Origin of the sequence: Janthinobacterium sp. 75 (assembly GCF_004365495.1) — a bacterium.
In the GTDB taxonomy this organism is placed as follows: domain Bacteria; phylum Pseudomonadota; class Gammaproteobacteria; order Burkholderiales; family Burkholderiaceae_D; genus Janthinobacterium.
The window spans coordinates 3,935,925-3,991,569 of record NZ_SORD01000001.1 but is presented as its reverse complement, the minus strand read 5'-3'; the positions used below and the strand labels follow the sequence as shown (position 1 = coordinate 3,991,569).

The following is a 55,645-nucleotide window of genomic DNA, read 5'->3' as shown; positions in this document are numbered from 1 at the left end:
TCCAGCTGATGCTTGCCCTTGGCGATGTCCAGCCGCGCCTCCCGCTCCGCCATGGTGGACAGGATAGGGTGGCTCGCCGTGTGCGCGCCCAGGCCCATGCCGGCCCCGTGCAACTGGCGCAGCTGCGCCGTGCTCAGCATGGCGGGCGGTCCGGGCGTGGCGCCCGCCTGGTGGCGGATGTGCATGGCCAGCTGCTGGCGTTGGGCGAATGGCAGGTACTTGAGCTGCCCGAGCAAGGTGGCGATGGCCGCTTGCCGCTGCGCCAGGCTGGCGACGGACAGGCAGTCCAGACCGAGGCCTCGCAAATCGAGCACGGGACCGGGCGCATGGCGCACGGCATCGATCACCGTGTCGTTCCACATCTGTCCGCCGTCCAGGTAGCCCGTGGCGATAAAAAACGTGGCGTGCAAGCCATGGCGCTGCAGCAGCGGCAGGGCGACTTGCGCATTGTCCGCGTAGCCGTCGTCAAAGGTAATACAGGCGGCGCGCGGCGCCAGGTTGCCATCCTGCAGCCGCTGCACGGCCACGGCCAGGGGCAGCGGCGCATAAAAGCGTTTCAACAGACGCAGCTGGCGCTCGAACAAGCGCGCATCGACTTCGCCGGGAAACAGGGGATCGGGCCGCGCCAGCACGCGGTGGTAAATCAAAATGCTCAGGCTGGCCGTCATGGCTGCTCCGCGATGGCGGCCCGGGCCTTGGCCTGGCGGGCGGTGGCGTCGGGGGTGAGGATGGGTGCCTGCTGCTCGACGATGATGCGCGTGGCGATCAGGGCGGCCATCAGGTAATACGGCATGTCGAAATACAGCAGGCTGAGGAAGGCGCCGCCCACGGCAAAGCCGATCAGGCTGGCCTGGCTCATGGTGGCCAGGCCGTGTGCCCAGCGCAGTTCCGGCTTGCCCCGCGTGCGGCGGATGATGGCGGCAGCTGTGCGCCAGGTGGCGACGCCCAACGCCAGGTAAATGAACAAGCCGACGAAGCCGTGTTCGCCCAGCGCCTGGAAGTAGATGCTGTGCGCGGCATGCACGTCCATGGGGTTGGGCGCGTAGCGGGCAAAGATGGCGGCGTCGGATACATCGAAGCCACCTCCAGGAAAACGGTCGCGCGCCAGGTTCCAGGCCATGCGCCAGGCATTCAGGCGGCCCATGGCGGACACGTCATCCTGATACGTGTTGATGGTGTCCATGCGTTCGGCCCAGCGCTCGGGCATGAAAGCCAGCAGCAGAGGAGCGACTGCACCGAGCAGCGCGCCCAGCACCAGCTTGCGGTCGCTTTTCAGCCACATGAACAAGCCCATGGCGGCAATGGCCAGCAGGCCACCGCGTGAGTACGAGCCCAGCGCGGCCAGCGCCGACAGCAGCATCGCCGCCGACAAGCCGTGGCGCACCCAGCGCTTGCCCGTGTTTTGCTGCAAATAATACATGAGGGGAATGATGATGATCAGGGCCAGGGCCAGCGCATTGTTATCCCCGATAAACGTTTCTTCCGGCCCCCAGACCCGTTCCGTTCCGCCGCTGCGGAGGGTGAAGATGCCGCCTTTCACGCCGTAATAGCCGATGGAGCCCACCAGCACCCACACGAGGCGCACGATGTCGCGCCGCGTGCGTATCACCATCATGATCACAAAGCTCATCAGCATGATCTTCATGACCTTGTTCCACTGCACCCACGACGCATCGGGCAGCAGGGCGAACGGCGCCGTGACATTCATCCACCCGACGAACAGCAGCAGCAGCACGCTGACGGGTGTGAGCGGCAGGCTTTTCGGCTCGCGCGTCATCATCAGGCTGAGCATGGTGGCGATGGCGATGATGAAGGCGAATGGCAGATGGGTGGCAAAGCCCCACGCTTGCGTGTGGGGGTTCATTACGCTGACCCAGACCCACATCAGGCCGCCGATGGCCGGTGACTTCAGGATGAAGGGCAGCGAACCCAGAATGATGATGGTAATCAGTATGTCGCGCATGAAGGGGGACGCTCCTGTTGTTGCCCGGCTTGGCAAGGTCTTGATGCCTGTCAACGGGCTGGCGGGCAAGCTCGGTAGACTGGATTAAACCTGTTCAGCGCTGCTGAAACTGCGGATCAGTTTTGTCATGGTAAGACCAGGGAGGCATGTCCTTGTTGACCGTTCTCATGGCGACCTACAATGGCGCCGGCACCTTGCCCCAGGTATTGCGCGCCTACATGGCGCTGCGCCCGCCCGTGGGTGGCTGGCGCCTGATCATCGCCGACAATGGCAGCACGGACGCGACGGCGCAGGTGATCGCCGCCTTCTGCGGGCGCTTGCCCTTGAGTTCGGTCTACGTGGCGCGGCGCGGCCGCAGTCCCGCCCTGAACGGGGCCGTCGAGCACGCCTTGCGCCAGGGCGGCGATGGCAGCGAGCTGTTCGTCTTTGGCGACGACGACGCCATGCCCGCGCCCGACTGGCTGTGCCGCTTGCAGGACAGCGCGCGTGATCACCCCGGCTATGCCCTGTTTGGCGGCGCCATCGTGCCCGCCTGGCGGGAGCCACCGGCGGACTGGCTGCTGCGCCTGACTCCTGTCGGTTTGACATGGGGCATCACCAGCCCCGACCTGCGCGACGCGCCCGTCTATCCGGGCCTGGTGTGGGGCGCCAACATGGCGATTCGCCGCCGCATCTTCGAGGCGGGCGCCCGCTATGACGAAAGCATCGGCCCGCAAGGGAGCAATTACGCCATGGGCAGTGAAACCCGGCTCAACCTGGAGATGCATGCGGCCGGCAACCCTTCCTGGTTCTGTCCGCAGGCCAGTGTGGCGCATATCATCCGCGCCGCACAAGTGCAGCGCGACTGGATACTGCGCCGCGCCATGCTGTTCGGACGGGGCCAGTGCCGGCTGGCGACCTTTGCGCCCAGCGTGGAGCTGCTTGGCGTGCCCCGCTGGATGCTGGGCAGATACCTGCGCGATTCCCTCTGCGCCGCGCGGGCCTGGCTGCGGCGCGACCGCGCCGACCTGTTCCTGCGCCAGTGGGAACGTGCCTGGCTGCGGGGCTTCTTCCATGAAGCGTGGCGGGGGCGACGCAAGCGGCTGCCGCGCATCGTCATCAGCAGTTATTCGGGCGAACTGGGCGGCATGGAGCTGCGCATGGCGCAAGAGGCGAAAGTACTGGGTGCGAGCGGCTATGACAGCGTGCTGGCGCTGCGCCGCTTTCCCGGTTTTCAAGCCTGGGTGCGGGGCTTGCGCGCGCAGCATCTGCAGGTGTGCGTGTATGAACCGCCCTTGTTTCTAGAACACTGGGCGTGGCGCCGCTGGAATCAGCTGCGCGCCAGGGTCTCGGGCGCCTGGCGGCTGCGGCGGCTGCGGCCGGATCTGGTCCACGTGGCGTTTTGCTGGACCAGTTATGGCGCTTCTATCCTCTGGCTGGCCCGGCAATGCCGTTTGCCGGCCGTGATCAGCGTGCACAATGCGTTTCCTCTGGAAACCTTCAGCGACTGGCAGCGGCCCCGCTTGCAGGAAGCATTCCACAGCGTCAAAGGCGTGTATGCCGTGTCGGACTCGGCCATGCGGCACTTCCTCGACCTGTACCGCGACATGCTGCCGCCGCAAACGCGGCTGGCCGTCATTCCCAATGGCGTCGATACGGACACTTTTATTGTCTCGCCCGAACGGAAAGTGCTGGCGCGCAAGCAACTCGGGCTGCCGCCCGATGCTCTGGTGCTCGGTTGCGTGGCCAGATTATCTACGCAAAAGCGTCCGCAAGCGCTGCTGGCCCTGTTCGCCCGCCTGGCGCCGCAGTTTCCCCAGTTACATCTGGTGCTGGTGGGCACGGGGCCACTGGAAGCCATGTTGCGGCGGCAGGTGCAACAGACGGGCGTGCAGGAGCGCGTGGTGTTTGCCGGCTTCCAGCAGCGCATCGAGTTGCTGATGCCTGCCTTCGACCTGCATGTGCTGCTGAGTAAAAATGAAGGCTTCGGCATCGCCACCATCGAAGCCATGGCCTGCGGGGTGCCAGCCGTGGGGACGGATGTGCCGGGCACCCACGATATCCTGCACGATAGTGCAGGGGGGCTGCTGCTGCCGCTCGACGACGATAACGCCGCCTGCGCGGCCATCGCAAAGCTGCTGCTGGATGCCCCCCGGCGCGCCCGCATGGGACGGCTGGCGCGCGAGGAAACCGTGCAGCGCTACTCGATGCCAGGCCTGGAACGCCAGTTGCGCCAGTTCTATGCAGGCCTCGTGTAGACGCGGGCGGCCCGCATGAGTGCCACCCGCCATTCGTTTTTCTTTTCCTTCGCCGAAAAATACACGGTGCTGCTGCTGGGCATCATCGCCACCATGGTGCTGTCGCGCCTGCTTACGCCGGCCGAGGTGGGCGTGTATTCGCTGGGCGCCGTGCTGGTGGCGCTGGCGCAAGTGGTGCGTGATTTCGGGGTAGGGCAATACCTGATTCAGGAAAAGCAGCTCGATACCGCGAAACTGCGGGCCGCGCTGGCGACCAGCCTGCTCGTTGCCTGGCTGCTGGCGGGCCTGGTGCTGCTGGCCAGCGCGCCGCTGGCGCAGTTCTATGGCGAACCCCGGCTGACCCTCGTGCTGCGCCTGCTGTCGCTCAATTTCCTCTTGATACCGTTGAGTGCCTTGACACTCCCCATGCTGCGCCGGCAATTGCGTTTTCGCGCCATCTACGCCATCAACGCGGCCAATAGCGTGGTCAACCTGCTGGTGGCCGTGCTGCTGGCGCTGCATGGCTACAGTTACATGAGCATGGTGTGGGCGGCGTTGGCCGGTTCCTGTGCTTCGCTGCTGGTGAGCCTGCTGGTGCGGCCTGGCGAGCTGCCGTGGTTGCCGGGCCGGCGCGGCATGGGCGCCATCGCCCGTTTTGGCGCGTATGCGACGGGTGGCAGCCTGGTCGACGAGGCTGGGGTGGCGGCGCCGGACCTCATCATTGGCAAGCTGATCGGCATTGAAAGCCTGGCCCTGTTCGGCAAGGCGCAAAGCGTGCTCAATATCTTTAACCAGGCCATCACCAGCGCCATTTCTCCCGTGGTGTTTCCCCTGTTTGCGGCCCGTGCTCGCGGAGACGGGGGGCAGGGCGGGGCGGAAATCGTGTATTTGCGCACGATCAGCTACATGACGTCACTGGCCTGGCCCTTCTTTTTCTTCCTTGCCTGCATGGCTTTGCCCCTGGTCAAGGTGTTGTATGGCACGCAATGGCTAGCCTGTGTGCCCTTGATCCGCATCATGTGCCTGTCTTCGGCCGTGTATAGCATGTTCAGCATGGCCCGTTATCTGTTGGTGGCGACGGGCCAGCTGCCTGCACAGGTGCGGCTCGATGCCTGCGCTGGCGTAATCAAAGTGGCGCTGCTGCTGGCCGCGGCGCCGTTCGGCCTGGTGGCGGTGGCCTGGGCCGTGGTGCTCGGCAATGTGCTGCGCAGCTGCCTGGTCTATGGCTGCCTGCGGCGCTTGAGCGCTCTGGACTGGCGAATTTTGGCGCGGGCCGTGCGCAAAAGCCTGCTGTTATGCGGCATCAGCGGCATGGCGCCCGTCGCTGCGCTGCTGTGGCTGCCGCTTGATACACCGGCGTTGCTGGCGCTGACGGGCACTGCGCTGCTCTCCTTGCTGTGCTGGCTGGCCGGTCTTTTCCTGTTGAAGCATGAGCTTGCCGGCGAATTCCTGTTGTTGCAGCGTCAGCTGCTTGGCCGATGGCTGGCAGTCAAATCACCGCACTGAGCCGTTGACAGTGGCGCGGGCGAACGAAAGGGTGACCATGCGTGTTGGTATCTTGTCCTACCCGATGCTGTTCCAGCGCGACGGCGGCTTGCAGATACAGGTACGTGAAACTATTGCCGCACTGAAGCTGCTGCCCCAGCGAGCGGCGCACACGCTGGACGTGCAACTGGTCGACGCCAACCACCAGCGGCTGGCCGATTTCGACGTGCTGCACGTGTTTTCAGCCAACAATGGCACTTACCGCATCATGGAAGCGGCCAGCGAGCAAGGCGTGCCCGTGGTGCTGTCCCCCTTGCTGTCGCCGGGCTGGAGCCGTGCCAGTGCCTGGCGCGCGCGGCTGGCCGACCGGTTGGCCGGGCGCCTGACGGCATGGATGGTGCAAACGAGCTATGCACAGACGCGGCGCGCCTTGCAGCTGGCCGACGTGGTGATCGCGCTGGGCGAGGCCGAGCGCGACGCCATCGTGCAAGGTTTCGGCATGCAGGACGACGCCATTCGCGTCTTGCCGAATGGGATCAACCCGCATTTCTTCACGGCGAATGGCGATTTTTTTCTGCGCGAAACGGGTATCGCCGGGCCATTCGTGTTAATGGTGGCCAGCATTTCACCGTACAAGAATCAGCTTGGGCTGGCCCAGGCGCTGGTCGGGGCCGGTTTGCCCCTGGTGCTGATCGGCGCGGCGCCCCGCGAACAGCAAGCGTATCTGCAGCAGTTGCTGGCTTTGCCGCATGTCAGATGGCTGGGCGCGCTCGATCACGCCGACCCGCTGCTGGCCAGCGCCTACCATGCGGCGGCCGTGGCAGCCTTGCCCAGCCAGGGCGAAGTGTTTCCCTTGAGCGTGCTCGAAGCGCTGGCGACCGGCACGCCCGTTGTCATGACGGCGCAAAGCGCGCTGGACCTGCCCGATTCTGCGTTCGCGCTGCGCAAGGTGGCCTGGAACGATGGCCCCGCGCAGCGCCAGGCCATCCTCGAATTGCTGGAGCTGCCGCCCGAGCGCTGCCGCGTGCGGGCGCTGGTGGAACGTTTTACGTGGGAAAGGGTGGCGGCCCAGATTGCCGATTGTTACTACCAGGTCCAGTCCTTGCCTGCCAGGAGGCAACATGCTGTTTAATTCCTTCGCCTTCCTGTTCGCTTATCTACCCATCGTGCTGGCCGGCTATTTTCTGCTGGACCGCCGGGCGTCCTGCGCCAGTTGGCGCCTGGCGCCAGCCGTGTGGCTGGCGCTCGCCTCGCTGTTCTTCTATGCCTGGTGGGACGTGCGCTATCTGCCGCTGCTGCTGGTCTCCATTTGCGTCAATTATGGTGCCGGGCGCCTGCTGGGGGCCAGCGCGGGCGCGGCCCGAAAGCGCGTGCTGGTGGCGGCGCTGGCGCTGAACCTGGGTTTGCTTGCGTACTACAAATATGCAAATTTCTTCATCGATAGCGTGAACGCCATCGCCGAGCTTGCTGGTGCTCGTGCTGGCGCTGGCAGCCAGCCGTGGCATGGCCTGGCCATCATCCTGCCGATCGGCATCTCGTTCTTTACTTTCACGCAGATCGCCTTTCTCGTCGATTGCTACCGGGGCAAGGTGCGCGAGTACCGTTTCATTCATTACGTGCTGTTCGTCAGCTATTTCCCCCATTTGATCGCCGGCCCCGTGCTGCACCACCGCGACATGATGCCGCAGTTTGCCGACCCGGCCAACGCCCATCCTCGCGCCGCCAATTTCGCCATCGGCCTGTCGATTTTCACCATCGGCCTGGCAAAAAAGGTGCTGATCGCCGACAACCTGTCGCCGCTGGCCATCCCTGTCTTTGCGGCCGGTGCCACACCCGCCCTGATCGAAGCGTGGATCGGCGTGCTGGCCTACACCTTCCAGCTGTATTTCGACTTTTCCGGCTATTCGGACATGGCCATTGGCCTGTCGCGCCTGTTTGGCGTGAAATTGCCGCTGAACTTCAACTCGCCGTACAAGGCGGCCAATATCGCCGACTTCTGGCGCCGCTGGCACATGACACTGTCGCGTTTCCTGCGCGACTATCTGTACATTCCCCTGGGCGGCAGCCGGCGTGGTGTCGCCATGCGCTACCGCAACCTGATGCTCACCATGCTGCTGGGCGGCCTGTGGCATGGCGCCGGCTGGACCTTCGTCATCTGGGGCGGCTTGCACGGCCTGTACCTGGTGTTGCAGCAGGCATGGCAGCGGGTCTTTGGCGCGGCCCGGTCTCGTTGCTGGCCGGCCATCCTGACCTTTCTTGCCGTGATGCTGGCCTGGATATTTTTCCGCGCGCCCGATGTGGCCACGGCCTGGGATATCGCGGGCGCCCTGGTGGGGGCGAACGGCGTGAGCCTGCCGCGCGGCCTGGTGAGTCACGCGGCCAGCCTGGCGCAGTGGGGATTGCATCCGGCCTTCGACGGCATCCGCTGGATCGAACTGGCGGGACCGGGCTTGCCCGTGCTGCTGTGCGCCATGCTGCTCGCTTTCAAGGCACCCAATACGCAAGAAATCTTCTTTCTCTACGAGCCTGCCATTGAAAGAATATTTCAACCCGCAGGACGCTGGGCCTTCAGTTGGCGGCCCACGCGCCGCTGGAGCGTGGGTTGTGCCGCGTTGTTCGTCGCCTGCATCTTTGGCATGAACCGGGTCACCGAATTTCTCTACTTCCAGTTCTGAGCATGGATACCAACGCCCGCCATTACCTCGCCATCTTCCTTGCCTGCGTGCTGGCCGCGCTGGTCCTCGTTTCCGCCGTGAATTACCGTGTCGATCCCTACTTGCTGCACCAGTGGGACACGCCCCTGGTGCAGCGCCTGCGTCCCACGTCTGAAAAGCTGGCCGTGTGGGGCAAGACGTATGCCGTGGCGCGCTACCGGCCCGCCGTCGTCTACATCGGCAATTCGCGCACGGAAATGGGCTTGCCGACGAGCAGCATGCGTACTTTATTCGAGGGCAAGAGTGTCTTCAACAGCGCCGTGTCGGGTGCCTCCATCGGCGACGCCATCTTGCTGGCCGAGCACGCGGCCAGGGTCAGCCATGTCGACACCATGGTCTGGGGCATCGACGCACCCTCGTTTTCCCTGGAACTGGGTTCGGCCGGGGTGGAGCCGGGCCTGACGGAGGGCGGACCCGCGTTTTTCGCGCGGCGCGCCTTGCTCAACATCAAGCGCGGCCTGAGCCTGGACATGACGCGCGACACCTGGCGCATCCTCAGCGGCAGCTACGACGGCGCCTGCCTATCCAGCCTGGCCCTGCATGGCCAGCGCGACCAGGCTTGCATCACCAGCCGCAATCACGGCTGGGCCGGCACGGCGCGCGCGTTCACGCCGCGCCTGCAGGAATTCGGCGACGGCCTGGGGCCGACGGCGCCCGCGCTGCAAGCCTTCGATACGAGTGTGGGCAAGCTGTGCCGGGGCGGCACGCGCTTGCGCCTGTACATCAATCCCACGCATGCGCTCACGCTCGACGCCCTGTACTGGCGCGGCAAGTGGGACGCCATGCAGCAGTGGCAGCGCGATCTGGCGTGGATGGCCGGGCGCTATCGGCGCCAGGGCTGTGACGTGCGTCTGTACGATTTTTCAGGTTTCAACAGCATCACCAGCGAGCCGATCCCGCAGGTGACGGGGGGGCGCGCGATGCGCTATTACTGGGAAGCGTCGCACTACCGCGACAATGTGGGCCGCTACATCCTGGCGCGCCTGTTCGGCGGCGCGCCACAGCCGCCGGCGGACTTTGGCGTGGAGCTGACGGAAACCGGCATCGCCGCCCACCAGGCGGCCATGCGCGCCGCGCGCGAGCGCTACCATGCGCAACATGCGGACGAGACAGCGTACCTGCGCCATGCCTTGACCTTGCCCCGCGAGCCCAAATAGGCGGAAGCCGGTGCCAGGCGTACGCCGTGGGGCAGGGCGCTTGCGTTATGATAATGTTTTGCCATTCAGCAAGTTCCAGGACTCCCCATGAAAATCGCCTTCTTTGCCAGCCAACCTTACGACCGCCGCTTCTTTGACGAAGCCTTGCCGTCCCAGCCCGACTCTGCCGGCATCGAACTGGTCTTCCACAGCGCCTTGCTGAGCGAGGAAACCGTGGTCCTGGCGCAAGGCGTGGACGCCGTCTGCGTCTTCGTCAACGACGTGCTTGACGCGCAAGTGCTGGAATCCCTGCACGGCTACGGCGTGCGCGCCATCCTGCTGCGCTGCGCCGGCTACAACAACCTCGACCTGGAAGCGGCGAAGCGCCTGGGCTTTTTTGTCGCCCGCGTGCCCGCGTATTCGCCGGAAGCCGTGGCCGAATACACGCTGGCCCTGGTGCAGACCCTGAACCGCCACACGCACCGCGCCTACGCCCGCGTGCGTGAAGGCAATTTCTCGCTCGATGGCTTGCTGGGCGCCACCTTGCATGGCAAGACAGTGGGTATCGTCGGCACGGGCAAGATCGGCCTGGCAACGGCGCGCATTTTCAAGGGTTTCGGCTGTACGGTGCTGGGCCACGACCCGTATCCGGCGCCCGCGTTCGCAGATCTGGGCACAATGGTGGAATTGCCGCAATTGCTGGCCGAATCCGACATCGTTTCCCTGCATTGCCCCTTGATGGAAAGCACGCGCCACATGATCAGCGAAGCAACGTTGCCGCTGATGAAGAAGGGCGCCATGCTGGTGAACACCTCGCGTGGCGGCCTGATCGACACGGGCGCCGTCATCGAAGCGCTGAAATCGCGCCAGCTGGGTTCCCTGGCCATCGACGTGTACGAGCAGGAGAGCAATCTGTTCTTCCAGGACCGTTCGTCCGACATCATCGACGACGACATCTTTCAGCGCCTGATGACGTTCCCGAACGTGCTGGTGACGGGCCACCAGGGCTTCTTCACGATCGAAGCGCTGCGCGAGATCGCCGCCATCACCTATCACAACCTGCAATGCTTCCTGCAGGGCAAAGTTTGCGAAAACAGCGTATTAGCTGGCTGAAGCCGGTTTTCTGGGCTTGGGCGGCGGCTTGGGTTTGGGCAGCGGCAAGGCGTCCGCCGTGCGCCGCGCCAGCTGGCTCAGCCAGTCGCGCTCGTCCCATAGCCCGCCATCGATCAAAAAGTATGGCTTGGCTTGCGGGTAGGGCGGCGCTTCCTGCAGCGTGCCTTGCGCGCTGATCCAGGCGCGGCCTGCGTCCGTCGGCTTGATGAACAGCTGGTCGTCGGCGACGATGGCGAACATCTTGCCGTCGCAATACAGGCCATATTCGCCAAACATTTTTTTCGCATGGATGTTGCCTGCGCCCGCCAGCTGGTCGAGCAAAAAATCCACCGTGCCTTGCTGTGATGCCATGTTGTCCTCCATTTGAGCGGCCAGTGTAGCGCAAGCTATTTAGCCCAGCGGCCTTTTTCGGCGGCGCTCTGGCCAGCGGGCGGCCGGCGCGGCTACACTATCGCCATTATTTATTGAGCACTGTTTATTTTTCCATGACTCCCCACCTGATCACTCACCGCGGCATTTCCATCGCCACCCTCGCATCGACCCAGGACGTGGCAGACCACTGCGCGCCGGGCCAGACAGCCATCCGCGAGCAGGGCGACGGCTGGTGGCTGTATTTTGTCGACGAACACGGCACGGTCGACGGCTATGACAGCCCGTTCGCCAGCTACGCCGAGGCGCTGTGGGCGGCCAAGGCCGCGGCCGAGTTCAGCGCGCAATGAAGGCCAGTCCATGGGCTTTCCTGGGTTTGCGGCAAGCGCCAGTGCCGGAAGCGGAAAGCGCGGACTACGGCGCCTGCCGCGCCGAGCTGCACGGCAAGCGGCTGGTCTTGCGCGTGGCGAAAACCACGCCGACGAAAACCGGCCAGTTCGTCACCGTCTGGAAGCGCCCCCATCCCGATGCCGAGATCGCCCCGCTGGATGAAGCGGACCCCGTCGATGTCGTCATCATCGCCGTGGGCGACGGGGCGCAGCACGGCTTCTTTGTCTTTTCCCGCGCCGTGCTCCTGGAACGGGGCGTGATGTCGCGCGCGTGCAGCGGCGGCAAGCGCGCGCTGCGCGTCTATCCGCCGTGGTGCGCGCCCGCATCCATCCAGGCCCAGCGCACCCAGCGCTGGCAGGTCGAGTGTTTTGTAGCGGCCGGGGATCAGCAAGGGCTGGAGCAACTATGCAGGAGCGGAAAGGTTCAGGGTGAATTTTGATTTTTTCGATCGTTGCCCCAAAAGATGTCGTGCGCAACTCTTTCGGCAGCTCATCAATATTATGTCGCATACCAAGTCCTAAAGTTATCGAAACGCTTGATCCTTTCAATGGGGAAGGTAAGCGTCGCCAAAAAAAGAAAGTCGTGTCGATGCAAATTTCAATGAATGACGTGATCACTGAGCAGGAAGTTATTGACATCTACAAGGCCAATAACTGGTCGTCTGCAGAAAAACCAAAAGAACTGATGGCCGCGCTGCGCAATTCCCACAGCCTGGTTACGGCCCGCGCAGCTGGAAAGTTAATTGGCATCGGCAATGCCATTTCCGATGGATATCTGGTTGTCTATTTCCCGCATATGCTCGTCGATCCGATGTCGCAAGGACTAGGTGTCGGCAGAAGGATGATGGCTGCCATGCTTGAAAAATACGCGGGGTTTCACCAGCAAATGCTGACAGCAGACGGCAAGGCCATCGACTTCTACAAGTCCGTGGGTTTCGTTCGCGCCGGGAAAACAGAGCCCATGTGGATCTATGCAGGCGACGAGCACTGAAACTGACCATGTTGGAAATACCAAAGCTAATAGAGCCCGTCTTTCGAGAAGCAGGCTGGAAGGGACCGAAGAGCCAAGCACCTCTAGGCAGGCCTCCAGCGTCTGCCTATGCCATCGCCAATCAAATAGTTGATGAGTTCGGAGGTTTGACTGTAGGTACCTGTGGCTTAGGAACAGAAATGGCATCGAGCGACGTGCGCTTCTACGAGTGTCCTCGTTGCGGTTTGTTTCAAGCTTGGGCAGAACAAATTGGTGAGGTTGTCGCATTTGCCTCGGCCCACCATGACCACATGATCTTGTCTGTCGGCACTGATGGGACATTTTATGTATTTACCGATCCTGACGGTCAGCTATACCAAGGGCCGCAGAATTTCGGAGAGCTGATGCGTCGTTTGCTTTGGGGCTTTTCCTACGGTTCCACAATGTCAAAAGACGCGTACCAGTTCTAAGATCGCACCGTTCGCCGCTGATTAAAAAGACCGACTTTGCCTGCGGGTAGGGTAGCGCCTCCTGTGGGCGCCGAGTTTTGCTGACCAAACCCATTGCGCGCCTGGGCAAACGGCCATCCGGGAACAGGGGCGAATGTAATGCTTTGATTCTGCACTCCTTTAGTGATTTTACATAATATAAATTATGCGAAGGACTGGTAGTTTACGGAGTGTTGCGCATTTTACTCAAGTACCAAATCGCAAATGCGATTTTAGCCCTCTGCGCGCAGCTACCGTTGCTGTGCGCCTTCGCTTGAACCAGCTACGTGAAATATGGCTTGTCCCCGTCCGTGTTCGGTTTGTTCACGCCCAGGTTGGCGTGCCGGTGCAAGTCTGGTGCGTCGATGATGCTGGCGATCAGGTCTGCCACGCTCCTGCGCGATACCACGGTGCCTTTGAATGGCGCGTGGCGCGTCGTCAGTTCGTAGTCGACTTCGTCTTCATTCCCACTTTCATCATGGCACGGTGCCATGATGAAAGTTACAGGCTTTCTCTAACGAAAGAAACACGGCGCGTTTACAAAAAAGAGATCGCCCCGTGAAGCGTGCCGGCCCATCGCCTTGTCTCGTGGTAAATTGCCGCCCGTGACACATCTTTCATTGCCTGCGATATCAATCAAATCGGCAATAAAATCAGTCCCTTGCCGACTATTCTGAATGAAAAGTCTCAACATTGAGTTTCGATGATCAGGAGACCCGCATGACACAGGCGCATCCACGTACCGTGCTTTTATCGCAGTCCCGCCGCTTTCTGTCCCTTGCCGGCGCGCTGGCCATCGCGGCCGCTTTGTCTGCCTGTGCCAGTAAGCCCGGTCCTTGGCCTGCACGCGCCCTGCCGCCGTCTGCTGCCGTGTCGGTCGATGCCACGCAGTTTCTATCCAGGAAGCAATTGGTCGACTGGCAAGTCGACCTCGATGAGCGCCGCCTGCGTGCCACGGGATCGCCGCGGCATGAAGCGTATATCGACGCCCTGCATGAACGCCTGACGCGCGCCGGTGTCAAACAGCTGCGCTACGAGCCGTTCAGTTTCCGGCAATGGTCTGTGGAAGCGGAAAACTGGGGTCTGGACGTGGTCTACGACGACAGATCTGGCGTGCTGCCCTCGGCTGGCTATATTCCGTATTCGGGCGTGACGCCGGCGTCCGGCATTACGGGACGCGTCGTCTATCTGGCGCCAGGGGCCCGGCCCGATGCCAGTCTGGCGGGCAAGTTGGTGCTCGTCGAGATGCCAAAAGTGGCGTGGACAGGCCAGGTTTTCCAGCAATCCGCCGTCCACATTCACGATCCTGACCACGCCATGGGGCCGGACACGCCATATGTGCGCCCGTTCCAGATGCTGGGGCCATTCATCGCCTTGCTGGACAGCTTGCAGGAGGCCGGTGCGGCGGGCGTGATCGTCACTCTCGATACGCCGTCCAAGATGGCGGATGGCTTGTATGCGCCCCACGACGGCGTAGTGCGCCAGTTGCCTGGCGTGTTTATTGACCGCGAACTGGGCAAGCGCCTGCGCGAAAGAGTGCTGGCAGGCACGGCCCCAGTCTTGCGGCTGACCATGGCTGCCACCGTGCGGCAGGTGCAGACGCGCAACCTGGTCGGCATCATCCCCGGCGAGTCCGGGGAATTGATGGTGCTGGCTAGTCACACGGATGGCCCGAACGGGCTGGATGACAATGGGGCGAACGCCATCGTCGACATGGCCCAGTACCTGACGCGCTTGCCGCAGAACAGCCTGCCGCGCAGCGTCATGCTGCTGTTGACGAGTGGCCATTTCGCGGGCGGCGTGGGTATCGAGCAGTTTTTCACGCGCCACCAAGACGATGGATTGACGCAGCGCATGGCCGCGATACTGGCCATCGAGCACCTGGGCGCGCTGGAAGTGCTGCCCGACAGCAATGGTTATTTGCATCCCACTGGCAGGTCCGAGCCGGCCGCCTTGTTTTCGCCGCGCACACCCGCCTTGATGGATGCGTCCTACGCCATGCTGAAACAGGCCAACGCAGCACCCGCGTTCGTGCTGCCGTCGATCCAGCCCGGCCCGAAGCACGCCGCCTGGCTTGGCGAAGGCCGGTATTTCCAGGTGGCGCTGCCCATTCCCACGCTTCATTACATGGCGCAACCGTATTATTTGCTCAACCATGGCATCGACACCACGACCCAGCTGGATTACCGACTGATGCAGCGCCAGACCGTGGCCTTGACGCAGATGCTGCTGGACCTGTCGCGCGTGCCGTCTGCCGACTTGCGCAAGGAAACGGCGCCGTAACCGCCGCAAGATCTTGCCTGGCGTCCTCCTCCCTTCCCCGCCCTGCTCCCGGCACCATTCCGGACACCATACCAGCGCACTGGAAAACAGGCACTGGTATGGCCCACAAAGCCCATCTCCTGGGGTAATGCCACAACTGGTATTGTGATCTTGCGCAAAAGACGAAACCAGTTGACTACCAGCTACTGTGCTTGCACTCTGAAAAATCGGACGGTGTCCAGCCGCCCGGCCATGAAAAAATACACAAGGAGATGCGATGAACCGGACAGTCATGAATACCCTCATCCTTACCCTCTTCGGGGGGACGTTGGCCGCCTGCGGCGGTGGCAGCGGCGACGGGTCCAGCGGGGGCGCGAGCCAGCTGCTGGCCGCCTCGACGGAAGCAGTCGCCTGCTTTACGCCGTGGAACAGCGGCACCGCCTACAACGGCGGCGGCAAGGCCAGCTACAATAACGTGAACTACACGGCCAATTGGTGGACGCAAGGCAATAACCCGTCGACCAGCAGCGGCGGCGCCGGTAGCGGCCAGCCCTGGACGGCGGTGGGAGACTGCGGCACGCCGACTCCTACTCCAACGCCTACCCCGACACCAACGCCTACTCCAACTCCGACTCCGACACCAACGCCTACTCCGACACCAACCCCGACTCCAACACCCACGCCTTCCCCCAACGGCCTGGCGAAACACGCGCTGATCGGCTACTGGCACAACTTTACCAACCCCAGCGGCGCCACCTACCCGATCAGCCAGGTCAGCGATGACTGGGATGTGATCGTCGTCTCGTTTGGCGACAATGCGGGCGGCGGCAATGTCAGCCTGACCATCGATCCGGGCGCGGGCACGGAAGCGCAGTTCATCGCCGACGTGGCGGCCAAGCGTGCCAAGGGCAAGAAAGTCATCCTGTCGCTGGGCGGGCAGAACGGCTCCGTTTCCGTCGGCAACACGGCCGAAGCGACGAATTTCACCAACAGCCTGTACGCCATCATCACGAAATATGGCTTCGACGGCATCGACCTGGACCTGGAAAACGGCGTGGCGCAAGGCGCGGCCATCCAGACCTATCTGCCGATCGCCGTGAAAAACCTGAAAACCAAGGTCGGCAGCAGCTTTTATCTGTCGATGGCGCCGGAATGGGTATATGTGGAAGGCGGATACACGAGCTATGGCAGCATCTGGGGCGCTTACATTCCCATCATCAACGCCTTGCGCTCCGAGTTGACGGTGCTGCACCCGCAGTACTACAACAATGGCGACATCTACACGCCGTATGCGACGGGCGCCATCAAGGCTGGCTCGGCCGACCAACTGGTGGCCACGGCGCGTATGCTGATCGAAGGATTCAACTATGGCGGCAACACCTTCGCTGGCCTGCGTCCTGACCAGGTGGGCTTCGGCGTGCCATCGGGACGCAGCTCGGCGGGCTCGGGATTTACCACCAACGCCGACGTCAGCAATGCCCTCAATTGCCTGACGCGCTTGCTCAACTGCGGCACCATCAAGCCGCTGCAGGCGTATCCGGACTTCCGCGGCGTGATGACGTGGTCGATCAACTGGGACCGCCACGATGGCTATAACTTCTCCGTGCCGACGAAGACTGTGCTGAAGACCTTGCCGTAAGCTGCATTAGCCACGGTCGAGCAGCAGCAGGTCGTCCAGGGAAAGTGGTTCCAGGTGTTCGAACAGGAACTGGCGCTCGCCGCGTTCGTGGACGGAGGCGGCGAGCATCAGCTCAGGCCCCCTTGCAAGAACAGGCCGAACAGGATTTTATCCATGAGAACTGGTACTGGGAGCACTGAATTTTTTTAACAGACGCAACTGGGAAAAAATGACAATAAATCGCGCCACAGCCGCAAAAGTCTTGGAATGGTAAGCGATCCGTGCATTCCTATTTAAATGTAATTGCAAATTTATATATAAAAATTACTAAAAAACCGTGTTAATCCTATCAGGCCGCCATACGATTAAGCGAAGTAACTAATACCACCACCAAGCATAATCAGCTCCCCTCAGCAATATCACCATTCAGGGCATCGCCCGAAGTTGCATTACCGCGATCTCCACCGGATACCATTATTACTTCACCCATAATCAATATTTGCATATTTAATCCTGTTTGGTCAACGATCACTTCTCCGGGCCGGCGCAGGGCGTCACCTGCGCCCCGGACACCGTGCTTCACGCCCGCCGCTATTGCGGGCCGCGCGGCTTTGCCCTATTCTGCTGCTTTTATGGCAATTCCTGGGGCCGTCACATTCATGTTTACACTGCGCTCCGCCATTGATGGCCTGCGAATCTGCCTGTCCGCGCGACGCTTGTGCGTGGCCGGGCTGGCTGCGCTATTCGAATTCTCCCTGTTTTCCCTGTCCTGGGAAGATCCGCTATGGTATCTGGCCATGGCGGTCTTCCTGCCGGCGCTGGCGGCGCTGCTGGCGTATGGCCTGTTCGAGCGCTGGCCGCGCCGCTTGCCCGGCAGGCTGTCCCACTGGGTGTTGCAGGTGGTGGGCGTGGCGCTGGCGATCGTGCTGACCCTGGCCAGCTTGTATCTGTTCAATACCAAGCCCGGTGCGCCGCCGTTCTGGCAAGTGCCGGAGCGCTTGCAGAGTTATGTCGCGCTCGCTTTCCTGGGACTGTTGCTTGGCCCATGGACGGCGATGGCCGCCCTGCTGCGCCAGCGCGACGCCCGCGTGCGCGAAGCCGAGCGCAGGCGCGGCGAGCTGGAACGCCAGGCCCGCGATGCGCGCGTGTGGCTGCTGCAGGCTCAGGTCCAGCCACATTTCCTGTTCAATACGCTGGCCAGCCTGCAAGCCCTGCTTGATGCGGGATCCAGCCATGCGGCGCCAGTCCTGGCGCACCTGGTCACGTATCTGCGGGCCGCCGTGCCGCGCCTGAGCGAAGCGGCCACCCGCCTGGAACAGGAACTGGAGATGGTGCGCGCCTACCTGGTACTGATGCAGATGCGCATGCCTGACCGCCTGCAGTTCGGCATAGCCGTTGCGCCTGGCTGCGAGAGACTGCAGTGTCCGCCCATGACCCTGATGACGCTAGTCGAGAATGCGGTGCGCCATGGCATCGATCCCTGCATGAATGGGGGGCGTATCGATGTACGCATCGGCGAGGTGAATGGCCGTTGCCATATCGAGGTCAGCGATACCGGAGCGGGCCTGCAAGCGGGCAGCCCCGGCCTCGGCACGGGACTTGGCAGCCTGCGCGAGCGCCTGGCGCTGATGTTTGGCGGCGAAGCGGCCTTGCGCATCAGCGAACTTGCCCCTCACGGTTTCCGTGTTTCCATAGAATGCCCCGCATGGCCATGACATTGACCGCCCTGATTGCCGACGATGAACCCTTGCTGCGCGCCAGCCTGCGGCGCCAGCTGGCCGAGTGCTGGCCGGAGCTGCTGGTCGTGGCCGAAGCGCGCAACGGACCGGAGGCGCTCGCGCTGTTCGAACGGCACCGCCCGGCGGTCTGCTTCCTCGATGTGCACATGCCGGGCCTGTCCGGCGTCGACGTGGCAAGCCAGATCGGCGACCGCGCCCACCTGGTCTTTGTCACCGCCTACGACCAGTATGCGCTGCGCGCCTTCGAGCAGGGAGTGCTCGACTATCTGGTCAAGCCGGTGCAGCTGGCCCGCCTGGCCGCTACCGTGACGCGCTTGCGCGAGCGCCTGGCGGCCATCCAGCCCGGCGCCGCCAGCGAGTCGCTGTTGCGGCAACTGGCGGCGTACCTGCAGGCCGCCCCTGGGCCGGTGCCTGCACCAGCTGCGCTGCGCTGGCTGCGCGCAAGCGTGGGCCCGGCCGTGCGGCTGATACCGGTCGATGATGTCGATTACCTGAAGTCCGACGATAAGTACACGCTGGTTGCCTGGCGCGACGGCGGCAAGCCCGCCGAAGCGCTGCTGCGTCATTCCCTCAAGGAATTGCTGGTGCAGCTCGATCCAGCGCAGTTCCAGCAAATCCACCGGGCCGTGGTGGTCAATCTGCATGCCATCCGCCAAGTCGTGCGCGGCGCTCACGAGACGGCCGAAGTGACCTTGAAGCACCGGCCGGAAGTGCTGCCGGTCAGCCGCACCTTCCTCCACCTGTTCAAGGCGGAATAGTCCCCGGGCGCGGCAGGGCCGCGTCACTCATCGTGCATAGGCGCAATTCGGCCCCTTGGGCGCGTGACGCGTCGGATCGGCCTTGCCGCGGCGCGTCCGTATGCCGACACTGCGCTCGCTGGTCCTGCCTCGGCAGGCTTGATCCCACTCCGACAAAGGTGTATCGATGAACCAAACCAACTCCTCCGCCACGCGGCAAGCCCCTCCCCTGTTCGCCTTGCCCCTGCAGCGAGGCGCCGCCATCCCGTTGGGGCGGTGGCTGGGACTGGGCTTGCTACTTATTTTCGGCCTGGGCATCTGGTCGAATTTCTGGCTGCAGGAACAAGTATTTGCCGCGCCGGGTTTCCTCTTGCGGGCGGCCGGCATGCCGCTACAGGTGGGGCTGATCGTCATGCTCGGTCTGCTCACGGCCTTGATTGGTCTGGCTATCGCGGCAGCCCTGCGCGGCCTGTATGGCGAGCAGCACCCCATCCTGAGCCGCTGCTACGTGGCGCTGGTGGCGGCGGCGCTGGCAACCAGCCTGTTCGAAGGCACGCTAGTGCTGGCCATGCGCAGCCTGAGTATCGCCTTCCTCAACGCCGGCGCAGACGGCAATGTCTATGAGCCGGTGCGCGCTTTGCTGGCGGGACTGCGTAACGGCGTGCACTTTCCGGACAAGCTGCTGGGCGGACTCGGCGTGACCCTGATGTATCTGCTGCTGTACCGCGCCCGGGCGATCCCGCGCCTGCTGGCCCTGGCTGGCATGCTGGCCGGCGTGCTGCAGTGGATCGCCGTGGCGCGCGAACTGTTTGGCCTGGATGTGATGCACGCCTTGCTGATTCCGCTGGGCCTGGTGTACCCGCTGACCGGGCTGTGGCTCTTGCTGCGGGGCCTGGCGCCGCGGCCTGCCGGTCGTTGATGCTGTCGTCCTCGCGGAGGTCGCAATGAAATGAAGACTATTAATAGTCTGTATCTATTGATTCGGTTGAAATATTTTACTTCCTTTTGTAAATGAGAATCGTTACTATCTAAATCAAGGATAAGCGAATTCACCAGAAAGGAGCATCCCTTGTTCACCGCCATCAAAACATTCAGCCAGGTCTGCACGCACATGTCGATCGCCTTCAGCCTCGCCTATTTGCTGACGGGGTCGCTCGCGCTCGGTGGCTTGGCCGCCATCATTGAACCGATCATCAATGTGGGCTTGCTGCCATGGCATGAAAAAGCCTGGCACGCGATCCGCCGCCGCCATGCCGCCAGCCGCGTGGGCTTTGCCGCCCTGGTCGGCGAAAAGCTGAGCCAGACGGCCTTGCACATGGGCGTGGCCTTCGGCGTCATGTACTGGGCCACGGGTTCCATGGCGTTCGGCGGCTTGCTGGCCGTGGTCGAGCCGATCTGCAATGTGATTGTGCTGCCCTTCCACGACCGGCTGTGGGAAAAAGTCCGCTTTCGCCTGGAAAGCCGGGGCGCGGCGCCGCTGGCTACGATGCCCACCTGATACTTTTCACCCAAGAACAAGGACTAGGGTCGGACCCGCCGGGTCCGACCCTGGCTTCTTGTCGCTGGCCAAAGCCGTTATGGTGGCCGGTTTCAGCTTTCTGCAAGGCATGCTTACACCTTGCCCGCCCACACGGGTGGCCGCCTTTGGCCCCATGGCGCCGCCCGTTCCAGCTGCCCTGCCAGGCGCAGCAGGACGCCATCCCTGGCGTAGCTTGCCATGAATTGCATGCCTATCGGCAAGCCTTCCTCCGACATGGCCAGCGGCACGGACATGGCCGGCAAGCCCGCCACGTTTGCCAGCGGGGTGTACGGTGAATGCTCGAACAGGCGCGCCGTCCAGCCCAGCCCATCGAGTGTTTCCTCGTCCTCACCATAGCGCCCCAGCTGCCACGGCACATCCGGCAAGGTGGGCGTCAGCAAGACGTCGTATTGCTCAAACAAGGCGCCTGCGTGGCGCGTGACCGTGTTGCGCACGTCGAGGGCGGCGACGAAATCGACGGCCGAGACCATCTGCCCATGGCGGTAGCAGGCCAGGGTCGCCGGCTCCAGGGTATCGCGAGACACATCGCGGCCGCTCTCGCGCGCCAGGCTGTCTATCCATGGCACCAGATTGGCGCACCAGATGCTGGCATTGGCGTGCACGAACGCGTCCCACGACACGCCCAGCGCGGGTGCTACTTCTTCCACGTGGTGGCCCAGGCTTTCCAGCAGGCGCACGGTAATGTCCAGCGCGCCATCGATGGCGGGCGCGGGACGGGCGCCATTGCTGGCTGCGCGCTGCACGCCGATGCGCAAGGTGCCCGGCGCCACACTCACCTGCGACAGCCAGCTGTGGCCGGGAGGACTCGTCAGATAGGGTTCACCGGGTAGTACTGCCTGCGTGCAATCGAGCAAGGCGGCGCTGTCGCGCACGGTGCGGCTCACGCCCAGTTGCACGCCCAGGCCGCTGAAAATCTCGTCCATGGCAGGGCCGTTCGACACTCTTCCCCGGCTCGGTTTGACGCCGAACAGGCCCGTGGAGGCGGCTGGAACGCGGATGGAACCGGCTGCGTCCGTCGCATGGGCCAGCGGCACGATGCCGGCCGCCACGGCTGCCGCTGCGCCGCCGCTGGAGCCGCCCGCGCTCAAGCTGACGTTCCACGGGTTGCGCGTGGCGCCGTACAAGACCGGTTCCGTGGTGGTGGCAAAGGCCATTTCAGGCGTGCTGGTGCGGCCGAACGTCACCAGTCCTGCCTGACGGAACTGCGTCATCAGATGGGAATCGACGGGCGCGACATGGCCGGCGCCCAGGCGGCTGCCCGCTTCGCTGCGCTGGCCCGCCATTGTCACGGCCACATCCTTGATCAGGAATGGCACGCCGGCAAACGGCGCCGCATGGTCAATCTTGGAAAAATCCGCTGGCCACAGCTCGACCACGGCGTTGAGGCGCGGGTTGACTGCGGCGCAGGCGCGCACGGCTGCGTCGTGCAATTCGGCGGCCGAGACGGCGCCAGTGCGCAGCAGTTGTGCCAGTCCTAAACCATCAAAGCTTGTATATTCATGGAGTTGCATCACTTAGTTCCTGTAATAGATGAAGAATGGATATCACAGAAACTACTCTAAGGCTTGCGCTATCATAGTGGAAATGAATAGATGATATACAAGGTATAGCCATGAACAATTTGCGCAAGCTGGACTTGAACCTGCTGCTGACCCTGAACGCGCTGTTAATTGAACGCAACGTCACACGGGCGGCCGCGCGGCTGCACCTGAGCCAGCCTTCCGTCAGCGTCCAGCTGGCCAAGCTGCGCAAGGCTTTCGACGATCCCTTGCTCTTGCCCGGTCCGCGCGGCATGCTGCCCACAGCGCGCGCGCTGGCCTTGTTTGAACCACTGCAAGCCGTGTTGGCCCAGCTGGAGCAAGTCTTGCAGCCAGGAAAGGCGTTCGAGCCGGCCACGGCCCAGGTGTGCTGGGACCTGGCGGCGGCCGATGCCACCGAATATGCGATTTTGCTGCCCCTGCTGCCGTCCCTGCGCGCACAGGCGCCCTTGTCGCGCATGGCCGTGTTCGAAGCCGTGCCGGCGCGCATGGCGCAAGACCTGGAAAGCGGCCAGGTCGACCTGGGCTTTTTGGCGCAGGAGGAAGCGCCGCCCGGCTTGCGCCACCGCAGCCTGTTTACCGAGCACTATGTGCTGGCAGGCCGCCACGATCACCCGCTGCTGCAGGCACCGCCCGACCTCGATCAGTTTTGCGCGCTGGAATTCATCGTCGTCTCGCCCAACGGCGGCGGGTTTCGCAGCAACGTCGATACGGCCTTGCAGCAGCGGGCCCGCACGCGCAAAGTGGTGCTGTCCGTGCCGCATTTCCTCATTGTCCCGCCCCTGCTGGCGGCGTCCGACATGGTGGCCCTGCTGCCGTCGCGCCTGCTGAAGAATGCGCTGGGCGCGCTGCGCACGTGGGAGCCGCCCGTCACCTTGCCCGATTACGAGATGGCCATGGTCTGGCACGAGCGCATGCATCTGGATCCGGCGCACCGCTGGCTGCGCGAGCGCATCATGGCCAGCTTGCAGCCTGCCTTACACGATTTTCCAGTGTGAAACACTAGGGAAGATTACCTAGTTGATCGAAAGAAACTCCCAATTTTCGCCGTGGTGACGAATGCGTAAGCTTGCGCTTAATAATAAAGGGTCACCATGAACGCCATTTCCATCCTGCATCGCGGTGCGCACCGCTCTCTTGCCTCTATCTTTGCGACAACTACCTGGCTGGCGACAATGCTGCTACTCTTGGGCATGCTGGCCGTTTGCGCCAACGCCTGGGCCGCGCCCGCCATGCCCGCCGCCTCTGCCAAACTGATCAAGCGCGGTGAATATGTCGCCCGCCTGGGCGACTGCGTGGCTTGCCACACCAGCCCGAACGGCGCCTCCATGGCCGGCGGTCTGGAGCTGAAAACGCCGTTCGGCACCATTTACAGCACAAATATCACGCCCGACGCCAAGACAGGCCTGGGCACGTACACCTTCGTGCAATTCGACCGCGCCATGCGCAAGGGCGTGGCGGCTGATGGGCACAAGCTTTATCCGGCCATGCCCTACCCTTCCTACGCGAAGATCACGCCGGACGACATGCAAGCGCTGTACGCCTACCTGCAACGGGGCGTGGCGCCCGTGGCGCAGCAAAACCGCGAAACGGACATGAAATGGCCATTTAGCATGCGCTGGGGCTTGTCCTTGTGGAATGCCGTCTTCCTCGACGATGCGCCATTCAAGCCCGACAGCGCCAAGTCGGCCATGTGGAACCGGGGCAGCTACCTCGCCCAGGGCCTCGGCCATTGCGGCTCCTGCCACACGCCGCGCGGCGTGGCCTTCCAGGAAAAAACCATGAGCCAGGATGGCAGCAGCGGCAAGCAATACCTGGCCGGCTTCACGTTCGACGGCTGGCATGCGGTGAACCTTCGCAATCTGTGGACGCCGGGTGACATCGTGCAATTGCTCAAGACGGGCCGCAACAGTTTCGGCACGGCGGCCGGCAGCATGACGGAAGTCATCACCCACAGCACGCAATACTTTACGGATGGCGACCTCGATGCGCTGGCGCATTACCTGCACGGCTTGCCGGCCAAGGACGGGGCAGGCGCGCCGCCGAAGAAAACGGCGCCCCTGGTGGCGGCCAGCAACGATGCGCTGTACAACACGCGCGGCGGTCTCGGTTACCTGCAGTTTTGCGCTACTTGCCACCGCCGCGACGGCCGTGGTGTAGAAAACATCTTCCCGCCGCTGGCGCAAAATGACACGGTGCAGTCGAAGGACGCCACTTCCGTCATCCATATCGCGCTGACGGGCTGGCAGTCGGCAGTCACGCAGCACTCGCCCCGTTCCTTCGGCATGCCTTCATATGACCGCCTGTCGGACACGGAACTGGCGGAAATCCTCACCTTTGTACGCGGCAAGTGGGGTAACCATGGCGCCCCCGTCACGCCCGCGCAGATCGCCAAAGTGCGCAAGGAACTCAAGCTCAAGGCGCCAGACGCGGGCGGTTTCGTCACGCCCCGCTTCGCGGCCCTGACGGCCGATCCGAATGCCAGCCAGCTGATCCACGGCATGCAGCTGATGACGGAAACGCGCGCGCGCCTGCCGCAAAACGTGGGCAACGACCTCAATTGCAGCAGTTGCCACCTGAATGGCGGCACCGTGGCCAACGGTTCGCCCTTTCTCGGCATTGCCGCCTTCTTCCCGTCGGAAGCACCGCGCGCCGGCAAGGTCATCAGCCTGGGCGAGCGCATCAATGGCTGCTTCCGCCGCTCCATGCACGGCAAGCCGCTGCCCGTGGACGGCCCCGACCTGCAGGCGATGGTCGCCTACATCGACTGGATGAAGGGCGCCACGCAAGCGAACGACAAGGTGCCGGGACGGGGCGTGGCGAAGATAGCCCGCAATCTGCTGCCCGATCCCGTGCATGGCAAAAAATTGTATTCCGAGCAGTGCGCCGTCTGCCATGGCGCGAATGGCGAGGGCATCAAGGGAGCCAACGGCGTGGTGGCATTCCCGCCGCTGTGGGGCGAGCGTTCGTTCAATATCGGCGCCGGCATGGCCCGCACTTACACGGCGGCCGGCTTCGTCAAGGCGAACATGGTGATGGGCCACGGTCAGAAATTCCCGCTGGGCCAGGGCAACCTGTCCGACCAGGATGCCGTCGACGTGGCCGAATATTTTACGCACATGCCGCGCCCGGACTTCCCCGACAAAGTCAAGGATTGGCCGAAGGGCGGCAAGCCCAAGGATGCGCGCTACTGACGCCCTATCAAAGTCAAATATTTATGGGCCTGTGTATGCGAGCAAACAGAAGAATGTGGCGTTGGCGGCAATGATGGGGCACACTCACCTATTACAAGGAAAAGCCATGTTCGCCATTCCACGCCCACCCCTGCCCTACGAGCCACGCTACGAGTTTGAAGAGGAAGGCGAGCAGGAGACGTGCGCGCACCTGCTGCAAACCCTGCACGGCATTTCCGCCACCACCTATGCCGACTCGGGCCATGCCACGCGCAGCGTGCATGCGAAAAGCCACGGCTTGCTGCGCGCCCGCCTGCAGGTGCTCGATGGCCTGGCGCCCGAGCTGGCGCAAGGCCTGTTCGCCACACCGGCCAGCTACGACGTGGTGATGCGCATCTCCACCATCCCTGGCGACATGCTTGACGACAAGGTGTCCGTGCCGCGTGGCATGGCCATCAAAGTGATCGGCGTACCGGGCACGCAGCTGTCCAGCCTGGAACCGGACGATGGCACGGAACCCGCCAGTACGCAGGATTTCGTGCTCGTCAACGGCCCCGCCTTCCTCGCACCTAGCGCGAAAAAGTTCCTCGGCAGTTTGAAGCTGCTGGCCAGCACCACGGATAAAGTCCCGCGTCTGAAACAGGCACTGTCGACCGTACTGCAGGGGGCGGAAAAGGCGCTCGAAGCAGTGGGCGGCGAAAGCGGTACGCTGAAAAGCCTGGGAGGCCATCCGGAAACTCATGTGCTGGGCGAAACCTACTATAGCCAGGCGCCCATTTTATATGGGGCCTACATGGCCAAAGTGGCGCTGGTGCCCGTGTTGCCGGAACTGTCAGCCCTGAAAAATGCGCCTGTGGACCTGGATGACAAGCCGAATGGCTTGCGCGACGCCGTCGTGGCCTACTTTGCCCGCCATGCCGCCACCTGGGAAGTGCGTATCCAGCTGTGCCGCGACATCGCCAGCATGCCGCTGGAAGACGCCTCCGTCGCCTGGCCCGAGGAAGACAGCCCGTATCTTTCCGTGGCGCGCATCACGGCCCCGCCGCAGGCGGGCTGGAGCGAAGCACTGTCGCGCGCCGTCGATGACGGCATGGCCTTTAGTCCCTGGCATGGCCTGCTGGCACATCGCCCCCTCGGTTCCATCATGCGCGTGCGCAAGGCCGCGTATGCGATGTCGGCCCATTTCCGCTTCGAGCGCACGGGCACAGTGGCCCGCGAACCGCACAATCTTGACGATTTCCCAAGCCATTGACACCCCCTCATGCACAGCGACATGCCCACGAATGACAAACCAGTCCCTTCCGACACCTGGCTGGGCAAGCTGGGGCCGGGCCTGATCACGGGCGCGGCCGACGACGACCCCAGCGGCATCGCCACGTATTCGCAGGCGGGCGCCCAGTTCGGCTTCGGCATGCTGTGGACCGTATGCCTGACGTTTCCCCTGATGCTGGGCATCCAGGTCATCAGCGCCAAGATCGGCCGCGTCAGCGGCCATGGGCTGGCGACGAATATTCGCCGCCACTATCCCCGTTCCTTGTTGTACGCCATCGTCGGCTTGCTGCTGCTGGCCAATGTCATCAATATCGCCGCCGACGTGGCCGCCATGGGCGATGCGTTGACCCTGATCATCGGCGGCCCCACCCATTTGTACGCCGTGGGCTTCGGCCTGCTGTCCCTGCTGCTGCAAGTATTCATTCCCTATCAAAAGTACGTGCGCATCCTGAAATGGCTGACCCTGGGCTTGCTGGCCTATGTGGCCACCGTGCTGACCGTGCACATTCCATGGGGCGAGGTGGCGCTGCGCACCGTCTGGCCTCAGTTCGCCTGGTCGGCCGCCTCGGTGACCATGATCGTGGCCGTGTTCGGCACCACCATCAGTCCCTACTTATTTTTCTGGCAAGCTTCGCAGGAAGTGGAAGACTTGCAGGCGGATTCTGGCGCGCAAGCCTTGCGCCGCACGCCCGAGCAGGCGCCACGGCAATTCCAGCGCATCAAGATGGACACGGCCATCGGCATGGGCTTTTCCAACCTGGTGGCGTTCTTCATCATGCTGACCACGGCCGTGACACTGGGCGCGCAAGGCATCACGCACATCGACACCTCCGCGCAAGCCGCTTCCGCCCTGCGCCCCATCGCGGGCGAGTTCGCCTTCGCCCTGTTCAGCCTGGGCATCATTGGCACGGGCTTGCTGGCCATTCCCGTGCTGGCCGGCTCGGCCGCCTACGCCATGGCGGGCGCCTTTCATTGGAAAAACAGCCTGGAACTGGCGCCCAAGGCCGCCAAGAAGTTCTACGGCATCATCGTCACGGCCACCGTGATCGGCGCCGCCCTGTGCTTTTCGCCGCTCGACCCCATCAAGGCCCTGTACTGGAGCGCCGTCATCAATGGCGTCATTTCCGTGCCCATCATGGCCCTGATGATGGTGATGGCTTCGCGCCCCGCCATCATGGGCACGCTGACCATTTCGCGGCGCCTGCGGGCGCTGGGCTGGCTGTCGACCATCGTCATGGCGACAGCCGTGCTGGCCATGTTCGCCACCATGGCGTTCTGAAGCCTACGCCGCCCTCGGCTTGAGCATGCCTTCCACGATGCCCAGCACGGTCTGTCGGGGCAGCAATCGCGGCAGCCAGGCCAGCAGCCGGTTGGGACGGCCCGCCACGTGGCTGCTACGGCCCCGGTCCAGCGCGCGCAGCGCTTCATCGACGACATCTTGCGGTGCCATGCGCTTGCCCACGGCAGCCTCGGGCGCGGCCACCACGTCAAAGAAGGCCGTTTCCGTGGCGCCCGGGCACAGGGCCAGCACGCGCACGCCGCGGCTGCGGTTTTCCGCCCACAGCGCTTCCGAAAACGACAGCACGAAGGCTTTGCTGGCACCGTAAATCGCCATGTAGGGATCGGGCTGGAGAGCGGCCGTGGACGCCACGTTGATGATGGCGCCCCGCCCTTGCGCCAGCATGTGCGGCAAGGCGCAGTGCGTGAGTTCCATGAGGGCCGTGCAATTGACGGTCACTTCGGCCGCCTGGCGCGCCAGATCGATGCTTTCGAAGCGGCCATGGGTGGCAAAACCCGCGTTATTGATCAGCACGTCGGGCGGCATGCCCAGCGCGCACGCTTGCGCATGGGCGTGGGCGGCCGCGCCGGGCAGGCTCAGGTCGGCCACCAGTGCATGCGCGCGGATGCCGTGCCGCCGGGAAAGGTCGGCGGCCAGCGCATCGAGCACGGCGCCCGAGCGGGCCAGCAGCAGCAAATGCGCGCCGCGTGCGGCCAGGGTTTCCGCAAAGACACGGCCGATGCCGGACGAGGCACCTGTGATCAGCACGGTTTGATTGGTGTAATTGAAAGCGGTCATGGCAGCGGTGTGGAGTGAATGGAGTTTTCACTGTAAACTGTGGTCTTTAGTCCACGGTCAAGGGGAATCGATGCGCATCGGAGAAATCACCCGCCTGACGGGCGTCAGCAAGGATACGGTGCGCTTCTACGAGCGCCAGGGACTGCTGGATGAAGCGCCGCAGCCGGGCATGACGAACAACTATAAAGAGTACTCGGCGCAAGCCTTGCGGCGCATCGAGCTGATCGGTCACGCCAAGGCGCTGGGCTTTACCTTGAAGGAAATCGCCGAAGTCATCGCCGTATGGCAGGAAAATGCCCTCGATGCGGCGACCAAGCGGGTCATGCTGGAAACGAAAATCGCCCAGATCGACGAAAAGGCCCGTTCGATGGCCCTGCTGCGCGCCGGTCTCGTCGATGCGCTGGCAAAGGTAGAGACGGGCTGTGAGGACGGTGTGGCGATCGCAAGAAATTTACAAGGATAATCAATGACTTATTACACGCAATACCGCCACCTGGCGCTCGAGGGCGCCAAGCCTGCCCCCACGGCGCAGCAGATCGCCGCCATCGAAACCTTGCTGGAAGCCCCGCTGCCGCCCGCCTTCCTGGCTTTCCTGCAAGTGGCCAACGGCGCCTGGTTCGACTACACCACGGATGTGCCGGACGGCAGTGGTGGCGTGGAAAGAATGGGGTTCAACACCTTCTTCAGCGCCGACGAAGGTGATTTCTGCGATGAAACGCTGGTGGGCGAAATCCGCGCCGCGCGCCAGCATACGGACATGCCGGTGCGCATCCTGCCCTTTGCCCGCGATGGCGGCAATTCCATGGTTTACCTGGATTTGACGCAAGAAGGCGGCGGACGCGTGCTGGCCTATGTGCAAGAGTTGCCCGAGTGGACGGGCAAGCGCGCCCACGGTTTCATCGAACTGGCGCCCTCCTTCGATGCCTGGCTGGACAGCCTGTACATCGACCGCGACACGGTGCTGGACGAACTCGAACACAGCGTCTCGGAGCCATGCCATCTGGATGCGATGGCGGAGTGGCTCGATATCGGCATGCCCGCCTGGCGCCGCGATGCCGGCATCGCCGCCTTGTTTGCTCTGAAACAAGTCGAACTGTGCGCTAACGAACAGGATTAGTCCTACGGGCATGGCCGCGAATGTCCTATGGGTGTGCGCAGGCTGCGGGCTTAACATTGCCATCAGCTTGCAGAAAAAACCATACTTGAAAGGCATCCCATGCGCATCTCGACCACCAGTTCCCGTACCCCCTCCCTGAAAAGCGTGGCCATCGGCGCCGCCGTGGCGCTGTTGAGTGGCATCGCCATCAACAGCATCGCCGCTGCAGCACCGGGCGCGTACGACAAGCAATTCCTCAGCAAGGCTGCCGACGCGGGCAGTACGGAAATCGCCGCCAGCAAGGTGGCGCAAAGCAAGAGCAGCAATCCCGAGGTGAAGAAATTCGCCGACGCCATGGTGACGGAACACGCGAAAGTCGCGGAGGAACTGAAACAGCTGGCCAGCAGCAAGCAGATCGCGGTCAGCGACCAGCCCGGCGCGAAGCACAAGCTACAGATCGACAAGCTGGGCCGGCTGGAAGGCCAGCAATTCGACAAGGAATATGCGGCCAGCATCGGCGTCGCCGCGCACAAGGAGGCCGTGAAACTGTTCACGGATGCCAGCCAGAAAGCCGGCGATCCCGACATCAAGGCTTTTGCCGCGAAAACATTGCCAACGTTGCAACATCACCTGGATATGGCGAATGCCTTGCAGGCAGCATTGGCGAAATAGGCAACCATACGGGGCGAAATGCGTGCTGTACGTGCTGTACGGCAAGCACTTCCGGTCTTGACATACAATGCGGCAACTCAGTTTCTGGCACCGCCATGACCTCATGCAGCTACTCAAGAAAACCGGCCTGATCGCCGCCGCCATCCTCTTCCTCATCCTGCTGGCAGGCTGGCTCTTCATCAAGGTGAGCGCGGCGCGCAATGCCACCGTGTATACCCAGCAGTGGAACGACCAGGGCACGTGCGTGATCAAGACCTATGTGCCGCACTATGGCAACGGCGTGCCGCACACCATCGTGCGCGCACTGAGCACCTCCACGTTTTTTCGTGTCTATCACAAGGATGGCACCTTGCTGGAAAGCACGGAATGGGTGCTGGACATGCATGAAGACGGCATCCTCGACCATGCCCGCTGGGGCCAGAACCAGAACCGCGCCATCTACCCGACCGACATGGGCTATGAAGGCTGGACCTTGCCCGAGTGCGCGTAAGCCAGCCATGATGCCGAAATCTAAGTCTACAGGCCTACGCAGCCCCTGGGTCGACGTGCCATATGAACCCACGCTGTACCATTTACTCGGCCCCTTCGACGTGTATGACCGCGAACACACGCTGGGCGTGGAACTGGACGCCTGGGACATGAATGATCCTGCCCAGCGCGCGGCGCTGATACGGCGCGATATCACGTCGCAATACAAGGAACTCAGCTACCGGCACCGCCATGCGCTGATGGCCGTGCTGGCGCAGGCGCTACAGGACCCTGATTATGACTTCCAGGCCATCCTCGAACATGACCCGGAGAGTACCTACGCCCTGCCCGCCCGGTGGGATGAGATGGCCGACCCGCGCGCCTTCTTTGCCGATATCTACCGCCTGGTGCAGCAGGACTGGCGCGACGACCTGGCGCGCGCGGCGGCGGAAGACCCGTCCAGCTGGTAGGACGGTGTGGATGCCACACTAGCGTATCGATAGTCTGCTGCCCTCTTTCTCCTCTGAAAACTCCATGGTGGCAAGGTGCAAGTGGCGTTGCAAAAACGCCCATCTGAAAAAAAATCTGTTGCACCAGCGCATGCCCGTCGGCATCGCGCTACCATGAACCGTCAGCATTCACCCCACCGCACCGGTTCCCCGCCGGCTTTCCCTGCCGCAATGTGAAGGAGATTCTCATGTCCAAGTTCGCCCCTGCCGTTGGCCTGTCGCTCATGCTTGCCGCCGCCACCCTGCCATCCATCGCCAGCGCTGCCGACGGCGGCGCCACGCGCCCCGATGCCGAAGCCATGGTCAAGAAAGGCGTGGCCTACATCAAGAGCGCCGGCGACGCCAAGGCGTATGGCGAGATCACGGCCAAGTCGCCGCAATTCATCCTGCACGACCTGTACCTGGTGGTCTACAAACTCGATGGCACGGTCGTCGCGCATGGCGCCAACCCGAAAATGGTGGGCAAGAACTTGATCGAGCTGAAGGATATCGACGGCAAGGCTTTCGTCAAGGAGCGCGTCGACCTGGCCAGGAGCAAGGGGACGTTCTGGCAGGAATACAAATTCACGAATCCGGAAACCAAGAAGATTGAGCCAAAGGTGATGTATTGCGAAAAGCTGTCCGAAACCGTCGTCTGCGGCGGCATCTACCTGTAGCCATCGCCGCGCCGCCAGTGGCGCGACGGCACACCGATCTCGCAACGAATTTCTCAACGATACAGGCCCCGATGAAAATCGCACAGAAGATGTTGATCGTCCCGGTGGTCGCTCTGGCTTGCCTGCTGGCCATGGGGGCCTTGTCTTACTTCGCCATGCAGCAGAACGAGCAGCGCATGCGTGACCTGAAAGACGTCACCCTGACGGCCGAGCGGCTTGCCAACCAGCAAGCTATCGCCCTGGGCCAGGTGCATGCCGACGTGTATGCGAAGATTGCCATCGCCGCCAGTCTGTCGGACGAGCAGTTCAAGCAATTCGGCGCGCAAACGGATGGCCAGCTGAACGCCATCGTGCAAGGCTTGACGGAACTCAAGAAATTTTCTGGCGCGGCCACGGAAGCAAGCCAGGCCCTGCCGGGCGTCGAGCGCTACCGAGCCAGCGTGGCGCAGGCACTGGATCTGGCCTCGATGGACCCGAATACGGGTGTGGCAGCGATGCAAAATGCCGCCACGCACTACCAGCAGGTGCGCGGGCAGCTGCACCAGGTGCTGCTCAATCTCGACCATCGCACTGTCGATGCGCTGCAGGAGACAAAAAATGCGGGCCAGCGCGCCGGCTGGCTGTCGCTGGGCACCATGGCCATCGGCTTTGCCCTGCTGGCCCTGATCGCCATCTGGGTGGCGCGCTCCGTGGTCGGCCCCATCGACGAAGCGTACCGCGCCGCCGAAAGCCTGGCCGCCGGCGACCTGACCATGCGCATCGATGCCCGGGGCGACGACGAGGTGGGCAAGCTGTCGCGGGCACTGGCTACCGTGGTGAAAAACTGGAGTACCTTATTGGGCGAGATACGCCAGGCGGGCTCCACCATCACGGTGGAAGCGAGCGAAATCGCGCTGGGCAATGCTGACTTGTCGGCCCGCACGGAGTCGCAAGCCCATTCCTTGCAGGAAACGGCAACCTCCATGCATGCCCTGACCGATACCGTGCGCGAAAACGCCAGCCATGCGCACCAGGCCAACCAAATGGTGCTGTCGACCTCGAACGTGGCGCTGGAAGGCGGCCGCGTGGTGGGCCAGGTAGTCGAGACCATGGGTTCGATCAAGGCCAGTTCCGGGCGCATCGTCGATATCATCGCCGTCATCGACGGCATTGCCTTCCAGACCAACATCCTTGCCCTGAACGCGGCCGTGGAAGCGGCGCGCGCGGGCGAACAGGGGCGCGGCTTTGCCGTCGTCGCCACCGAAGTGCGGGGCCTGGCCCAGCGCTCGGCCACGGCGGCGCGCGAAATCAAGCAGCTGATCGAGGATTCCGTTGCCAGGATAGAAACGGGCAGCGAGCTGGCCGACAGCGCCGGGCGCACCATGGGCGACATCGTCGCGTCCGTCCAGCAGGTGACGGCGATCATGAACGACATCACGGCGGCCAGCCAGCGCCAGAGCAAGGGCATCGAGGAAGTCAACAATGCCATCACGGAAATGGACGAATTGACCCAGCGCAATGCCGCCCTGGTCGAGCAATCGGCCGCTGCCGCGCAAAGCATGCAGGACCAGGCGCATGATTTGCTCAGGGTAGTCGACGCCTTCCGCCTGGGCGATGGCGGCCCGCCGCTGTTGCCGCGTTAGTGGCGTTGCGGCAACGCGGCCTTGGCGCAGGCCAGCATCTTATTGCCCGCCTCAGCCAGCGCGGGGTCCGGGTCCGCCTGCAAGATGCTGCCCCTGCTGTTCTGGTCATCGTAACTGCCCAGCATGGCCGCATACAGCGAGGCCTGGTCCTGCAGGCGCCAGGTGGCGCTGCGGGAATTGCCGGGCGCGGCAGGCATACTGGCGCTGAAGTAACTATACAAGCCGCCGACCTGTTTCTTGTGCAGCCATTCCATCAATTGCACGATGCGGTACTGTTCCAGCAGCGTCAATTCGCTGACATTGACGCCGGACAGGGTGTAATACAGTTCCAATCGGGCCATCCAGTTGCCCTTTGCGCCAGCCGCCACCAGCGCATCCCAGGCGGGGCCGGAGCGTACGCTGCGCACGGCGCGCGGCGCGCCTATCCAGGCGTCAACGGCGGCCTGGTCCGGCACGGGGCCGTAGTGGCCGGGTGCGCGGCAGACGAACTGGCGCGCCTCTGGCCGACCATCCTTGAGCGCGTTGCTAATCTGCGCGGCAACCTTGTCGCCTATGCCCAGCAGGCGCTTGCCATAGCCTTCCAGGGTCCAGCTCGACGGCAGGCGCCCCAGCCAGGCCAGTGCATCGTCGTTGGCCCTTGCCGCCACCGCATAGGCGGCGATCCTGGCCTGCATCTTGGCGTCCTTCTGCTGCTCCGCCAGCTTGAGCGCATCCTGCTCTTCGTCATAGCGGCTCGTGGTTTTGGCCAGTTGCATGCATTGCTGGAAGGCGTCAGGGGCGCCCAGCCAGCATTGCGCGGGGACCTTCAGCTGCCAGCGCATGCTGACGGTTTTCAGGATATAGTTTTCTTCGCCCTCCTCCGCCTTGACATAGGCGCGGCCATCGGCCTTCGTCACCCCCTTCGTCAGCTGCTTGCCGCCAGCCGTGCTCCAGGTGTACGGGTCATCGTCCTGCGGCACGCCGGGCACGGCGTACAGGGTCAGGTAATGGCCAGCAGCGGCAGGCGGATCGGCCGCATGGCTTAGCGGCGACAGCAGGGATAAGGTCAGCAGAGTTCTTCCAGGTAGCAGTTTCAGCATGCAGTCATCGGTTCAATGGAGTTCGGTATGGCAGGCGCAGTCGTGGCCGCTGGCCGCCTCGGACAGGTTTTGCAGGATGGCGCAGTCTTGCGACGGCTGCGGCTGGTCACATTGGTGGCGCAGGGTCACCAGTTGCTGCTGCAGGGTTTGCAAATTCGCCATCTGTTCGGCAATGCGCAAGATATGGTGGTCGAGCAATTCATTGACGCTTTGACAACCTTCGGCCGGATTGTTCTTGAACTCCAGCAAGGCGCGGATATCCGTCAAGCCGATCTGCAGGGAGCGGCAATGGCGGATGAACTGCAGCCGTTCCTGGTGTTCTTCGCGGTATTCGCGGTAGCCGGCGCTGTTGCGCCCCGGTTCCTGCAGCAAGCCCGCCTTTTCATAGTAACGCACGGTTTCCACGTCACAATCTGTCCGTTTGGCCAGTTCTCCGATACGCATGGCATCCCCTTTTCATTCTTTCGTGCAAATTCTGCTTGACCCTGTAGCGGCTACAGGGTTTCTAATGGAAGCATACACCAATCCTGAAGGATGATGCGATGCCGCACGATAGCCATAACCACGCGCACGACCATGACCACGAGCACGAGCACAAGCCTGCGCAAAATGCCAAGCCTAGCCACGGCGGCTGCTGCTCACACAGCCACGCCGCCCCCGCTGGCGACTCCGCGCCTGTCCTGCCCAGCGCTCCCATCGCTGGCGCGAGCACGGCCAAATACCAGATTGCCAACATGGATTGCCCCACGGAAGAGCGTTTGATCCGCAACAAGCTGGCCAATATGAGCGGCGTGGTGGGCCTCGATTTCAACCTGATGAACCGCGTGCTGGACGTGCACCACACCTTGCCGTCGCTGGCCACGGTGGAAGCGGCGCTGCACGGCATCGGCATGCAGGCGATTCCCATGGAGGCGGACGCCGTCGTCGCGCGCGATCCGAACGAAGGCAGCCTTAGCGGCCTGCAGAAAGGCTTGCTGGTCGTCTCCGGCCTGGCTGCTGCCGGCGCCGAGGCGCTGGCGTGGACCACGCATGAAGACAGTTCGCCCCTCGTCATCGCCCTGGCCCTGCTGTCGATCGCCACGGGCGGCTGGCCGACCCTGAAGAAGGGCTGGATTGCCCTGAAAACCTTCACTCTGAACATCAATTTCCTGATGAGCCTAGCGGTGTTTGGCGCCATCGCCATCGGCCAGTGGCCGGAAGCGGCCATGGTCATCTTCCTGTTCGCCATTGCCGAGCTGATCGAAGGCTTGTCCCTGAACCGCGCACGCAACGCCGTGCACAGCCTGATGCAACTGGCGCCCGACACGGCGACGGTCGCCGACGCCAGCGGCGCCTGGCAGCCAGTATCCGTCGCCACGGTTGCCATCGGCACCTTGATGCGCGTCAAGCCGGGCGAACGCATCGCGCTCGATGGCGTGGTGGCCAGCGGCGCATCGTCCGTCAACCAGGCGCCGATCACGGGCGAAAGCATGCCGGTGGACAAGGCCGTGGGCGATGTCGTGTATGCGGGCACCATCAATGAGCGGGGCTTGCTCGACGTCACGGTGACAGCCAACAGCGGCAACAGCACCCTGGCCAAAATCGTCAAGGTGATCGAGGAAACCCAGGGAAAACAGGCGCCCACGCAGCGCTTTGTCGATAACTTCGCCCGCTATTACACGCCGGCCGTGGTCGTGTTCGCCATCCTCGTGGCCGTGCTGCCGCCACTGCTGCTGGGTCAGCCCTTCATGGCCTGGGTCTATAAAGCGTTGGTGATGCTGGTGATCGCCTGCCCGTGCGCGCTGGTCATTTCCACGCCGGTGACGGTGGTCAGCGGCCTGACGGCGGCTGCGCGTCGCGGCATCCTGGTAAAAGGCGGGCAATTCCTGGAAACGGGCTACCGCCTAAAGGCAATCGCCGTCGACAAGACGGGCACCCTGACCATGGGCAAACCGGCCGTCACGGACGTGGTGGCCATGGACGGCAGCAACCGCGACGCCATCCTGCTGCTGGCCGCCAGCCTGGACGCCAATTCGGCCCACCCGTTGGCTGCCGCCATCGTCAAGGCCGGTCCGCCCGCCAGCAGCCACTTGCCTGTCACCCAGTTTGCCGCCCTGCATGGACGCGGCGTGCAAGGCGATATCGCTGGCCAGACCTATTATCTGGGCAATGCGCGCCTGATGGCGGAATTGAAGGTTTTGACACCGGAACTGCAAGCCATCCTGGCGCGGCTGGAACAGCAAGCGTACACGGCCATGGTGCTGTCCACCTCAGCCGGCGCCTTGGGCGTGATCGCCGTGGCCGACGTGCTGCGCTCCACGGCGGCGTCCGCCATCGCCAGACTGAATGCCCTGGGCGTGACCACCGTGATGCTGACGGGAGACAATTTGCTGACGGCGCAGCGCATCGGCGCCGAGGTGGGCGTCAGCCTGGTCAAGGCGGAATTATTGCCGGAAAACAAACTCGATGAAATCAAGGCCTTGCAGCAGCAATTCGGCGTGGTGGCCATGCTGGGCGACGGCGTCAACGACGCCCCGGCCCTGGCGCAGGCCGACATCGGCTTTGCCATGGGCGCAGCCGGCAGCGACACGGCCATCGAAACGGCGGACGTCGCCCTGATGGATGATGAACTGGGCAAATTGCCTGAATTCATCAGCCTGAGCCAGCGCACGCGCAGCATTCTCGTGCAAAACATCAGCTTCGCCATCGGCATCAAGGCCGTCTTCTTCGGCCTGGCCCTGGCCGGTACGGCGACCCTGTGGATGGCCGTCTTCGCGGACGTGGGCGCCAGCCTGCTGGTGGTAGCCAACGGTCTGCGCTTGCTGCGTCATGGCAAGCGCCCTTAAATTGCTGGGAAAATATTTCCATCTGGATAAGTGTGGGAGGAGCGCTGGCTTGGCGGCTATACTTTAGCGCCGCCAGGGCAGCCGGTGTCATTTCTGAGGCTTGCCTGTCGAGCGCACATAATACAGCCGCCCTTCTTACTTCTTAATTAAGGAAAATAGCCAAGATGAAAACCGCCCTTTCCTGTGCAGTTCTGCTTGCCATGTCAGGTTCCGCGTGTGCGGCACCACAAACGGAAAAACAGATAGCCGAGCTTGTCAATCGCACTGTTATGCCGTTGATGAAAGAGCAGGCCGTTCCGGGCATGGCGGTGGCAGTAATTTATCATGGCCGGCCTTACTACTTCACTTGGGGAATGGCAAATATCGCAAGCAAGCAGCCCGTCACGCAACAGACATTGTTCGAGCTCGGGTCGGTCAGTAAAACGTTCACCGGTGTATTAGGCGGTGATGCCGTTGCCCGTGGCGAAATCAGCCTTAGCGATCCGGCGAGCAAATACTGGCCAGCACTTTCGGGTAAACAATGGGAAAAGATCAGTTTGCAGCATCTGGCGACTTATACTGCCGGTGGCTTGCCGCTGCAGGTTCCCGATGAGGTTAGCGATGAAGCGTCGCTGCAGAATTATTATCAAGCCTGGCAGCCGCAGTGGCCACCTGGCGTAAAGCGGCTTTATGCGAACACGAGTATTGGATTGTTCGGCATGCTGGCTGTCAAGCCGTCAGGCATGACCTTTGAGCAGGCGATGCTCAAACGCGTGTTCCAGCCCTTGAAATTAAAACATACCTGGATACACGTTCCGCAGCAGGAAGAAAAGCACTATGCCTGGGGCTATCGCGATGGGAAAGCTGTTCACGTTTCTCCGGGCATGCTGGATGCGGAAGCCTACGGCGTGAAATCGTCGATCGAGGATATGGCAAGCTGGGTGCAGCTAAACATGACGCCATCTGAAGTAAGTGAAACCTCGCTGCAAAAGGGAATGATGCTTGCTCAGTCACGCTACTGGCATGTGGGTAATATGTACCAGGGTCTGGGCTGGGAAATACTGGACTGGCCGATGCAAGCAAAAAACTTGGTCGGCGGTAGCGATAATAAAGTCGCACTGGCACCGCTGAGCGCCACAGAAATTAAACCGCCAGCGCCAGTGTCACTAGCCACTTGGGTACATAAAACCGGCTCAACCGGCGGGTTTGGCAGCTATGTGGCCTTCATTCCTGAAAAGAAAATCGGCATCGTGATGCTGGCGAACAAAAGCTATCCTAATCCCGTGCGTGTTGAAGCGGCTTACCGTATTCTTCAGGCACTACAGTGAATTTTTGACAATTAATGAATGTCTAATCAATCAATCCTAAAAAAAACAGCCTCCGAGCTATCGACACTAATCGCGCGCCAAGAATTAACGTCCGAGCAAGTGGTTTATGCCCATTGGGAAAATATGGTGCAACTTCAGCCAGCGCTCAATGCGGCAGCATTCATTCGCTGGGAAGGAGCGTTGAAAGAGGCTCGCATACTTGATCAGCAGCTTGCTGGCGGGAAAATCAAAGGGACATTGCATGGTGTGCCTTTTACGGTGAAGGACTGGATCGATGTCGCGGGGATGCCCTGTGCCGGGGGAGACATCAAGTATGCTAAACGGGTCCCAGCGCAGGATGCGACGGTGGTGAGACGATTGAGGCAAGCCGGTGGGATTGTTCTGGCGAAAAGTGCGGTGTTGGTTGAGGCTGAGATGTATGGCCGAGTATGCAATCCCCATCAAGTTGGCGCCAGTCCGGGAGGTTCCAGCAGTGGAGAAGCAGCCCTTATTGCTGCCTACGCCAGCCCACTTGGTATTGGAAGCGACTCGGGCGGTTCCATTCGCCAGCCGGCGGGGTATTGTGGCATTACCGGGTTAAAGCCGACTTCAGGAAGAGTTCCACTGACCGGGCATTTTCCTCAGATTAATCCCTTGGCCGATCCGAGAACAGTTATCGGTCCAATGGCCAGAAGTGTCCAGGATTTGTGCTTGGCGCTGAACATAATAGCTGGCGAGGACGGCGTAGATCCAAGCGTAATGCCAGTACCGTTAAGTTCAGCGATGGACGTGGCCATTCCTGGTTTGAGGGTGGCATTTTATACCTCGGTTGATGAGGCGCTCAACGTTGCTCCCGTTGCTCAAGAGATCGTGCAGGCGGTGCAAAATGTAGCGAAACTACTGGAGAAGTCCGGTTGCCAAGTTCAGGAAATGGCGCCGCCTCTATCAATCGAAGCGATGGCTATTACCCGCGATTACTGGGCGCGACCTGAATCGGGATCATGGGATGAGTGGCAGGTCAACTCCATGGTGTCGACGCTTAGCGCGGACCGGGTGGAACAGCATCTTTTCGCGTGGGACAAGTATCGACGCTCCCTGCTGAGGTTCATGAATGACGTCGATATTATTATTTGTCCGATTGCTGAACGTACCGCCGCCTTAACGGGCGAGGATGAAGGGAGTGTCATCTTCACGGCTCCGTACAGCCTGACCGGTTATCCGGTGGTAGCTATCCCTGTTACTAAGTCAAGCAATGGTTTGCCGATAGGTGTTCAGGTAATTGCCGGTCCTTGGCGGGAGGATCGTGCGCTTGCCGTGGCTCTTGTGATTGAGCAGGCCTTTGGCGGCGCGCCGTTGTGAAATGCTATGCTCCAGACAAGGTGGCGCCGCTGCTCAAGCGTCGAGCGGAATAGCTGCGCGACGCGCCCGCAGATGCAGGTGGCGGATGGTGGCCGATCAGTTTGCCGCCCTGCATGGGCGGGGCGTGCAAGGCACGATCGTTGGCCAAACCTATTATCTGGGTAATGCGCGCCTGATGACGGAATTGAATCTCTTGTCGCTGGAATTGCAAGCCATCCTGGCGCAGTTGGAACAGCAAGCCTACACGGCCATGGTGCTGGCCACGCCAGCCGGTGCGCTGGGCGTGATTGCCGTGGCCGACGTGCTGCGCCCGACGGCGCCCGCCGCCATCGCCAAATTGAATGCCTTGGGCGTGACCACCGTGATGCTGACGGGAGATAAGCTGTTGACGGCGCAGCGCATCTGCGAAGAAGTTGGCGTGAACCTGGTCAAGGCGGAATTGCTGCCGGAAAACAAGCTCGATGAAATCAATGCCTTGCAGCAGCAGTTTGGCGTGGTGGCCATGCTGGGCGACGGCGTCAACGACGCCCCGGCGCTGGCGCAGGCGGACATCGGCTTTGCCATCGGCATCAAGGCCGTCTTCTTCGGCCTGGCCCTGGCCGGCATGGCCACCCTGTGGATGGCCGTGTTCGCGGACGTGGGCGCCAGCCTGCTGGTGGTAGCCAACGGGCTGCGCTTGCTGCGTCATGGCAAGCGCCCTTAAATTACTGGAAAAATATTTCCATCTGGACAAGTGTGGTAAAAAACGCTACTTTGGGGCTTTTCACAACAATCCCACAATAGCCGATGCAACCCACCTTCCGCCTGGCCCTGCTGTCCGGCCTGCTGTTGTCCAGCACCAGCTTGCATGCCGAACCCGCCGGCAGCATCTGCGCCTCGCCCGCGCAGCCCGTGCGCGAACAGGGTTACGTGGCCATCAATGGCATCGAGCAATGGATCACGGTCACGGGAGCCGCCTGCGGCAATCCCGTGATCCTGTTCATCCATGGCGGTCCCGGCAATGCCTTGAGCCCTTACGCGGACGCCATCTATGCGGGCTGGGAACGCCACTACACCCTGGTACAGTGGGACCAGCGCGGCGCGGGCATGACGTATGCGAAACAGCGGCCCACAGACGACGTACCCTTGACGGTGGAACAGATGCGTGACGACGGCATTGCTGTCGCCCGCTATGTCGAACAGCATCTGGGCCAGCAGAAAGTCATTCTGATGGGCAGTTCCTGGGGCTCCATCCTGGGCGTGCACATGGCCAGGGCGCGCCCCGACTTGTTCCACGCATACATTGGCACGGCGCAGGTAATCAATGCGCGGGCCAACGAGACTGGCATGTACCGGGAAGTGCTTGCGCTGGCGCAAGCGGCCGGCGATACGACCACGGTGGACAAGCTGGCGGCGCTCGGTGCGCCACCATGGACGGACCCGCGCAACTTCGGCATCTTGCGCCGCTACGACCGAAAATATGAAGCCCTGGCAACGGATGCGCCGCCAAAACACTGGTGGCAGCCGGCGCCGTTCTACGCCACGCCGCAAGCGCTGGCCGATGCCGAGGCTTCCGACGATTACTCGTATATCCAGTTCATCGGCATGCGCGGCGACGGCATGTTCGCCAGGGTCGACCTGCCCGCGCTGGGCATGCGCTTTGAGCTGCCCGTCTTCTTCATCATGGGCGAAGCGGACCTGCTGACCTCGCCCGCCATCGCACACACGTATTTCGACAGCATCACGGCGCCCTACAAGAGTTTTACCCTGGTGAAACGGGCCGGCCACGACCCCAACCAGGCCGTGCTCGATGCACAATGGACGATCTTGCGCGACAAGGTGGCGCCTTTACTTAAGTAGTCAAGTAGAACGCCCGGCGCGGCGCATTCACGGCAAACCGTCCTTGTCGATTTGCGCCGTGAACTGGCGCTCGAAGTCCATCAGCTCCGGCACATTGAGGTCCGAGATGAGCCTGTACTCCATGCCGGACCGGCTCCAGCGTATCAAGTGATGGCCCTGCTTCACGGTCAGGCGTCGCGGCGCTTCTCGCTGCGCCTTGTCACGCCAGACATACAGGTTCAGCACATGTTGATCGCGGCGATGTGTGAGCGCGGCGACGGGACGCTCCTTGATATAGTCGAGGCGCCCACCGACCAATGGGAAGCCGGCTTGCGCCAGGTCAACTACGGGTGGTGAAAAATTGAGCTTGCCGCTGAACCATGGCTTGACGGTGTGCTGGTCGGATGACGCCACGTCGGCCAGGTGATCGGGCATCAGCGAACGGAAATGGCTGGCCACGATCTCCTGGTCCAGCCGTTCCGCATCCGATGGCACGGACAGATACAGCGCCAGAGTAACGGCAAAGGCCGCCGTGCTGGCGGCTGCAAGAGCAAGATTGATCCAAGGCCACGGCAGTTGCGCCCATTGTCGCCGACGCGGCGTCTTCATCGCCTATCGGCGACAGCCAGCTGGAATGGCTGAAGAGCGACCTGGACAAGCAGGTAAAATTGGGCGCGCTGCTGACGGTGGCCGCCATCGATGCCCAGGAAGTCAAGGAAGGTGCCGCGTTGGAACGGATCATTAACATCCAGGCGAAAAAATTCGTTTACACGCCAAGCGAAATCACCTTGAAGAAGGATGAGCCCGTGGTGCTGGCGTTCACGGCCATCGATTTCATCCATGGTTTTTTCATCCCGGACATGAAAATCCGTGCCGATCTGATGCCGGGCCAGCTCACGCAAGTGCGGCTGACACCCGGCCAGGCCGGTGAATACGCTTTCCTATGCGACAATTTTTGTGGCAGCGGCCACGAACTGATGGACGGAGAAATCATCGTCACGGACTAAGTGGTGCGATGAGCGGCGATTGTTCAAATCGTCATTCAGGCGGCCGCCCCCCGGCACCGCGTTGCGCCTGCCGCGCCGATGCCAGCGCCTCGACGAAGGCGGCGTCGCCCTCGGTGCAGGCGCTGGCCATGCAGCTGCCCGTGTCCTCGGCGATTCGGAAGCCTTCGCCCAGGCTGCTGGCATTGCCGCGCCCGCCATGCCCGCGCGCGGCGCTACGCAGCACCTGGCGCGAGGAAGAATAGCTGCCGCCCCGCGTGATGAAATAATCGCCTTCCGCTTCGCAGCCCCGGATCCAGGCCGCGCCATCGGCGGGCGCCCCCCGGTAATCGGGGTGCTGGCAATCGGCCACCCACTCGGCCACATTGCCCATCATGTCGTGCAGGCCGTAGCCGTTGGGCGCATACATGCCCACGACAGCCGTGTACTCGGCGCCATCGTCGCAATCGGTGACCAGCATGTCGAGGCCATGATCGCGCAGGGCCGCTGCCTTGAAGCGCCGGTCTTTCATATTGGCGTAGGTACATAACTGCTCGGGATGATCACCGGACGAGTATTTCGTGCTGGTGCCGGCGCGCGCCGCGTATTCCCATTCCGCCTCGCTGGGCAGGCGGAATGGGCGGCCCGTTTCCCGCGCCAGCCATTGCACATAGGCCGTCGCGTCGTTCCAGCTCACGCAGATGACGGGGTGATAGTCCGTTGGCGCATGCGCGGGGGCGTTCCAGCCCGACTCCTTTTGCGCGATGCCGTCAGTGCGGTCGAATGCCCAACATTCGCCAGCCGCCCGATAACCGGTGGCTGCAACAAATTGCCGGAACTGCGCCACCGTCGTCTCGTATTTTGCCAGTCGGAATGCGGCCACGCGCACTTCGTGGGGCGGCCCCTCGGCCGGATTGTGGCTGCCGTCGCCGATGCGCGGCTCCGTGCTGCCCATGGTAAACACACCGGCGGGAATACTGGCCATGGGCGGGAGGATGGGTGCGGCGTCGGCCTGGGCGCTGCAAAAGATGGCGCAGGCAAAGATAAGCGTGATGTGCTTCATGTGGCTCCTGTAATCGGTGGGTGAAAACACAGATTGACAGTTCGGCCAGAGGATGGCGGTGCGCATGCGACGAATCGACAATAGGGCCGATGAATGGCAAGCCATGTTCTGGTCAATCAGGCAACGGGCCGCTACACTATGCCCATGATCAGAAAAACGACTTTGGCACAGGGCTGGCATTCACTTTGGGAACTGCGCCCCCGGCACGATGTGTCCACCCTGAGCCGCCTGCTGGTCGTTTCCCTGATCGGTGTGGCCCTGGCATTGGCCCTGATGGCCATCGTGGCCATCTTCGGCCGGGTCGACCGGCCGCTCTGGTGGTGGGCGTCGCTGCTGCCGAACATCGGCATCTGCCTGTGCATCGTGCATACCCTGTTTGGCGTGCTGCGCCTTGCCGAGCGCTGCCTGCCGGCGCCGCTCGTCGAGCGCATGTCGAACGTGCGCGACTTGCGCGCCGGCATGGGTCTGGGCGCGCTGGCCCTGGGCGGCATTATCGTCGGCATGAGCATCGGTTTCACCATCGTCCCGATACTGGTGGGTTTCAAGGTGTGGGGCATGTTCGTCTCCCTGCCTGCCGCGCTGACCAAGTTTGCCGTGTTCATCCTGTTTGTGATGGCGGCCAACTGGGCCTGGTGGCGTTCGCGCCTGCGCCAGCAGCAGCTGCAAACCGAGGTGACGGATGCGCACCTGCGCCTGCTGCAGGGCCAGATCGAGCCGCACCTGCTGTTCAATACCCTGGCGAATATCCAGAGCCTGATGGACTACGACCCGCCGCGCGCGAAACGCATGCTGGAAATGTTTTCCAGCTATCTGCGCGCCAGCCTGGCCCAGCTGCGCCAGGGCGACAGCACCCTGGACGCGGAACTCGACATGGCGAGCCAGTATCTTTCATTGTTACAAATACGCATGGATGAGCGCCTGCGTTTCCGCATCGACGCCAGCGCGGAGGCGCGCCTGGCCCGCATGCCCACGCTGATGCTGCAGCCGCTAGTCGAGAACGCCGTCCAGCACGGACTGGCGCCCAGGCTGGACGGCGGCAGCGTCGTCGTGCATGCGGCAGTGCACGCGGGCCGCCTGGAAATCCGCGTGCTTGACGACGGCGTGGGCTTGACGGCGCCCGGCAAGCCACGCCGTGCGGGTGGCGGCCTGGCGCTGGCCAATCTGCGGTCGCGCCTGCAGGCTCAGTTCGGCGCCGCCGCCAGCCTGAGCCTGCGTGAGCGCGAGATTGGGCCTGGCGTCGAAGCCGTGCTGGAGCTGCCCTACCAGCGCGCCGCCGGCGCCCCCGCAGTGCAGGCAGCGGCATGATGCGCGCCCTGATCGCGGACGATGAACCGCACTTGGCGCTCTACCTGCGCGACCAGCTGCTGGCCCTGTGGCCGGACTTGCAGATCATTCATATGGCGCGCAATGGCGTCGAGGCCGCCGCCTGCATCGCCGAGCTGGAACCCGATATCGCCTTCCTCGATATCCAGATGCCGGGACTGACCGGACTGGAGGTGGCGCAAGGCATCGAAGGCCATACCCGCGTGGTATTCGTCACGGCCTACGACGAATTTGCCCTGCAAGCCTTCGAGCACGCGGCGCTCGATTACGTATTGAAACCCCTCACCATCGAACGGCTGGCCCGAACCGTGGCGCGCTTGCGGTCGGTGGCGCCCTTGCCTCCCGCCAGTGCGGCCATGGCACAGGCGCTGCAGCAACTGACGGCCGCGCCCTGCCCTGTCCGCCCCCGGCTGCGCTACATACTCGCGTCCCGGGGCGAGCGCACGCACCACCTCGACGTGGCCAAGGTGCGCTTTTTTCATGCCGACGACAAGTACACGGTCGTCGCCAGCGTGGACGGCGAATTCCTGATACGCACGCCCATCACGGAACTGGCCAACCAACTTGATCCGGAACAATTCTGGCAAGTGCACCGCTCCACTCTGATCAACCTGGCCTGGCTGGACGGCACGCGCCGCGACGACGCCAGCCGTTTGTTCCTGCGCATGCGCGACCATGCGGGCGAGCTGCCCGTGAGCCGCGCTTTCGTCCACCTGTTCAGGGCCATGTAGCTCCAGCTACCAAGTAGCGCTGACGTCGCCGGAGGTCGTCCTGGCGTCGATCTGGCAAGTCTTGCCCTCAGCCAACTGCGGGTCCGAGGTACGAAAATGCAACTGGCCCGCCGTTTGCGCGGCGAGCCAGTATTCAGTTCAATATTGTCGGGGCGTAAGGCCCCGTCCATCAAACCGCGCGGCGTGCCCTCAGATGCAAATGGCGGATGGTGGCCGCGGCCGCCATCAGGATGGCGGAAGCCGTTGCCAGCACGACAATAAATGCCTTGTCGAACGCTGAACGGGCCAGCTCCGACACTTGCAAGCCCAGTTCGGCCGGCAATTGCTCGGCGGCCAGCAGCGCCGCGTCGAGGGTGTCATGGGCATTCGGCAACAGGCCAGCGCTTTCCGGGATCACCAGAGTGGCGCTGTAGACCGCCGACATGATCGTGCCTAGCACCGTCACGCCGATCACGGCGCCCAGTTCGTACGACACTTCCTCGATCGAGGCGGCCATGCCAGCCTGTTGCGGTGCCACGTTCAGCATCACGGCGCTGGATGCGGCCGTCATGACGGCGCCCAGGCCAAGGCCCAGGATCACCAGGCTGGCCACTTGCGCCGAGACGGCGGCGTCATGCAGCACCAAATACGATGCCATGCCGATACCGGACAGCAGCAGCGAACCCCACAATACCTTGGCCTTGTCGGCGCGCGGCAGCATGAAACCCGTCAGCGGGCCGGCAAATACGGACGCCAGCGGCAGCGGCAACAGCAGCAAGCCAGCTTCCAGCGGTGACAGCTCGCGCACCAGCTGCATGTGCTGGCTCAGCGCCAGTTCCATGCCGATCAGGGCGGCGGACGCCACCATGGCGGCCGCCACGGCGCTGGAAAACGGCAGTTCGCGGAACAGGGCGAAGTCGATCAGCGGCTTGGCTTGGCGCTTCTGGCGGCGCACGAACTTCAGCATGAAGAAGGCGCCCACGGCGAACGAGGCGGCCGCCAGCGCATACGAGGGCTGCGACTTGCCCAGCTCCTTGATCGCATACACGCCACCAAGCAGACCCATCATGATTTGCAACGAGCCCTTCAAGTCCCACGGCTTGTCGCGGTTACCGGCCCGTTTTGGCAGTACCACGGCGGCCAGCACCAGGGTCAGCAGCACGATGGGCACGTTGATCAGGAAGACGGAGCCCCACCAGTAGTGTTCCATCAGGAAACCGCCCAGCACGGGGCCGAACGCGGCGCCACCGGAGGCAATCGCCGCCCACACGCCGATGGCGAACGAGCGCTCGCGGTTATCGGTAAAGGTCAGGCGGATGATGGACAAGGTGGCCGGCATCATCAGCGCGGCGCCGATGGCCAGCAGGATGCGGGCAAAAATCAGCCATTCCGGCGCGGGCGAAAACGCGGCGCACAGCGAAGCGATGCCGAACACGGCCAGGCCGGCGAGGAAAACGGGTTTGTGGCTCAAACGGTCACCGAGGGTGCCGAGGCCGGGCAGCAGACCGGAGACGACCAGCGCGTACACGTTGATGATCCACAGTTTTTGCGAGGATGTCGCCTGCAAGTCGCGCGTCAGCGCGGGCAAGGCGGTGTAGAGCACGGTCATGTCGACCACGATCAGGAACAGGGCGCTGGAGACGATGGCCAGCGTCAGCCATTTTTTCATTGGATGCATAAACAACTCATGTATTATTTAACAACTATCGGTTTGGATGAATTTGGTGCTGCGCAAATATTTACGTTCCAGGCTGCCACGGGCCTGGCCTTGTCGGGGGCGGCGGGCGTCAGCCACGGTCGCCATCCTTGTCATCTACCGCAGCGCTCGCTGGGGAAGCGTCCAGTTCGCGCAGCATGACGACGGACACTTGCTTGAAACCACGACCCTGGAAGAATTTCTGTGCCGTCAGGTTATGCGCGCCGCATTCGAGGAATAAACGGGCGATGCCGTGGCTGCGCAGCTCGTCGGCTACCCACTCCACCAGCAAGCTGCCGATGCCGCTGCCGCGCACGGAAGGCAGCAAGACCAGGTCGTCCAGCGCGGCGAACGATTTCGAGGCGCGCTGGCGCGTGTCTATCGACACGAGGGCCATGCCGACGATGGCGTCGCCGGACATGGCGACAGCCAGCAGGGTCGAATCGCCATGCGCCCAGTCATGCGACAGGGCGGCGCGGATTTCGCCGCGTATCACCTCAGGCAAGTCCGCGCGCCAGTTGCCAGGCGCATCGGCGCGCTCTCCCTGCAGCTCCGAATGGGAGATATAGTCGGCGCTGACGTTGTCAAGATATAAATTGCACAAAGTATCTTCGGCGGTGGCGTCGTGACACCAGCTGAAGCTGATGGCGGGGGTATGGGCTTGAGCGTTTTTCATGGCGGATCTCATGTTATTGAATTAGTAAAGGCATTTTATGTCGCCCCTGAATGGCATTCAAGTTAAAATCCATCTGTAAAACAGATAGGTGGATGCCATGCAATGGACTTTGGAACAAATGCGCTACTTTGAGGCGGCTGTCGCGGCCGGTTCTTTCTCGGGCGCGGCGCGCCGGCTGGGCCGCGCCCAATCGGTGGTCAGCACCTCGATCGGCTTGCTGGAAGCGGAATTCGGCGTGGAACTGTTCGATCGCTCGCGCCGCAGCGCCGTGCTGACAGAAGCGGGCAAGGTGATGCACCTGGAAGCGTGCGAACTGCTGCGCCAGGCCGAGCGATTGCAGCTGCGCGCGCAACTCTTGAGCGTGGCACCCGAAGCCCAGCTCACCCTGGCACTGGACGAAGCCCTGCCCTACCTGGCCATCAGTACGCTGGTGAAAGAATTGGCGGCACGCTACCCGGCGCTGGAACTGGTCATGCTCAACGCGACGGCGTCGGAAGTGGCGCAATACGTGGAGCAGCAGCAAGCCGACGTGGCCTTCCACTTCGACCGCGGCCCCATCTCGCCCGTGCTGGAACAGCAGCACATCGGCAGCGTGGCGCAAGGCGTGTTCGTCGCGAAAGGCCACCCCATGGCCCACGGCCAGGAAGTGAGCCGCAACGAACTGACCCGCTACCGCCAGCTGATCATGGATTCCGAGTTGAACCGCGAACACGCCTTCAGCCCCGCCGTCTGGTTTTCCGACAGTTTTTACAGCATCGCGGAAATGGTCGCGGACGAGCTGGGCTGGGCCATTCTGCCGCTGAATATCGCCAATTACGACAACTACAAGGGTTATTTGCAGGAAGTGCCCTGCCCTGCCTTGGCCTTGTCACGCCTGCCCGTGCGGCGCTTGTCGATTCATGGGAAGAAACTCAGCGAGACGAGTTTGTGGCTGACGACGAGGCTGGCGGAATTGCTGTTGGATGGGCCGAGGGGCTAAGGCTTACTGCAGTCATTCAAGTAATAAAGAAGTAAAAACCGGTTCCGGCATTTTGGTGGCATGGCAAAGGCAGTATGATGGCCGTAGTTGAAAGGTATATCGAAAAGATGCCCCTTGCATTGAATGCCATCTCAATTCACAAGCAGAACTGGCGGCATAAAATTGCACTGCACGGTGACTTTACTGTGACTGCGAGAAGGAGCACAGCATGGATTTCGATTGGCATGGCGGCGTCATTAAGCGGAACACGGTCATTGATGCCCACTACAGGAGCACGCAAAACGTGAGGCGTTTCCTGTTTGACCAGTGCGGTCCCGCATTCAAGCTTGACCGTGATTTCATGGCCTGGATACGCGACGGCGCCGTCAAAACCATGGGCGATGTCGCGGATGAATGGATGCGTAGGCATCATCAAGCCAGTGATGCGTAAATAAACAAATTAAACAAATATTAGTTAGACCTGAAAGCTTTACATGATGCACTCAACTGTCTTAAGCAACTGGCTCGCCATGGCGAAAGACGATGCCGTGGAGATTGATCCCGACGACATCAATCACGAAGCATTGAGCAATATGTGGAGGTTTTCTCCCACGGACGAGGAAACGCCGCAGATCCATGCGGCGGATATCGTTGCGTTCATCGGCCAGGTGATTGCGGCCCGCAGCAGCGCACTCAAAGGCGAGGACATGCTGTTCTATTGCTGGCACGATGCGCAATGCCGCCAACTACGGTTCAGCCTGGTGTCGCGTTCGCATGGCCGGCTGCCGTTTCGCTGCGAGTTGCGCGAAACGCAGGATCTGGCGCTGATCGTCGACCGCGTGGTGAACGGGGACTGGCGCAACGAGCACTATATGCAGGAACCGCCAGAGCAAGGGGATGAACAGGAGCCGGCGCCGTTCGTCCTGCCCGTCTTCGTGGCGCCTGTGCCGCAGGAATCCGCGCACGATCACGCCTGAAAACGCGCGGGCCGGCAAGCCTCCAGGGCTGACGCTGGCTGTCCATCGACGATTTCCTCGCTGGCGAGCTGGCCCACGATGGCCGCCAGCACCACGCCCGGATGCATGGCGCATACGTACACGCTTTCGACCTGCGGCAAATAGCCGATGACGGGTACGCCGTCAAAGGGCATGGGGCGCAGGCCGACACAGGCAAGTTCCAGCGCGATGGCGTCGGCGCCCTCGAGTTCATTGCGGATCGTGCTGGCCGTTTGCTGTGCCATGGCGGCAGGCTGGTTTTCAGGCGCGTCATCCACGTAGTCTTCCGCTGCCAGCAGGGTCCCGTCTTCGGCTTGCCGCACTTCCATTGCATGGCTGGAAATAATGCCGCACACCAGGCCCGGAGGCGCCTTGTAGCGCAGGAAGATGGCGGGCGAGGCGTGGATGGGCAGGCTGGCGCCCAGTTTCTGCGCCAGCGCGGCAGTGCCTGTGCCCGCTGCCAGCACGACCATATCGGCCTCGATGACCTTGGTGGCCGTTTCCACGCCCGTCACCCGCCCGTCCTGGATGGAAAAGCCCAGCACGGGCGTGTGCGTGCGGACAGTCGCGCCCAGCGCCCGGGCCGCTGCCAGCAAGGCATGCGTGGCGGCAACGGCGTCGAGGGCGCCATGCTCCGGCTCGTACAGCGCTTGTTCCGGCGGCTGCCGCAGCTGCGGTTCAAGCTGGGCGATGCGCGAGCGGTCTATCAAGATGGACCCGGGCGACACCCGCCCATCCTGCGTGCCATACGACAAGGCGCCATGCCAGCGCACCGTCAAGCCGGGCACTTGTGTTTCCAGCTGCCGATAGGCCTCGATGGCGCCGCCGCGCAGGGCCGCAATGGGGGCGGACCCCGCGCAGGACGTGTTAATCCAGGCAAACGAGGTGCTCGTCACGCCGGAAGCGATGCCGCCCGCCTCGACCACGGTGACTTGCGCGCCCTTGCTGGCCAGGTGATACGCGAGCGACGCACCGACGATGCCGGCGCCGATGACGATGATGTGTTGCGGCTTTTTTCGATTCATATTTGCTAACTTTGAATATTTGTCACAGGGCAGAGTCTACCCCAGCCACCCGCAAATCCAGCGTGTAGGCATGGCCATCGACGACCTTGCCTTCCACCATGGCAATATCGGGTACGGCCCTTCCCTGCACGAAACCGCAGCGTTCCAGCACGCGGATTGACGCCGCATTGCCATCGATGGCGTAGGCGCACAGGCTGGCAAGCTGCCATTCGTCTTGCGCCAGGGAAATCAGGAAGCGCAGCGCGGCCGTGGCCAGGCCCTTGCCCGCCTGCTGTTCCCCGATGCGGTAGCCGACTTCGGCCGTTTTAGCCTGCGCGTCTATATCCTTGAGGTTGGCGCGGCCGATCAAATGTCCGTCTTCATCGACAATGACGCAGGGGTGCAAACGCTCCTGTTCGTGCTCGTCCAGGAATTGCCTGACGTGAGCATGGATGCCCTCAATACTGTAAAAATCGTCCGGGCGCGAGTCGATATGGCGCTCGAACCAGGCCCGGTTGGCTTGCTCAAATGCCAGCAGTGGCCCGGCGTCGTCCCGGTGCAAGATGCGGATGGTGTATGTGCTCATGGATGCTCCGAACTATGCCGGTGTGGGCAGGGAAAGGCATGAGTCTAGTGATGCGCCACCCGGCCCGTCAATCTTGATTCCATCAATCAATATAAAATGACAAACGCTACAATGGCCGCCATGAACAACGATTTGTCCGCTACTGAGGCGGCGCGCCTCTTGGGCGTCAGCCTGCCTACCCTCTATTCCTATGTCAGCCGGGGCTTGCTGGTTTCCGTCAGCCATGGCGCGGCGCGCCGCAAGCGCTATCCGCAAGAGGAAGTATTGCGCCTGGCAGCCCGCAAGAATGACGCCAGGCGGGGTGGCCAGGCGGCCGTGACCGCCATGCACTGGGGTTTGCCGGTGCTGGAAACGCAGATTTCCCACATTCTCGAAGGACGATTGCTGTACCGGGGCTGCGATGCGACGTTGCTGGCGCAGCACGCAAGCCTGGAAACGGCCGCCAGCCTGCTGTGGGACGATGGCGCAATCGACTATTTTCATCAAGACGCGCCGCCCCTGCCGCCACAGCTGGCCAGCGCGCCGGACGCCACGCCACTCACGCGCGCCATGGTCGCCATGGTCGCCATGGCCATGCCGGCGTCCACGCCCGCGCCGGCGACTACGCCTGCAAGCATGCTGCAGGCCGGCCCCGCCCTGATGCGCACCCTGGCCGCCGCCCTGCTGCAGACGGCGCCGTCCGCCCTGCCGTTGCACCAGCAACTGGCTCTGGCGTGGCAAGCCGACGCGGAACAGACTGAATTGCTTCGCGCCGCGCTGGTGCTGCTGGCCGACCATGAATTGAATGCGTCGACCTTTGCCGTACGCTGCGTCGCTTCGACGGGCGCCAGCCTGCCCGCCGCGCTGGGTGCGGGCTTGGCGGCCCTGTCAGGAGACAGGCACGGCGGCGGGAGCGCAGCGGCGCGGCGCATGTTGACGCAGGCGTTGGCAGCGTCTGACGCCAGGGACGCCGTCGGCGCCTATTACATGAGCATCGCACCGGAGTTTGCCGGCTTTGGCCACCCGCTGTATCCTCACGGCGACCCGCGTGCCGCGTATCTGCTGGGAATCTTGGCGACGCTGGCGCACGAGCCCCCGCGGCTGCAGGCGATCCTGGCTGCATGCGCCACGGCGGAAGAGTTGCTCGACGCCCGCCCGAATGCCGACCTGGCGCTCGCCGCCATGGAGCTGGCTTTCGGCTGGCCCGAGGGCGCGGGCATGAGCGTGTTTGCGCTGGCCCGCTCGGCCGGCTGGATCGCGCATGCTGCCGAGCAAGCCGCCAGCGCGGCCCTGATACGGCCGCGGGCCCGCTACATCGGGCGCCACCTGCGCGATTAAAAATCCAGGCTTGATTTATTACGCATACGTAGTAGTATACTTCGCATGCGTACCAATACCTTCCCTCAGCCCGAACTTTCCAATACCCCAGCAGCCTGCCCGCTGGGCGAGCGTTCGCCGCGCCTGTTCAATCTGCTCAACCTGGCGCGCCAGAACCTGTTCCGCTCGGCCGATGCCGTCTTTACCAGCGAACTGGGCTTTTCCGGCACGCAAGTTGTCGCCCTGTTTGCCCTGAAGGGCGAGGAAGGCTGCCAATTGAAGGATCTGGGACGATTGTTGCAGCTGAAAAATTCGGCCGTGACAGGTCTGGTGGCGCGCATGGAAGAAAACGGCCTCATCGTGCGCGGCCAGTCGGCGTTAGATGCGCGCGCCGGCACCCTGCACATGTCGGCCAAGGGCGGCGAGGTGCTGGCCGCCGCCCTGCCCCTGCTCGACAGCCTGAATGAACAATTGAAGCAAGGTTTCAGCGAAGAAGAACTGGCCGTCGTCGCACGCTTCCTGCTGCACGCCTCGCGCCTGCGTTTTGCGCAGGACGTCTGAGTCATCCCCACATCACCACCACAGGAGTTACCCATGCACCCGAACGACATGACTGGTTTGCAACTGATGCAAGCTTTCGCGCAAGGCCTGTTTCCACGGCCCGGCATCTCCAAGACCATGCCCATGGACGCGCACACGGTGGAGCATGGCCGCGTGATTTTCACGGCCACGGCAAATGAAACGCACACCAATCCCATGGGCGGCGTGCACGGCGGTTTCGCCGCCACCGTGCTCGACACGGTCACGGGCTGTGCCACGCACACGGTCTTGCCGGCCGGCGAAAGCTATGGCACGACGGACCTGAACATCAAGATGTGCCGCCCCCTGCCCTTCAACGTGACGGTCTACGCAGAAGGAAAAGTGATCAATGCGGGGCGCAACCTGGTCATTTCCGAAGGCACCATCCGCGACGAAGCCGGTAAAGTCTACGCCCATGCGACGGCCACCTGCATGATCATCCGCCCCCGGGAGCAGGCGGCTGCATGATACGCATGGGTAACATCGAGGAAGCCTGGCAGGTGCTGCAGGCGATACCCGAGTTCGACCAGCGGCGCAGTCTGGCGCAGCTGCGAGACCGGCTGCCCGCCGGCGCGCTGATCCTGATCGCGGAAGCGGACGGCCAGCCCGTCGGTTTCAAGCTGGGATATGGCGCCGAGGATGGCTCTTTATATAGCTGGCTCGGCGCCGTGCTGCCCGCGTACCGCAAGGCGGGCCTGGCGCAGCGCCTGCTGGAAGCTCAGGAAGCTTGGGCTGCCGAAAACGGCTTTGCGGCCGTCACAGTGAAATCGATGAACCGCTACCCGTCCATGCTGCGTTTGCTGATACGCAATGGATACCAGATCCGGCTAGTGGAGCACTTTGGCGACCCGGCCAGGGAGCGCATCCACTTCATCAAGCCCTTGCCCTGGAACGGCGCACAAGGCCACTTGCTTGCCAATAGAGCATTGATGTGACGATCATTTTCCTGGCTTACTCCTTGTGACGAATAGCTTCGACAACAATCCGCAGTGCCCTCGATTCGTGGCGGCGGCTGGGATAGTAGGCATGGAGGCCAGGAAACTTTCCACACCAGTCTTTCATGACGCTGATTAATCGGCCTTCCCGTACGTGTCCGGCCACCAGGTCTTCCGTGACGAACGCCAAACCATTGCCGCTCAAGGCGGCTTGTACCATGGGCACGGCGCTGGTAAACACGGCCTGGCCACTCACCCGCGCCTCCACGTTGCGCCCGTCATGCTGCAGCTCCCACGCGTAGATGCCACCACTGCCTGCGAGCCGTAGTGTGATGCAATTTTGCTTCATCAGGTCTTGCAGCTTGGCGGGTTGCGCATGCCAGGAGAAGTAGGCGGGCGAGCCAACGATCATGGTAGGTATGTCGGGCGTGAGCCGGACGGCAATCATGTCTTCCGCTACCTGATCTCCATAGCGCACCCCAATGTCATAACGGTCCGCCGCAATATCGATCAACTTGTAATCCGACTGAATCTCGATATGCAGGTCTGGATAGTGAGGCAGGACGGGAGCCAGCCTTGGCCACAGCAGGGTATCAATAACATGGTCGATGGCCGTGATGCGCACGGTACCCGCCGGTTTGCCATTCAAATC

Annotated in this window: 57 protein-coding genes (2 of these 57 only partly in view); 42 read left to right on the top strand and 15 right to left on the bottom strand. The window is 62.7% G+C overall.

All coding sequences use genetic code 11. From position 1 onward, the window contains the following. Both C8C89_RS18225 and C8C89_RS18220 read right to left on the bottom strand, forming a co-directional pair. Window positions 1-668, bottom strand: partial view of a polysaccharide deacetylase family protein gene (locus tag C8C89_RS18225; RefSeq protein ID WP_101481224.1) — the 5' portion only. 268 nt of this gene lie to the left of the window's left edge; the window shows 668 of its 936 coding nt (coding positions 1-668); it begins with the start codon at window positions 666-668; the stop codon falls past the left edge of the window. After that, window positions 665-1,963, bottom strand: a complete 1,299-nt coding sequence (locus C8C89_RS18220; protein ID WP_133991576.1) for a putative O-glycosylation ligase, exosortase A system-associated — start codon at window positions 1,961-1,963, stop codon at window positions 665-667. Before C8C89_RS18220 ends, C8C89_RS18225 begins: the two co-directional genes overlap by 4 nt. Before the next feature lie 152 nt (window positions 1,964-2,115). On the opposite strand from C8C89_RS18220, the gene C8C89_RS18215 reads away from it, so the two are divergent. From C8C89_RS18215 to C8C89_RS18190, 6 genes are all read left to right on the top strand, one after another. Beyond that, window positions 2,116-4,200, top strand: a complete 2,085-nt coding sequence (locus tag C8C89_RS18215; RefSeq protein WP_243858082.1) for a glycosyltransferase — start codon at window positions 2,116-2,118, stop codon at window positions 4,198-4,200. Between the two features lie 15 nt (window positions 4,201-4,215). Continuing rightward, window positions 4,216-5,685 (top strand): oligosaccharide flippase family protein, encoded by a 1,470-nt coding sequence (locus C8C89_RS18210; protein ID WP_133991574.1) that lies wholly within the window; start codon window positions 4,216-4,218, stop codon window positions 5,683-5,685. 37 nt (window positions 5,686-5,722) lie between these two features. Then, on the top strand, window positions 5,723-6,796 hold the full coding sequence (locus C8C89_RS18205; protein ID WP_166674788.1) for a glycosyltransferase: 1,074 nt from the start codon (window positions 5,723-5,725) through the stop codon (window positions 6,794-6,796). Further along, a complete protein-coding gene (locus tag C8C89_RS18200; protein WP_133991570.1) occupies window positions 6,786-8,339 on the top strand; it encodes an MBOAT family protein in 1,554 nt (517 codons plus the stop codon). The genes C8C89_RS18205 and C8C89_RS18200 overlap by 11 nt, the downstream gene beginning before the upstream one ends. 2 nt (window positions 8,340-8,341) lie before the next feature. Then, window positions 8,342-9,535 carry a hypothetical protein gene (locus C8C89_RS18195; RefSeq protein ID WP_133991568.1) on the top strand — a complete coding sequence of 398 codons (1,194 nt, stop codon included), beginning with the start codon at window positions 8,342-8,344 and terminating at the stop codon, window positions 9,533-9,535. Window positions 9,536-9,622: 87 nt separating this feature from the next. Further along, on the top strand, window positions 9,623-10,627 hold the full coding sequence (locus C8C89_RS18190) for a 2-hydroxyacid dehydrogenase (RefSeq protein WP_133991566.1): 1,005 nt from the start codon (window positions 9,623-9,625) through the stop codon (window positions 10,625-10,627). Here C8C89_RS18190 and C8C89_RS18185 read toward each other — a convergent pair. Beyond that, entirely contained in the window at window positions 10,616-10,978 is a 363-nt protein-coding gene (locus C8C89_RS18185) for a TfoX/Sxy family protein (RefSeq protein ID WP_133991564.1), read from the bottom strand. The genes C8C89_RS18190 and C8C89_RS18185 overlap by 12 nt on opposite strands. Before the next feature lie 134 nt (window positions 10,979-11,112). Between C8C89_RS18185 and C8C89_RS18180 the strand changes: the two genes are divergently transcribed. The 4 genes from C8C89_RS18180 to C8C89_RS18165 are packed head-to-tail and all read left to right on the top strand — an operon-like array spanning window position 11,113 to window position 12,825. Next, window positions 11,113-11,346, top strand: coding sequence for a hypothetical protein (locus C8C89_RS18180; RefSeq protein WP_101481232.1), 234 nt, complete (start codon window positions 11,113-11,115; stop codon window positions 11,344-11,346). Then, the gene (locus C8C89_RS18175; protein WP_133991562.1) at window positions 11,343-11,825 is read left to right on the top strand and encodes a MepB family protein; all 483 of its coding nucleotides are present in this window, start codon (window positions 11,343-11,345) and stop codon (window positions 11,823-11,825) included. Before C8C89_RS18180 ends, C8C89_RS18175 begins: the two co-directional genes overlap by 4 nt. Then, on the top strand, window positions 11,822-12,376 hold the full coding sequence (locus C8C89_RS18170) for a GNAT family N-acetyltransferase (protein WP_208327724.1): 555 nt from the start codon (window positions 11,822-11,824) through the stop codon (window positions 12,374-12,376). Before C8C89_RS18175 ends, C8C89_RS18170 begins: the two co-directional genes overlap by 4 nt. 8 nt (window positions 12,377-12,384) lie before the next feature. Further along, entirely contained in the window at window positions 12,385-12,825 is a 441-nt protein-coding gene (locus C8C89_RS18165; RefSeq protein ID WP_133991560.1) for an SUKH-3 domain-containing protein, read from the top strand. 301 nt (window positions 12,826-13,126) lie between these two features. Here C8C89_RS18165 and C8C89_RS18160 read toward each other — a convergent pair whose 3' ends face one another. Beyond that, window positions 13,127-13,336, bottom strand: coding sequence for a hypothetical protein (locus C8C89_RS18160; RefSeq protein ID WP_208327723.1), 210 nt, complete (start codon window positions 13,334-13,336; stop codon window positions 13,127-13,129). 227 nt (window positions 13,337-13,563) lie between these two features. Between C8C89_RS18160 and C8C89_RS18155 the strand changes: the two genes are divergently transcribed. The 6 genes from C8C89_RS18155 (at window position 13,564) to C8C89_RS18125 (ending at window position 20,697) form a co-directional block, all read left to right on the top strand. Further along, the gene (locus tag C8C89_RS18155) at window positions 13,564-15,126 is read left to right on the top strand and encodes a M28 family metallopeptidase (RefSeq protein WP_133991558.1); all 1,563 of its coding nucleotides are present in this window, start codon (window positions 13,564-13,566) and stop codon (window positions 15,124-15,126) included. Window positions 15,127-15,397: 271 nt separating this feature from the next. Further along, the gene (locus C8C89_RS18150) at window positions 15,398-16,744 is read left to right on the top strand and encodes a glycosyl hydrolase family 18 protein (protein ID WP_243858080.1); all 1,347 of its coding nucleotides are present in this window, start codon (window positions 15,398-15,400) and stop codon (window positions 16,742-16,744) included. 638 nt (window positions 16,745-17,382) lie between these two features. Next, window positions 17,383-18,438, top strand: a complete 1,056-nt coding sequence (locus tag C8C89_RS18140; protein ID WP_133991556.1) for a histidine kinase — start codon at window positions 17,383-17,385, stop codon at window positions 18,436-18,438. Then, window positions 18,435-19,220 (top strand): LytTR family DNA-binding domain-containing protein, encoded by a 786-nt coding sequence (locus C8C89_RS18135; RefSeq protein WP_347876597.1) that lies wholly within the window; start codon window positions 18,435-18,437, stop codon window positions 19,218-19,220. The genes C8C89_RS18140 and C8C89_RS18135 overlap by 4 nt, the downstream gene beginning before the upstream one ends. Before the next feature lie 166 nt (window positions 19,221-19,386). Next, window positions 19,387-20,118 carry a DUF4386 family protein gene (locus C8C89_RS18130; RefSeq protein WP_101481238.1) on the top strand — a complete coding sequence of 244 codons (732 nt, stop codon included), beginning with the start codon at window positions 19,387-19,389 and terminating at the stop codon, window positions 20,116-20,118. A 150-nt stretch (window positions 20,119-20,268) separates the two neighbouring features. Then, entirely contained in the window at window positions 20,269-20,697 is a 429-nt protein-coding gene (locus tag C8C89_RS18125; protein WP_101481239.1) for a DUF2061 domain-containing protein, read from the top strand. 113 nt (window positions 20,698-20,810) lie between these two features. Here C8C89_RS18125 and C8C89_RS18120 read toward each other — a convergent pair whose 3' ends face one another. Continuing rightward, window positions 20,811-22,250 carry an amidase gene (locus tag C8C89_RS18120; protein WP_133991552.1) on the bottom strand — a complete coding sequence of 480 codons (1,440 nt, stop codon included), beginning with the start codon at window positions 22,248-22,250 and terminating at the stop codon, window positions 20,811-20,813. A 101-nt stretch (window positions 22,251-22,351) separates the two neighbouring features. On the opposite strand from C8C89_RS18120, the gene C8C89_RS18115 reads away from it, so the two are divergent. From C8C89_RS18115 to C8C89_RS18100, 4 genes are all read left to right on the top strand, one after another. Continuing rightward, window positions 22,352-23,275, top strand: a complete 924-nt coding sequence (locus C8C89_RS18115; protein ID WP_133991550.1) for a LysR family transcriptional regulator — start codon at window positions 22,352-22,354, stop codon at window positions 23,273-23,275. 177 nt (window positions 23,276-23,452) lie between these two features. Continuing rightward, window positions 23,453-25,471: a c-type cytochrome gene (locus C8C89_RS18110; RefSeq protein ID WP_133991548.1), complete on the top strand. Its 2,019-nt coding sequence runs from the start codon at window positions 23,453-23,455 to the stop codon at window positions 25,469-25,471. A gap of 106 nt (window positions 25,472-25,577) precedes the next feature. Continuing rightward, window positions 25,578-26,702 (top strand): catalase family protein, encoded by a 1,125-nt coding sequence (locus tag C8C89_RS18105; RefSeq protein ID WP_133991546.1) that lies wholly within the window; start codon window positions 25,578-25,580, stop codon window positions 26,700-26,702. Window positions 26,703-26,723: 21 nt separating this feature from the next. Then, the gene (locus C8C89_RS18100) at window positions 26,724-28,001 is read left to right on the top strand and encodes a divalent metal cation transporter (RefSeq protein WP_243858078.1); all 1,278 of its coding nucleotides are present in this window, start codon (window positions 26,724-26,726) and stop codon (window positions 27,999-28,001) included. Between the two features lie 3 nt (window positions 28,002-28,004). Here C8C89_RS18100 and C8C89_RS18095 read toward each other — a convergent pair whose 3' ends face one another. Beyond that, window positions 28,005-28,799, bottom strand: coding sequence for an SDR family oxidoreductase (locus C8C89_RS18095; protein WP_133991542.1), 795 nt, complete (start codon window positions 28,797-28,799; stop codon window positions 28,005-28,007). 70 nt (window positions 28,800-28,869) lie between these two features. Between C8C89_RS18095 and C8C89_RS18090 the strand changes: the two genes are divergently transcribed. From C8C89_RS18090 to C8C89_RS18060, 7 genes are all read left to right on the top strand, one after another. Then, window positions 28,870-29,262, top strand: coding sequence for a MerR family transcriptional regulator (locus C8C89_RS18090; RefSeq protein ID WP_133991540.1), 393 nt, complete (start codon window positions 28,870-28,872; stop codon window positions 29,260-29,262). 3 nt (window positions 29,263-29,265) lie between these two features. Further along, window positions 29,266-29,916 (top strand): SMI1/KNR4 family protein, encoded by a 651-nt coding sequence (locus C8C89_RS18085; protein WP_133991538.1) that lies wholly within the window; start codon window positions 29,266-29,268, stop codon window positions 29,914-29,916. A gap of 99 nt (window positions 29,917-30,015) precedes the next feature. Next, the gene (locus tag C8C89_RS18080; protein ID WP_133991536.1) at window positions 30,016-30,567 is read left to right on the top strand and encodes a DUF4142 domain-containing protein; all 552 of its coding nucleotides are present in this window, start codon (window positions 30,016-30,018) and stop codon (window positions 30,565-30,567) included. Between the two features lie 67 nt (window positions 30,568-30,634). After that, entirely contained in the window at window positions 30,635-31,057 is a 423-nt protein-coding gene (locus C8C89_RS18075; RefSeq protein ID WP_133991534.1) for a hypothetical protein, read from the top strand. A 7-nt stretch (window positions 31,058-31,064) separates the two neighbouring features. Then, window positions 31,065-31,505: a hypothetical protein gene (locus tag C8C89_RS18070; protein ID WP_208327722.1), complete on the top strand. Its 441-nt coding sequence runs from the start codon at window positions 31,065-31,067 to the stop codon at window positions 31,503-31,505. Between the two features lie 227 nt (window positions 31,506-31,732). After that, window positions 31,733-32,200 (top strand): cache domain-containing protein, encoded by a 468-nt coding sequence (locus C8C89_RS18065; protein ID WP_133991532.1) that lies wholly within the window; start codon window positions 31,733-31,735, stop codon window positions 32,198-32,200. A 71-nt stretch (window positions 32,201-32,271) separates the two neighbouring features. Continuing rightward, on the top strand, window positions 32,272-33,822 hold the full coding sequence (locus C8C89_RS18060; RefSeq protein WP_243858076.1) for a methyl-accepting chemotaxis protein: 1,551 nt from the start codon (window positions 32,272-32,274) through the stop codon (window positions 33,820-33,822). Here the strand turns inward: C8C89_RS18060 and C8C89_RS18055 are convergent. Together C8C89_RS18055 and cadR are read right to left on the bottom strand one after the other, a co-directional pair. Beyond that, a complete protein-coding gene (locus tag C8C89_RS18055; protein ID WP_133991530.1) occupies window positions 33,819-34,901 on the bottom strand; it encodes a hypothetical protein in 1,083 nt (360 codons plus the stop codon). The genes C8C89_RS18060 and C8C89_RS18055 overlap by 4 nt on opposite strands. Window positions 34,902-34,913: 12 nt before the next feature. Beyond that, window positions 34,914-35,345, bottom strand: coding sequence for a Cd(II)/Pb(II)-responsive transcriptional regulator (gene cadR, locus C8C89_RS18050; protein WP_034787498.1), 432 nt, complete (start codon window positions 35,343-35,345; stop codon window positions 34,914-34,916). A 98-nt stretch (window positions 35,346-35,443) separates the two neighbouring features. On the opposite strand from cadR, the gene C8C89_RS18045 reads away from it, so the two are divergent. The 5 genes from C8C89_RS18045 to C8C89_RS18025 all read left to right on the top strand — a co-directional run bounded on the left by C8C89_RS18045 (window position 35,444) and on the right by C8C89_RS18025 (window position 42,210). Further along, complete coding sequence (locus tag C8C89_RS18045) at window positions 35,444-37,726, top strand: heavy metal translocating P-type ATPase (RefSeq protein ID WP_133991528.1); 2,283 nt, start codon at window positions 35,444-35,446, stop codon at window positions 37,724-37,726. Between the two features lie 164 nt (window positions 37,727-37,890). Then, entirely contained in the window at window positions 37,891-39,033 is a 1,143-nt protein-coding gene (gene ampC / locus C8C89_RS18040; protein ID WP_133991526.1) for a CMY2/MIR/ACT/EC family class C beta-lactamase, read from the top strand. Between the two features lie 18 nt (window positions 39,034-39,051). Then, entirely contained in the window at window positions 39,052-40,371 is a 1,320-nt protein-coding gene (locus C8C89_RS18035; RefSeq protein ID WP_133991524.1) for an amidase, read from the top strand. Between the two features lie 85 nt (window positions 40,372-40,456). Next, the gene (locus C8C89_RS18030) at window positions 40,457-41,074 is read left to right on the top strand and encodes an HAD-IC family P-type ATPase (protein WP_243858074.1); all 618 of its coding nucleotides are present in this window, start codon (window positions 40,457-40,459) and stop codon (window positions 41,072-41,074) included. A gap of 83 nt (window positions 41,075-41,157) precedes the next feature. Next, window positions 41,158-42,210: an alpha/beta hydrolase gene (locus C8C89_RS18025; RefSeq protein ID WP_133991522.1), complete on the top strand. Its 1,053-nt coding sequence runs from the start codon at window positions 41,158-41,160 to the stop codon at window positions 42,208-42,210. 27 nt (window positions 42,211-42,237) lie between these two features. On the opposite strand, the gene C8C89_RS18020 is transcribed toward C8C89_RS18025, so the two are convergent. Further along, window positions 42,238-42,798, bottom strand: a complete 561-nt coding sequence (locus C8C89_RS18020; protein WP_133991520.1) for an anti-sigma factor — start codon at window positions 42,796-42,798, stop codon at window positions 42,238-42,240. A 59-nt stretch (window positions 42,799-42,857) separates the two neighbouring features. Here C8C89_RS18020 and C8C89_RS18015 point away from each other — a divergent pair, with 59 nt between their 5' ends. Then, complete coding sequence (locus C8C89_RS18015; protein ID WP_243858072.1) at window positions 42,858-43,196, top strand: cupredoxin domain-containing protein; 339 nt, start codon at window positions 42,858-42,860, stop codon at window positions 43,194-43,196. A gap of 31 nt (window positions 43,197-43,227) precedes the next feature. On the opposite strand, the gene C8C89_RS18010 is transcribed toward C8C89_RS18015, so the two are convergent. After that, a complete protein-coding gene (locus tag C8C89_RS18010; RefSeq protein WP_166674787.1) occupies window positions 43,228-44,235 on the bottom strand; it encodes a formylglycine-generating enzyme family protein in 1,008 nt (335 codons plus the stop codon). Between the two features lie 210 nt (window positions 44,236-44,445). Here C8C89_RS18010 and C8C89_RS18005 point away from each other — a divergent pair, with 210 nt between their 5' ends. Further along, window positions 44,446-45,540 carry a histidine kinase gene (locus C8C89_RS18005; RefSeq protein ID WP_166674786.1) on the top strand — a complete coding sequence of 365 codons (1,095 nt, stop codon included), beginning with the start codon at window positions 44,446-44,448 and terminating at the stop codon, window positions 45,538-45,540. Next, complete coding sequence (locus C8C89_RS18000) at window positions 45,537-46,289, top strand: LytTR family DNA-binding domain-containing protein (RefSeq protein ID WP_133991512.1); 753 nt, start codon at window positions 45,537-45,539, stop codon at window positions 46,287-46,289. The genes C8C89_RS18005 and C8C89_RS18000 overlap by 4 nt, the downstream gene beginning before the upstream one ends. Before the next feature lie 169 nt (window positions 46,290-46,458). Here C8C89_RS18000 and C8C89_RS17995 read toward each other — a convergent pair whose 3' ends face one another. Both C8C89_RS17995 and C8C89_RS17990 read right to left on the bottom strand, forming a co-directional pair. Further along, entirely contained in the window at window positions 46,459-47,937 is a 1,479-nt protein-coding gene (locus C8C89_RS17995; protein WP_279587413.1) for an MFS transporter, read from the bottom strand. 118 nt (window positions 47,938-48,055) lie between these two features. Continuing rightward, the gene (locus C8C89_RS17990) at window positions 48,056-48,640 is read right to left on the bottom strand and encodes a GNAT family N-acetyltransferase (protein WP_166674785.1); all 585 of its coding nucleotides are present in this window, start codon (window positions 48,638-48,640) and stop codon (window positions 48,056-48,058) included. A 97-nt stretch (window positions 48,641-48,737) separates the two neighbouring features. Between C8C89_RS17990 and C8C89_RS17985 the strand changes: the two genes are divergently transcribed. From C8C89_RS17985 to C8C89_RS17975, 3 genes are all read left to right on the top strand, one after another. Continuing rightward, window positions 48,738-49,619, top strand: coding sequence for a LysR family transcriptional regulator (locus C8C89_RS17985; RefSeq protein ID WP_166674784.1), 882 nt, complete (start codon window positions 48,738-48,740; stop codon window positions 49,617-49,619). Window positions 49,620-49,827: 208 nt separating this feature from the next. Beyond that, on the top strand, window positions 49,828-50,049 hold the full coding sequence (locus C8C89_RS17980) for a DUF6434 domain-containing protein (RefSeq protein ID WP_133991506.1): 222 nt from the start codon (window positions 49,828-49,830) through the stop codon (window positions 50,047-50,049). A gap of 43 nt (window positions 50,050-50,092) precedes the next feature. After that, window positions 50,093-50,575 carry a hypothetical protein gene (locus C8C89_RS17975; RefSeq protein ID WP_243858070.1) on the top strand — a complete coding sequence of 161 codons (483 nt, stop codon included), beginning with the start codon at window positions 50,093-50,095 and terminating at the stop codon, window positions 50,573-50,575. On the opposite strand, the gene C8C89_RS17970 is transcribed toward C8C89_RS17975, so the two are convergent. Both C8C89_RS17970 and C8C89_RS17965 read right to left on the bottom strand, forming a co-directional pair. Next, entirely contained in the window at window positions 50,566-51,618 is a 1,053-nt protein-coding gene (locus tag C8C89_RS17970; RefSeq protein ID WP_133991504.1) for an FAD-binding oxidoreductase, read from the bottom strand. The two genes, C8C89_RS17975 and C8C89_RS17970, sit on opposite strands and share 10 nt — an antisense overlap. A 22-nt stretch (window positions 51,619-51,640) precedes the next feature. Next, on the bottom strand, window positions 51,641-52,183 hold the full coding sequence (locus tag C8C89_RS17965) for a GNAT family N-acetyltransferase (protein WP_101481261.1): 543 nt from the start codon (window positions 52,181-52,183) through the stop codon (window positions 51,641-51,643). A gap of 96 nt (window positions 52,184-52,279) precedes the next feature. On the opposite strand from C8C89_RS17965, the gene C8C89_RS17960 reads away from it, so the two are divergent. From C8C89_RS17960 to C8C89_RS17945, 4 genes are read left to right on the top strand one after another with little or no spacing between them, the layout of a single operon-like run. Then, on the top strand, window positions 52,280-53,500 hold the full coding sequence (locus C8C89_RS17960) for a citrate synthase (RefSeq protein WP_243858068.1): 1,221 nt from the start codon (window positions 52,280-52,282) through the stop codon (window positions 53,498-53,500). Window positions 53,501-53,545: 45 nt separating this feature from the next. Further along, window positions 53,546-54,040, top strand: a complete 495-nt coding sequence (locus C8C89_RS17955) for a MarR family winged helix-turn-helix transcriptional regulator (RefSeq protein ID WP_133991502.1) — start codon at window positions 53,546-53,548, stop codon at window positions 54,038-54,040. Window positions 54,041-54,073: 33 nt separating this feature from the next. After that, complete coding sequence (locus C8C89_RS17950) at window positions 54,074-54,526, top strand: PaaI family thioesterase (RefSeq protein ID WP_034748275.1); 453 nt, start codon at window positions 54,074-54,076, stop codon at window positions 54,524-54,526. Beyond that, window positions 54,523-54,993 (top strand): GNAT family N-acetyltransferase, encoded by a 471-nt coding sequence (locus C8C89_RS17945; RefSeq protein ID WP_133991500.1) that lies wholly within the window; start codon window positions 54,523-54,525, stop codon window positions 54,991-54,993. Before C8C89_RS17950 ends, C8C89_RS17945 begins: the two co-directional genes overlap by 4 nt. Window positions 54,994-55,009: 16 nt before the next feature. Here the strand turns inward: C8C89_RS17945 and C8C89_RS17940 are convergent, their stop codons facing one another. Next, window positions 55,010-55,645, bottom strand: the 3' portion of a protein-coding gene (locus C8C89_RS17940; protein ID WP_133991498.1) for a LysR family transcriptional regulator. 258 nt of this gene lie beyond the right edge of the window; the window shows 636 of its 894 coding nt (coding positions 259-894); the start codon falls outside the window, past its right edge; the stop codon is at window positions 55,010-55,012.

Coding starts and splice junctions, on each gene's coding strand:
- C8C89_RS18220 (WP_133991576.1), bottom strand. CDS start 1,963: ATGCGCGACATACTGATTACCATCATCATTCTGGGTTCGCTGCCCTTC.
- C8C89_RS18210 (WP_133991574.1), top strand. CDS start 4,216: ATGAGTGCCACCCGCCATTCGTTTTTCTTTTCCTTCGCCGAAAAATAC.
- C8C89_RS18205 (WP_166674788.1), top strand. CDS start 5,723: ATGCGTGTTGGTATCTTGTCCTACCCGATGCTGTTCCAGCGCGACGGC.
- C8C89_RS18200 (WP_133991570.1), top strand. CDS start 6,786: ATGCTGTTTAATTCCTTCGCCTTCCTGTTCGCTTATCTACCCATCGTG.
- C8C89_RS18195 (WP_133991568.1), top strand. CDS start 8,342: ATGGATACCAACGCCCGCCATTACCTCGCCATCTTCCTTGCCTGCGTG.
- C8C89_RS18190 (WP_133991566.1), top strand. CDS start 9,623: ATGAAAATCGCCTTCTTTGCCAGCCAACCTTACGACCGCCGCTTCTTT.
- C8C89_RS18185 (WP_133991564.1), bottom strand. CDS start 10,978: ATGGCATCACAGCAAGGCACGGTGGATTTTTTGCTCGACCAGCTGGCG.
- C8C89_RS18180 (WP_101481232.1), top strand. CDS start 11,113: ATGACTCCCCACCTGATCACTCACCGCGGCATTTCCATCGCCACCCTC.
- C8C89_RS18175 (WP_133991562.1), top strand. CDS start 11,343: ATGAAGGCCAGTCCATGGGCTTTCCTGGGTTTGCGGCAAGCGCCAGTG.
- C8C89_RS18165 (WP_133991560.1), top strand. CDS start 12,385: ATGTTGGAAATACCAAAGCTAATAGAGCCCGTCTTTCGAGAAGCAGGC.
- C8C89_RS18160 (WP_208327723.1), bottom strand. CDS start 13,336: ATGGCACCGTGCCATGATGAAAGTGGGAATGAAGACGAAGTCGACTAC.
- C8C89_RS18155 (WP_133991558.1), top strand. CDS start 13,564: ATGACACAGGCGCATCCACGTACCGTGCTTTTATCGCAGTCCCGCCGC.
- C8C89_RS18150 (WP_243858080.1), top strand. CDS start 15,398: ATGAATACCCTCATCCTTACCCTCTTCGGGGGGACGTTGGCCGCCTGC.
- C8C89_RS18140 (WP_133991556.1), top strand. CDS start 17,383: ATGTTTACACTGCGCTCCGCCATTGATGGCCTGCGAATCTGCCTGTCC.
- C8C89_RS18135 (WP_347876597.1), top strand. CDS start 18,435: ATGACATTGACCGCCCTGATTGCCGACGATGAACCCTTGCTGCGCGCC.
- C8C89_RS18130 (WP_101481238.1), top strand. CDS start 19,387: ATGAACCAAACCAACTCCTCCGCCACGCGGCAAGCCCCTCCCCTGTTC.
- C8C89_RS18120 (WP_133991552.1), bottom strand. CDS start 22,250: ATGCAACTCCATGAATATACAAGCTTTGATGGTTTAGGACTGGCACAA.
- C8C89_RS18115 (WP_133991550.1), top strand. CDS start 22,352: ATGAACAATTTGCGCAAGCTGGACTTGAACCTGCTGCTGACCCTGAAC.
- C8C89_RS18110 (WP_133991548.1), top strand. CDS start 23,453: ATGCTGCTACTCTTGGGCATGCTGGCCGTTTGCGCCAACGCCTGGGCC.
- C8C89_RS18105 (WP_133991546.1), top strand. CDS start 25,578: ATGTTCGCCATTCCACGCCCACCCCTGCCCTACGAGCCACGCTACGAG.
- C8C89_RS18100 (WP_243858078.1), top strand. CDS start 26,724: ATGCCCACGAATGACAAACCAGTCCCTTCCGACACCTGGCTGGGCAAG.
- C8C89_RS18095 (WP_133991542.1), bottom strand. CDS start 28,799: ATGACCGCTTTCAATTACACCAATCAAACCGTGCTGATCACAGGTGCC.
- C8C89_RS18090 (WP_133991540.1), top strand. CDS start 28,870: ATGCGCATCGGAGAAATCACCCGCCTGACGGGCGTCAGCAAGGATACG.
- C8C89_RS18085 (WP_133991538.1), top strand. CDS start 29,266: ATGACTTATTACACGCAATACCGCCACCTGGCGCTCGAGGGCGCCAAG.
- C8C89_RS18080 (WP_133991536.1), top strand. CDS start 30,016: ATGCGCATCTCGACCACCAGTTCCCGTACCCCCTCCCTGAAAAGCGTG.
- C8C89_RS18075 (WP_133991534.1), top strand. CDS start 30,635: ATGCGGCAACTCAGTTTCTGGCACCGCCATGACCTCATGCAGCTACTC.
- C8C89_RS18070 (WP_208327722.1), top strand. CDS start 31,065: ATGATGCCGAAATCTAAGTCTACAGGCCTACGCAGCCCCTGGGTCGAC.
- C8C89_RS18065 (WP_133991532.1), top strand. CDS start 31,733: ATGTCCAAGTTCGCCCCTGCCGTTGGCCTGTCGCTCATGCTTGCCGCC.
- C8C89_RS18060 (WP_243858076.1), top strand. CDS start 32,272: ATGAAAATCGCACAGAAGATGTTGATCGTCCCGGTGGTCGCTCTGGCT.
- C8C89_RS18055 (WP_133991530.1), bottom strand. CDS start 34,901: ATGCTGAAACTGCTACCTGGAAGAACTCTGCTGACCTTATCCCTGCTG.
- cadR (WP_034787498.1), bottom strand. CDS start 35,345: ATGCGTATCGGAGAACTGGCCAAACGGACAGATTGTGACGTGGAAACC.
- C8C89_RS18045 (WP_133991528.1), top strand. CDS start 35,444: ATGCCGCACGATAGCCATAACCACGCGCACGACCATGACCACGAGCAC.
- ampC (WP_133991526.1), top strand. CDS start 37,891: ATGAAAACCGCCCTTTCCTGTGCAGTTCTGCTTGCCATGTCAGGTTCC.
- C8C89_RS18035 (WP_133991524.1), top strand. CDS start 39,052: ATGTCTAATCAATCAATCCTAAAAAAAACAGCCTCCGAGCTATCGACA.
- C8C89_RS18030 (WP_243858074.1), top strand. CDS start 40,457: ATGGTGGCCGATCAGTTTGCCGCCCTGCATGGGCGGGGCGTGCAAGGC.
- C8C89_RS18025 (WP_133991522.1), top strand. CDS start 41,158: ATGCAACCCACCTTCCGCCTGGCCCTGCTGTCCGGCCTGCTGTTGTCC.
- C8C89_RS18020 (WP_133991520.1), bottom strand. CDS start 42,798: ATGAAGACGCCGCGTCGGCGACAATGGGCGCAACTGCCGTGGCCTTGG.
- C8C89_RS18010 (WP_166674787.1), bottom strand. CDS start 44,235: ATGAAGCACATCACGCTTATCTTTGCCTGCGCCATCTTTTGCAGCGCC.
- C8C89_RS18000 (WP_133991512.1), top strand. CDS start 45,537: ATGATGCGCGCCCTGATCGCGGACGATGAACCGCACTTGGCGCTCTAC.
- C8C89_RS17995 (WP_279587413.1), bottom strand. CDS start 47,937: ATGAAAAAATGGCTGACGCTGGCCATCGTCTCCAGCGCCCTGTTCCTG.
- C8C89_RS17990 (WP_166674785.1), bottom strand. CDS start 48,640: ATGAAAAACGCTCAAGCCCATACCCCCGCCATCAGCTTCAGCTGGTGT.
- C8C89_RS17985 (WP_166674784.1), top strand. CDS start 48,738: ATGCAATGGACTTTGGAACAAATGCGCTACTTTGAGGCGGCTGTCGCG.
- C8C89_RS17980 (WP_133991506.1), top strand. CDS start 49,828: ATGGATTTCGATTGGCATGGCGGCGTCATTAAGCGGAACACGGTCATT.
- C8C89_RS17975 (WP_243858070.1), top strand. CDS start 50,093: ATGATGCACTCAACTGTCTTAAGCAACTGGCTCGCCATGGCGAAAGAC.
- C8C89_RS17970 (WP_133991504.1), bottom strand. CDS start 51,618: ATGAATCGAAAAAAGCCGCAACACATCATCGTCATCGGCGCCGGCATC.
- C8C89_RS17965 (WP_101481261.1), bottom strand. CDS start 52,183: ATGAGCACATACACCATCCGCATCTTGCACCGGGACGACGCCGGGCCA.
- C8C89_RS17960 (WP_243858068.1), top strand. CDS start 52,280: ATGACAAACGCTACAATGGCCGCCATGAACAACGATTTGTCCGCTACT.
- C8C89_RS17955 (WP_133991502.1), top strand. CDS start 53,546: ATGCGTACCAATACCTTCCCTCAGCCCGAACTTTCCAATACCCCAGCA.
- C8C89_RS17950 (WP_034748275.1), top strand. CDS start 54,074: ATGCACCCGAACGACATGACTGGTTTGCAACTGATGCAAGCTTTCGCG.
- C8C89_RS17945 (WP_133991500.1), top strand. CDS start 54,523: ATGATACGCATGGGTAACATCGAGGAAGCCTGGCAGGTGCTGCAGGCG.